General features: G+C 62.6%; 59 protein-coding genes (1 of these 59 only partly in view). 25 read left to right on the top strand and 34 right to left on the bottom strand.

The genetic code is table 11. The annotated features are described in order from the left end of the window. The 5 genes from AB0N65_RS15355 to AB0N65_RS15335 all read right to left on the bottom strand — a co-directional run. Positions 1-1,413: the 5' portion of an ABC transporter ATP-binding protein gene (locus AB0N65_RS15355; protein ID WP_364163237.1), read on the bottom strand. Its footprint begins 570 nt before the window's first position; the window shows 1,413 of its 1,983 coding nt (coding positions 1-1,413); it begins with the start codon at positions 1,411-1,413; the stop codon falls past the left edge of the window. Next, entirely contained in the window at positions 1,410-3,143 is a 1,734-nt protein-coding gene (locus AB0N65_RS15350; RefSeq protein ID WP_364163233.1) for an ABC transporter ATP-binding protein, read from the bottom strand. The genes AB0N65_RS15355 and AB0N65_RS15350 overlap by 4 nt, the downstream gene beginning before the upstream one ends. A gap of 69 nt (positions 3,144-3,212) precedes the next feature. Continuing rightward, on the bottom strand, positions 3,213-4,109 hold the full coding sequence (locus tag AB0N65_RS15345) for a helix-turn-helix transcriptional regulator (protein ID WP_364163230.1): 897 nt from the start codon (positions 4,107-4,109) through the stop codon (positions 3,213-3,215). Between the two features lie 117 nt (positions 4,110-4,226). Then, complete coding sequence (locus tag AB0N65_RS15340) at positions 4,227-4,931, bottom strand: AAA family ATPase (protein WP_364163227.1); 705 nt, start codon at positions 4,929-4,931, stop codon at positions 4,227-4,229. Between the two features lie 10 nt (positions 4,932-4,941). Beyond that, complete coding sequence (locus AB0N65_RS15335; protein ID WP_364163224.1) at positions 4,942-5,619, bottom strand: NAD(P)H-dependent oxidoreductase; 678 nt, start codon at positions 5,617-5,619, stop codon at positions 4,942-4,944. 167 nt (positions 5,620-5,786) lie between these two features. On the opposite strand from AB0N65_RS15335, the gene AB0N65_RS15330 reads away from it, so the two are divergent. The 3 genes from AB0N65_RS15330 to AB0N65_RS15320 all read left to right on the top strand — a co-directional run bounded on the left by AB0N65_RS15330 (position 5,787) and on the right by AB0N65_RS15320 (position 7,585). Next, on the top strand, positions 5,787-6,461 hold the full coding sequence (locus AB0N65_RS15330; protein ID WP_364163221.1) for an HAD-IB family phosphatase: 675 nt from the start codon (positions 5,787-5,789) through the stop codon (positions 6,459-6,461). A gap of 85 nt (positions 6,462-6,546) precedes the next feature. Further along, on the top strand, positions 6,547-6,954 hold the full coding sequence (locus AB0N65_RS15325; protein ID WP_364163218.1) for a helix-turn-helix domain-containing protein: 408 nt from the start codon (positions 6,547-6,549) through the stop codon (positions 6,952-6,954). A 16-nt stretch (positions 6,955-6,970) separates the two neighbouring features. Next, complete coding sequence (locus AB0N65_RS15320) at positions 6,971-7,585, top strand: thioesterase domain-containing protein (protein ID WP_364163215.1); 615 nt, start codon at positions 6,971-6,973, stop codon at positions 7,583-7,585. An 88-nt stretch (positions 7,586-7,673) separates the two neighbouring features. On the opposite strand, the gene AB0N65_RS15315 is transcribed toward AB0N65_RS15320, so the two are convergent. From AB0N65_RS15315 to AB0N65_RS15300, 4 genes are all read right to left on the bottom strand, one after another. Beyond that, positions 7,674-8,285 (bottom strand): flavodoxin family protein, encoded by a 612-nt coding sequence (locus tag AB0N65_RS15315; protein WP_364163212.1) that lies wholly within the window; start codon positions 8,283-8,285, stop codon positions 7,674-7,676. 60 nt (positions 8,286-8,345) lie between these two features. Continuing rightward, positions 8,346-8,591, bottom strand: coding sequence for an acyl carrier protein (locus tag AB0N65_RS15310; RefSeq protein ID WP_364163210.1), 246 nt, complete (start codon positions 8,589-8,591; stop codon positions 8,346-8,348). An 89-nt stretch (positions 8,592-8,680) separates the two neighbouring features. Next, the gene (locus AB0N65_RS15305) at positions 8,681-9,658 is read right to left on the bottom strand and encodes a beta-ketoacyl-ACP synthase III (RefSeq protein WP_364163207.1); all 978 of its coding nucleotides are present in this window, start codon (positions 9,656-9,658) and stop codon (positions 8,681-8,683) included. Beyond that, positions 9,655-10,689 (bottom strand): AvrD family protein, encoded by a 1,035-nt coding sequence (locus AB0N65_RS15300; protein ID WP_364163204.1) that lies wholly within the window; start codon positions 10,687-10,689, stop codon positions 9,655-9,657. Before AB0N65_RS15300 ends, AB0N65_RS15305 begins: the two co-directional genes overlap by 4 nt. Positions 10,690-10,862: 173 nt before the next feature. On the opposite strand from AB0N65_RS15300, the gene AB0N65_RS15295 reads away from it, so the two are divergent. After that, positions 10,863-11,699 (top strand): alpha/beta hydrolase, encoded by an 837-nt coding sequence (locus AB0N65_RS15295; protein ID WP_364163201.1) that lies wholly within the window; start codon positions 10,863-10,865, stop codon positions 11,697-11,699. A 49-nt stretch (positions 11,700-11,748) separates the two neighbouring features. Here the strand turns inward: AB0N65_RS15295 and AB0N65_RS15290 are convergent, their stop codons facing one another. The 5 genes from AB0N65_RS15290 to AB0N65_RS15270 all read right to left on the bottom strand — a co-directional run bounded on the left by AB0N65_RS15290 (position 11,749) and on the right by AB0N65_RS15270 (position 15,157). Continuing rightward, complete coding sequence (locus AB0N65_RS15290) at positions 11,749-13,278, bottom strand: CYTH and CHAD domain-containing protein (RefSeq protein ID WP_364163198.1); 1,530 nt, start codon at positions 13,276-13,278, stop codon at positions 11,749-11,751. Positions 13,279-13,367: 89 nt separating this feature from the next. Next, entirely contained in the window at positions 13,368-13,853 is a 486-nt protein-coding gene (locus AB0N65_RS15285) for an SRPBCC family protein (RefSeq protein ID WP_364163195.1), read from the bottom strand. A gap of 61 nt (positions 13,854-13,914) precedes the next feature. Next, positions 13,915-14,295, bottom strand: a complete 381-nt coding sequence (locus tag AB0N65_RS15280) for a hypothetical protein (protein ID WP_364163192.1) — start codon at positions 14,293-14,295, stop codon at positions 13,915-13,917. 443 nt (positions 14,296-14,738) lie between these two features. After that, entirely contained in the window at positions 14,739-15,002 is a 264-nt protein-coding gene (locus tag AB0N65_RS15275) for a hypothetical protein (RefSeq protein WP_364163189.1), read from the bottom strand. Continuing rightward, on the bottom strand, positions 14,999-15,157 hold the full coding sequence (locus tag AB0N65_RS15270) for a hypothetical protein (protein ID WP_364163186.1): 159 nt from the start codon (positions 15,155-15,157) through the stop codon (positions 14,999-15,001). Before AB0N65_RS15270 ends, AB0N65_RS15275 begins: the two co-directional genes overlap by 4 nt. A gap of 284 nt (positions 15,158-15,441) precedes the next feature. Here AB0N65_RS15270 and AB0N65_RS15265 point away from each other — a divergent pair, with 284 nt between their 5' ends. Further along, a complete protein-coding gene (locus AB0N65_RS15265; protein WP_364163185.1) occupies positions 15,442-16,068 on the top strand; it encodes a thymidylate kinase in 627 nt (208 codons plus the stop codon). A 610-nt stretch (positions 16,069-16,678) separates the two neighbouring features. On the opposite strand, the gene AB0N65_RS15260 is transcribed toward AB0N65_RS15265, so the two are convergent. Beyond that, complete coding sequence (locus AB0N65_RS15260) at positions 16,679-17,413, bottom strand: NUDIX domain-containing protein (RefSeq protein ID WP_364163184.1); 735 nt, start codon at positions 17,411-17,413, stop codon at positions 16,679-16,681. A 101-nt stretch (positions 17,414-17,514) separates the two neighbouring features. Between AB0N65_RS15260 and AB0N65_RS15255 the strand changes: the two genes are divergently transcribed. The 3 genes from AB0N65_RS15255 to ggt all read left to right on the top strand — a co-directional run bounded on the left by AB0N65_RS15255 (position 17,515) and on the right by ggt (position 21,537). Then, positions 17,515-18,528, top strand: coding sequence for an SPFH domain-containing protein (locus tag AB0N65_RS15255; RefSeq protein ID WP_364163181.1), 1,014 nt, complete (start codon positions 17,515-17,517; stop codon positions 18,526-18,528). Positions 18,529-18,537: 9 nt separating this feature from the next. Next, a complete protein-coding gene (locus AB0N65_RS15250) occupies positions 18,538-19,440 on the top strand; it encodes a hypothetical protein (protein WP_364163178.1) in 903 nt (300 codons plus the stop codon). A 246-nt stretch (positions 19,441-19,686) separates the two neighbouring features. Next, positions 19,687-21,537 (top strand): gamma-glutamyltransferase, encoded by a 1,851-nt coding sequence (gene ggt, locus AB0N65_RS15245; RefSeq protein WP_364163175.1) that lies wholly within the window; start codon positions 19,687-19,689, stop codon positions 21,535-21,537. A gap of 99 nt (positions 21,538-21,636) precedes the next feature. Here ggt and AB0N65_RS15240 read toward each other — a convergent pair whose 3' ends face one another. The 14 genes from AB0N65_RS15240 to mpaB all read right to left on the bottom strand — a co-directional run bounded on the left by AB0N65_RS15240 (position 21,637) and on the right by mpaB (position 31,800). After that, on the bottom strand, positions 21,637-21,825 hold the full coding sequence (locus AB0N65_RS15240; protein WP_364163172.1) for a hypothetical protein: 189 nt from the start codon (positions 21,823-21,825) through the stop codon (positions 21,637-21,639). A 31-nt stretch (positions 21,826-21,856) separates the two neighbouring features. Then, positions 21,857-22,480, bottom strand: a complete 624-nt coding sequence (locus AB0N65_RS15235) for a hypothetical protein (RefSeq protein ID WP_364163169.1) — start codon at positions 22,478-22,480, stop codon at positions 21,857-21,859. 81 nt (positions 22,481-22,561) lie between these two features. Beyond that, positions 22,562-23,311: a hypothetical protein gene (locus AB0N65_RS15230; protein ID WP_364163166.1), complete on the bottom strand. Its 750-nt coding sequence runs from the start codon at positions 23,309-23,311 to the stop codon at positions 22,562-22,564. Further along, positions 23,308-24,018: an ATP-binding cassette domain-containing protein gene (locus AB0N65_RS15225; protein ID WP_364163163.1), complete on the bottom strand. Its 711-nt coding sequence runs from the start codon at positions 24,016-24,018 to the stop codon at positions 23,308-23,310. Before AB0N65_RS15225 ends, AB0N65_RS15230 begins: the two co-directional genes overlap by 4 nt. After that, positions 24,015-25,682, bottom strand: coding sequence for a daptide biosynthesis intramembrane metalloprotease (gene mpaP / locus AB0N65_RS15220; protein ID WP_364163160.1), 1,668 nt, complete (start codon positions 25,680-25,682; stop codon positions 24,015-24,017). The genes AB0N65_RS15225 and mpaP overlap by 4 nt, the downstream gene beginning before the upstream one ends. A 14-nt stretch (positions 25,683-25,696) precedes the next feature. Continuing rightward, positions 25,697-26,902: a YcaO-like family protein gene (locus tag AB0N65_RS15215; RefSeq protein ID WP_364163157.1), complete on the bottom strand. Its 1,206-nt coding sequence runs from the start codon at positions 26,900-26,902 to the stop codon at positions 25,697-25,699. Beyond that, entirely contained in the window at positions 26,899-27,234 is a 336-nt protein-coding gene (locus AB0N65_RS15210; RefSeq protein ID WP_364163154.1) for a hypothetical protein, read from the bottom strand. Before AB0N65_RS15210 ends, AB0N65_RS15215 begins: the two co-directional genes overlap by 4 nt. A gap of 20 nt (positions 27,235-27,254) precedes the next feature. Further along, positions 27,255-27,716 (bottom strand): class I SAM-dependent methyltransferase, encoded by a 462-nt coding sequence (locus AB0N65_RS15205; RefSeq protein WP_364163151.1) that lies wholly within the window; start codon positions 27,714-27,716, stop codon positions 27,255-27,257. An 83-nt stretch (positions 27,717-27,799) separates the two neighbouring features. After that, positions 27,800-27,931 (bottom strand): daptide-type RiPP, encoded by a 132-nt coding sequence (locus tag AB0N65_RS15200; RefSeq protein WP_364163149.1) that lies wholly within the window; start codon positions 27,929-27,931, stop codon positions 27,800-27,802. A gap of 46 nt (positions 27,932-27,977) precedes the next feature. Continuing rightward, entirely contained in the window at positions 27,978-28,103 is a 126-nt protein-coding gene (locus AB0N65_RS15195) for a daptide-type RiPP (protein WP_364163146.1), read from the bottom strand. Between the two features lie 50 nt (positions 28,104-28,153). Beyond that, positions 28,154-28,297: a daptide-type RiPP gene (locus AB0N65_RS15190; RefSeq protein WP_364163143.1), complete on the bottom strand. Its 144-nt coding sequence runs from the start codon at positions 28,295-28,297 to the stop codon at positions 28,154-28,156. A gap of 4 nt (positions 28,298-28,301) precedes the next feature. Further along, on the bottom strand, positions 28,302-29,516 hold the full coding sequence (gene mpaC, locus AB0N65_RS15185) for a daptide-type RiPP biosynthesis dehydogenase (protein WP_364163140.1): 1,215 nt from the start codon (positions 29,514-29,516) through the stop codon (positions 28,302-28,304). Continuing rightward, positions 29,513-30,772, bottom strand: a complete 1,260-nt coding sequence (gene mpaD / locus AB0N65_RS15180; RefSeq protein WP_364163137.1) for a daptide-type RiPP biosynthesis aminotransferase — start codon at positions 30,770-30,772, stop codon at positions 29,513-29,515. Before mpaD ends, mpaC begins: the two co-directional genes overlap by 4 nt. Before the next feature lie 11 nt (positions 30,773-30,783). After that, on the bottom strand, positions 30,784-31,800 hold the full coding sequence (mpaB, locus tag AB0N65_RS15175) for a daptide biosynthesis RiPP recognition protein (RefSeq protein ID WP_364163134.1): 1,017 nt from the start codon (positions 31,798-31,800) through the stop codon (positions 30,784-30,786). A gap of 1,122 nt (positions 31,801-32,922) precedes the next feature. Here mpaB and AB0N65_RS15170 point away from each other — a divergent pair. Further along, positions 32,923-33,264, top strand: a complete 342-nt coding sequence (locus tag AB0N65_RS15170; protein ID WP_364163378.1) for an amidase domain-containing protein — start codon at positions 32,923-32,925, stop codon at positions 33,262-33,264. Positions 33,265-33,361: 97 nt separating this feature from the next. Continuing rightward, complete coding sequence (locus AB0N65_RS15165) at positions 33,362-33,781, top strand: hypothetical protein (protein ID WP_364163131.1); 420 nt, start codon at positions 33,362-33,364, stop codon at positions 33,779-33,781. A gap of 59 nt (positions 33,782-33,840) precedes the next feature. On the opposite strand, the gene AB0N65_RS15160 is transcribed toward AB0N65_RS15165, so the two are convergent. The 3 genes from AB0N65_RS15160 to AB0N65_RS15150 are packed head-to-tail and all read right to left on the bottom strand — an operon-like array spanning position 33,841 to position 37,555. Then, positions 33,841-35,166 carry an MFS transporter gene (locus tag AB0N65_RS15160; protein WP_364163129.1) on the bottom strand — a complete coding sequence of 442 codons (1,326 nt, stop codon included), beginning with the start codon at positions 35,164-35,166 and terminating at the stop codon, positions 33,841-33,843. Continuing rightward, positions 35,163-36,746: an AMP-binding protein gene (locus AB0N65_RS15155; RefSeq protein ID WP_364163126.1), complete on the bottom strand. Its 1,584-nt coding sequence runs from the start codon at positions 36,744-36,746 to the stop codon at positions 35,163-35,165. The genes AB0N65_RS15160 and AB0N65_RS15155 overlap by 4 nt, the downstream gene beginning before the upstream one ends. A 44-nt stretch (positions 36,747-36,790) precedes the next feature. Beyond that, positions 36,791-37,555 carry an enoyl-CoA hydratase/isomerase family protein gene (locus AB0N65_RS15150; protein WP_364163123.1) on the bottom strand — a complete coding sequence of 255 codons (765 nt, stop codon included), beginning with the start codon at positions 37,553-37,555 and terminating at the stop codon, positions 36,791-36,793. Positions 37,556-37,670: 115 nt separating this feature from the next. Between AB0N65_RS15150 and AB0N65_RS15145 the strand changes: the two genes are divergently transcribed. After that, complete coding sequence (locus tag AB0N65_RS15145; RefSeq protein ID WP_364163121.1) at positions 37,671-38,564, top strand: LysR substrate-binding domain-containing protein; 894 nt, start codon at positions 37,671-37,673, stop codon at positions 38,562-38,564. A 103-nt stretch (positions 38,565-38,667) separates the two neighbouring features. Here AB0N65_RS15145 and AB0N65_RS15140 read toward each other — a convergent pair whose 3' ends face one another. Continuing rightward, positions 38,668-39,207, bottom strand: a complete 540-nt coding sequence (locus AB0N65_RS15140; protein ID WP_364163118.1) for a GNAT family N-acetyltransferase — start codon at positions 39,205-39,207, stop codon at positions 38,668-38,670. Between the two features lie 266 nt (positions 39,208-39,473). Here AB0N65_RS15140 and AB0N65_RS15135 point away from each other — a divergent pair, with 266 nt between their 5' ends. The 3 genes from AB0N65_RS15135 to AB0N65_RS15125 all read left to right on the top strand — a co-directional run bounded on the left by AB0N65_RS15135 (position 39,474) and on the right by AB0N65_RS15125 (position 43,004). Next, the gene (locus AB0N65_RS15135; protein WP_364163115.1) at positions 39,474-40,511 is read left to right on the top strand and encodes a TOMM precursor leader peptide-binding protein; all 1,038 of its coding nucleotides are present in this window, start codon (positions 39,474-39,476) and stop codon (positions 40,509-40,511) included. Next, positions 40,486-40,974 (top strand): hypothetical protein, encoded by a 489-nt coding sequence (locus AB0N65_RS15130; RefSeq protein WP_364163112.1) that lies wholly within the window; start codon positions 40,486-40,488, stop codon positions 40,972-40,974. The genes AB0N65_RS15135 and AB0N65_RS15130 overlap by 26 nt, the downstream gene beginning before the upstream one ends. A gap of 806 nt (positions 40,975-41,780) precedes the next feature. After that, the gene (locus tag AB0N65_RS15125) at positions 41,781-43,004 is read left to right on the top strand and encodes an MFS transporter (protein ID WP_364163109.1); all 1,224 of its coding nucleotides are present in this window, start codon (positions 41,781-41,783) and stop codon (positions 43,002-43,004) included. Positions 43,005-43,047: 43 nt separating this feature from the next. Here AB0N65_RS15125 and AB0N65_RS15120 read toward each other — a convergent pair whose 3' ends face one another. Further along, entirely contained in the window at positions 43,048-43,602 is a 555-nt protein-coding gene (locus tag AB0N65_RS15120; RefSeq protein WP_364163375.1) for a ThuA domain-containing protein, read from the bottom strand. Between the two features lie 356 nt (positions 43,603-43,958). Here AB0N65_RS15120 and AB0N65_RS15115 point away from each other — a divergent pair, with 356 nt between their 5' ends. The 11 genes from AB0N65_RS15115 (at position 43,959) to AB0N65_RS15065 (ending at position 55,669) form a co-directional block, all read left to right on the top strand. Beyond that, entirely contained in the window at positions 43,959-44,762 is an 804-nt protein-coding gene (locus AB0N65_RS15115; RefSeq protein ID WP_364163106.1) for a TIM barrel protein, read from the top strand. Positions 44,763-44,822: 60 nt separating this feature from the next. Beyond that, complete coding sequence (locus tag AB0N65_RS15110) at positions 44,823-45,767, top strand: 2-hydroxy-3-oxopropionate reductase (protein WP_364163103.1); 945 nt, start codon at positions 44,823-44,825, stop codon at positions 45,765-45,767. Between the two features lie 129 nt (positions 45,768-45,896). Further along, positions 45,897-47,672: a glyoxylate carboligase gene (gcl, locus tag AB0N65_RS15105; protein WP_364163100.1), complete on the top strand. Its 1,776-nt coding sequence runs from the start codon at positions 45,897-45,899 to the stop codon at positions 47,670-47,672. A 26-nt stretch (positions 47,673-47,698) separates the two neighbouring features. Further along, entirely contained in the window at positions 47,699-48,868 is a 1,170-nt protein-coding gene (locus AB0N65_RS15100) for a glycerate kinase (RefSeq protein WP_364163097.1), read from the top strand. Next, the gene (gene allB, locus AB0N65_RS15095; RefSeq protein WP_364163094.1) at positions 48,861-50,210 is read left to right on the top strand and encodes an allantoinase AllB; all 1,350 of its coding nucleotides are present in this window, start codon (positions 48,861-48,863) and stop codon (positions 50,208-50,210) included. The genes AB0N65_RS15100 and allB overlap by 8 nt, the downstream gene beginning before the upstream one ends. A gap of 11 nt (positions 50,211-50,221) precedes the next feature. Next, the gene (locus AB0N65_RS15090; protein ID WP_364163091.1) at positions 50,222-51,070 is read left to right on the top strand and encodes a winged helix-turn-helix domain-containing protein; all 849 of its coding nucleotides are present in this window, start codon (positions 50,222-50,224) and stop codon (positions 51,068-51,070) included. A gap of 98 nt (positions 51,071-51,168) precedes the next feature. After that, positions 51,169-51,636, top strand: coding sequence for a thioredoxin-dependent thiol peroxidase (gene bcp / locus AB0N65_RS15085; protein WP_364163088.1), 468 nt, complete (start codon positions 51,169-51,171; stop codon positions 51,634-51,636). Between the two features lie 146 nt (positions 51,637-51,782). Continuing rightward, positions 51,783-52,928 carry a SpoIIE family protein phosphatase gene (locus AB0N65_RS15080; protein WP_364163085.1) on the top strand — a complete coding sequence of 382 codons (1,146 nt, stop codon included), beginning with the start codon at positions 51,783-51,785 and terminating at the stop codon, positions 52,926-52,928. 18 nt (positions 52,929-52,946) lie between these two features. Further along, positions 52,947-54,926 carry a glycosyltransferase family 2 protein gene (locus tag AB0N65_RS15075; protein ID WP_364163082.1) on the top strand — a complete coding sequence of 660 codons (1,980 nt, stop codon included), beginning with the start codon at positions 52,947-52,949 and terminating at the stop codon, positions 54,924-54,926. Next, on the top strand, positions 54,916-55,248 hold the full coding sequence (locus AB0N65_RS15070) for an STAS domain-containing protein (RefSeq protein WP_364163080.1): 333 nt from the start codon (positions 54,916-54,918) through the stop codon (positions 55,246-55,248). Before AB0N65_RS15075 ends, AB0N65_RS15070 begins: the two co-directional genes overlap by 11 nt. Next, complete coding sequence (locus AB0N65_RS15065) at positions 55,241-55,669, top strand: ATP-binding protein (RefSeq protein ID WP_364163077.1); 429 nt, start codon at positions 55,241-55,243, stop codon at positions 55,667-55,669. Before AB0N65_RS15070 ends, AB0N65_RS15065 begins: the two co-directional genes overlap by 8 nt. Positions 55,670-55,833: the final 164 nt, after the last annotated feature.

The raw sequence follows: 55,833 nt of genomic DNA, 5'->3' as shown, positions 1-55,833 counted from the left end.
GCCGTCGAGTTCGTAGAACCGCATCATGAGGTTCACGAGGGTTGTTTTGCCGGCACCTGTCGGGCCCACTATTGCGATGCTTTGCCCGGGTTCGGCCACCAGGCTGAGGTCCGTGATGAGGGGCTTGTCAGGAGAGTACCGGAAGGACACGTTCTCGAAGACCAGCCTGCCGCGACCACGCACCTGGCCGGAACCAGCAGGCTCTGGAGATTCTTCCTCCTCATCCAGCAGGTCAAAGACCCGCTCTGCAGAGGCCACACCGGACTGCAGCATGTTCGCCATGGATCCCAGCTGAGCCAGGGGCATGGTGAACTGCCGTGAGTACTGGATGAAGGCCTGCACATCGCCCAGTTGCATCGCGCCGGACGCCACCTGCAGGCCACCAACCACGGCGATCCCCACGTAGACGAGGTTCCCGATGAACGTCATGGCCGGCATGATGAGGCCGCTGACAAACTGTGCTCCGAAGCTCGCCCGGTACAGCTCGGCGTTCTTGGCCCTGAATTTCTCCTGCACCTCTTCCTGCCGGCCGAACACCTTCACCAAGGCATGCCCGGTGTAGGTCTCCTCGATCTGGCCGTTGAGTTCGCCGGTGTTCTTCCATTGGGCAACAAAGAGCTTTTGGGAGCGCTTGGCGATCAGCACCGTGGTCCCCAGCGTCAGCGGGATAGTCACCAGGACAATGAGCGCCAGCAGGGGTGAGAGTACGAACATCATCACCAGCACGCCCAACACGGTCAGCAGTGAGGACACCACCTGGCTGATGGACTGTTGGAGGCTTTGGGAGATGTTGTCGACGTCGTTGGTGACCCGGCTAAGCAGCTCACCGCGTTGAATGGAGTCGAAATAACGCAGCGGCAACCGGTGGATTTTCGCTTCGACCCGCTGCCGGAGCCGGTACACGGTCCGTTGGACGACGCCGTTGAGCACGTACGCCTGCATCCAACCGAACGCTGCGGCCAGGACATACAGAGCCAGCGCCCACAGCAGCACCGAGGACAGGGCGCCGAAGTCGATCCCGACGCCGGGTGTCAGGGTCATGGCGCTCAGCATGTCCGCTTTGCTGTCCTCGCCCTGGGCGCGCAGTCCCGCGATGACATCGGCTTTGCTCGCGCCCGCGGGCAGCTGTTTGGAGACGACGCCGGCGAAGATCAGGTTGGTGCCTTCGCCCAGCAACCGGGGACCTATGACGGCCAAGGCAACACTGACCACGGCAAAGACCACAACGAGCACCAGCCACAGCCGCTCCGGGCGGAGTGTGCCGAGCAGCCTCTTGGCGGAGCCGCTGAAGTTGGAGGCTTTCTCGGCGGGAATATTCATTCCGGCGAACGGTCCGCCACGCCCTGGACCCATCGGCGGCCTTTGGGGACCTCTTCCCCCGGCAGCACCTGAGGAGGCGGTCACGGTACTCATGCCGCCTCCTCCGCGGTCAGCTGTGAGGACACGATTTCCCGGTACGTTACGGAAGTTTCCAACAACTCAAGGTGCGTTCCGCGCCCGACGATCCTGCCGTCGTCGAGCACTAATATCTGGTCCGCGTCTGCGATGCTGGACACGCGCTGGGCGATGATCACCAGGGTGGCACCGTTGGTGTGGTGCTTGAGGGCGTGCCGGAGCCGGGCGTCGGTGGCGGTGTCGAGGGAGGAAAAGGAGTCGTCGAAGATGTAGAGTTCCGGCCGCTTCACCAAGGCCCTGGCTATCGCGAGCCGTTGGCGTTGCCCACCTGAGACGTTGGTGCCGCCCTGCGAGATGGCTGCGTCCAAGCCGCCTTCCATCTCCTCCACGAAGTCACGGGCCTGCGCAACGGAGAGTGCCTGCCACAGCTCTTCATCCGTAGCGTCGGGCTTGCCGTACAGGAGGTTGCTGCGAACCGTACCGGAGAACAGGTACGGACGCTGCGGGACCAAGCCGATGTGCCCCCACAGCAAGTCCGGATGCAACTCGCGGATGTCCACGCCGTCCATCCGGACCGATCCGCTGGTTGCATCGAACAGCCGCGGCATCAGGTTCACGAGCGTGGTCTTGCCGGCACCGGTGCTCCCGATGATCGCCGTGGTCTGGCCTGCCCGGGCGGTGAAGGTCACGCCGCTCAGCACCGGCTGCTCCGCACCCGGGTACGCGAAGCCGACGTCGCGCATCTCCAGTTCGCCGCGGCGCTGCGCCACGTGGACAGGGTTCGACGGCGGCCGGACACTCGGGTCGGTCTCCAGCACCTCGCCGATCCGGTCGGCTGAGACGGACGCGCGCGGAATCATGACGGCCATGAAGGTAGCCATCATGACGGACATGAGGATCTGTACCAGGTAACTCAGGAATGCGATGAGCGTGCCCACTTGCATGGAGCCGTCCTCGATCCGGAACGAGCCGAACCAGATCACCGCCACACTGGAAACGTTCATCACCAACATGACCACGGGGAACATGAGCGCCATCAAACGGCCTGCCCGCAGCGCAACATCGGTGACGTCGTCGTTCGCCCGGCCAAAGCGGGCCGACTCCATGTCCTCGCGGACAAAGGCGCGCACCACGCGGATGCCGGTGAGTTGCTCGCGCAGGACCCTGTTCACGGCATCGATCCGGACCTGCATCTTCCGGAACAACGGCACCATGCGCGTCACGATCAGCCCCACGCCAAGGAGCAGGACAGGCACGCTCACGGCGATCAGCCAGGACAGCTGTGCGTCCAGTTGCACGGCCATGATCACACCACCGATGCTCAGCATGGGAGCGGCGACCATCAGCGTGCATGCCGTCAGGACCAACTGCTGGACCTGCTGGACATCGTTGGTGGACCGCGTGATCAGCGACGGCGCCCCGAACCTGGTGACCTCCTGCTCAGAGAACTCCCCCACCCGTCCGAAGATCGCTTCGCGAAGGTCCCGCCCCACGCCCATTGCGGCCTTCGCACCGAAGTACACCGCGACCACCGCACACGCGATCTGCAGGAGCGTGATCAGCAGCATGAGGGCGCCCAGCCGGAGGATGTAGCCGGTGTCGCCCACGGCAACGCCGTTGTCAATGATGTCGGCGTTGAGCGTCGGAAGGTACAGGGACGCGATGGATTGGGCCAGTTGGAAAACGACGACGGCGACCAGCAGCCGCCGTTGCGGCCGCAGGAAACGGGTGAGAACCTTCCAAAGCATCGAGTCTCCGACCAAGCGCATTGTGGACCGGAGGCCAGTTTACGTCTGGTTGCTGCGGGCAACTAGGGGTCAGACAACTGCTTTCCTGGTCAACCCCAGCAAGGCTGCCTGGGTCCCGGTTCCACCCTTGGGCAAGTACGTGAAGAGGCGAAGGGCGGGGAACTGCGGGACGCCCAGCACCATCGGAGCAAAACTGAGCCTGCCGAGCGAGGGATGGTCGTATACGACATCCACATGGTACGAATCGCCCACCACTTGGCGTTGCCACAATCCCTTGAAGGCTTCCGATACGGTACAGAGCCGCTTTGCCATGGCATCGAAGCGGGGATCGTCCGGAAACTTAGCGGACTGGGCCCGGAACTGGGCCACCATGGACCGGGCCATCATCTCCTTGTGCACGTGCGGCCGCGCAAGCTCCGGATCCGTGAAGAACCGCATCAGGCAGCTTTCACCAACGCGGGTATCGAAGGTCTCCGCGGCGGCCGTGTTCATGGCCACGACGGACCAGAAGGGGTCGGCAATGTAGCTCGGGTTCGCCATGGCATCCACCAGTTGCTGTAGCAGCGCAAGCTCGGCATCGTCCATGCTTGACGTTGGTCCGGGCCGATGAGCGGCGGCATCCGACCGGCCGGGCTGCCCGTTGGCCGACGCGTTTCGCCGCCCCGACGCGAGCCGGCGAACATACGTCCGGTCCTCGGGACTCAGCTGCAGTGCATTGGAAATGGCGTCGAGGATGTCCTCTGAGGCCCCGATGGCCCGGCCCTGTTCCAGCCACGTGTACCAGGAGACCCCCACGTTCGCCAGGACGGCCACCTCTTCGCGCCTCAGTCCGGGAGTCCGTCGTCGTGGGCTGACCGGCAACCCGACGTCCTCCGGACGGGTCTGTTCGCGCCTGGTGCGGAAGAACTCACCGAGGCGTGCATGGTTGGACCGGACCTGGCCGGCCTGATGCTGGTCGAAATGCATGGGTCTCCACTAATGACGAGCGTCCGGCCGACCGCTGCACGGCGCTTCCGGGGCGGCGCTGCGGGGTCGGCCGGACGAACCGGTGAGCAGAAATCGGACGCGGGGCCCGGAAGGGAATTACTGCAGGACCCGTTCCCGCTCGGAGCGGACATCCAGCTGCGCGTACTCTTCGGCTGCCAAACGCGTGGCGTCCTCGGGGCTCATGCGCGGCTGAAGGTTGAAGAGCGACGCGATCTTCTCCAGGCGCTCCTCCACTGAACCCGACACTACGTGGAACGGAATGCCCAGCTCGTCCATGGTCTGCTGCAGGATCTGATCCGACATGTTCCGGAACTGATCGTTCACCGGGCGGTGACCATCGGCTGAAAGCGGGAGTTCATTCTTCAGGTGCACGAACACGTCGAAGGAGTTCTTGACGTGCCTCTTGAAGCTGTTCCCAAGGCTCGTCATGACCTCCTCGAAGAACGCGAGCTCCGGCGTCTTCTCCACCGTTTCCCCCGCCTTCAAGTGGGCCGAGGCACTTGGGTTCAGGCCGAGGGACACCCGCACGGATCCGTAGATCCATTCCTGCAGGGATGACCCGTCCGAAATGAAGCCGTCCGCGAGCTTGTCCTCATACACGGCACGCTCCACGTGGCGCGTGACGATCATCTGGATCAGCTCCGCGGCGGTGCATTCCTCAAGGGTCTTGCCGGGAGCGGCCTCAGGGAGGATTTCCCGCATGGTCCTGGCCCGCGTTCGGGGCAGCCCGGTGTAGTGGGACAAAGCCATGGAGGTGAACGTCTTGCCCGACGAGTAGGTACCCGAAATGCCGATGCGCACTGGTCCGCCCTTAGTCGTTGACGAGCTGGAGGGTGCCCGCTGCGCTGAGCTTGCCGGCGAATTCGATGGCAGCGTCGCTCAGGTCGGCTTCGGCAACCTGGCGGGTGCCATCAACGTCTCCGTTGAGGACCGTGGGTGCGAAACGGACGTGCGTTGCGTCCTCGATGCCTACGAAGTTCAGCCAGTCAGCGAAGAACGTGCTGCTGAAGTCGGAGCCGAAAGCTGCCGGAACCCCGGGAGCGTAGACGCCGCTGGTGTGGATGGCCAAGGCCTGCTTGTTCTCCATGAGGCCGCGGTAGCCCTCTTGCGGGTCGAAACCGAAGCTCCAGCCGGGCTGCGTGATGATGTCGATCCACTGCTTCAGGACGTAAGGGACGCCCGAGTTCCACATGGGGATGTTGAAGACGTAGGCATCGGCGGCAGCGAACTGGTCGAAGACGGCGCGGGCCGAATCCCACGCAGCAACCTGCTCCGGCGTCTGGTCCTGGCCGGTGAAGACGGCCATCTTCGCGGCGGCCGCGATGCGACCGAAAACGGGCAGCGCGCCGTCGTCGAACAAGTTCAGCGTCTCCAGTTCAAAGCTCTCCGGACCGGCAGCCTGGACGGAATCGATGAAGTGCCGGGCCAACCGCAGGGAGTCGCTGTTGGCGTAGCGCGGGGAGGCGTTGACGTGGAGGATGGTAGGCATTGGCTTCCTTTCGAGGCTTTGCTGCGGGGACGTCGTGTGCCCCGCTATCGATCCTCACCCGAGGCCTGCCCGGCGCGTAAGAACGCACTTTTTTGTGCCTAGGGCACTTCGAAGTGCCTTCCCTCCAAAAGCTTCCAAATGTTGAATCCGTCCCTAGGATTCTTCCTGTGGAAGAATCCGGAAGCCCCGCGGCAGGCCAACCCCGCAGCCTTGCCGAGGCCGTGTACACCGACATCGACGGCACAGTCACCGCGTACAACACCATCTTCGAGTTCCTCCGGTTCGATGCGGGGAAGTCACGCAGCGCAGAAGCCGAGGAGTTCCTGGCGGGTCTGCGTGCCTCTGCCCGGAACGGGGTGCCGCGCGCCGTGACCAATGCCCGCTACTTCAGCTGGTGGCAGGGCCGCAGCGTCGCCGAGGTCCAGGAACTGGGTGAGCGCTGGGCTGACGTTCAGGCCGCGTCACCCGCCGACTGGGCCTTCCTGGAACCGGTTGCCGGGCTTCTGGACGGGCACGCGGCGGCGGGCAGGCGCCTGGTGGCAGTGACGGCATCGTTCGAGCCGGCATTGGTTCATGTTCGACGGCGGTGGCCGCACCTTGAGCTATTGTGCACGCTTCCACTCACTGCCGGTGGCAGCTACACCGGGGAGATAGGCGAAGCATTGGTGGCCGAGGCGAAAGCCAAGGCGGTCCTGGCCCACGCCGCAGAACACTCCGTTGACCTGGCGGCCAGCTTCGCTTACGGAGACCACAGCTCGGACCTGCAGTTCATGGCATTGGCCGGCCAGTCGCTGTTGGTCACCCCGACGCTAGGTCCCGTAGTTCCCGCTGTGGCCGGTTAAGGTTTGCTACTGCGTTTACCTCACTGTCATAGCCCCCAAGTATGCTGGGCCCTACAGTCCATTTGATGGGGAAAGTATTGGGGATATGACTCTCACGGCTGAACAGAAACGCCAGACCGCACGGAAGCACTACAACGCTTCGCTGGACCTTTGCCCTGCGCGGCAACTGCTGGAAGCCATCAGCAGCAAGTGGGTCACGCTGGTGATGCTGGCTTTGGAAGACGGGCAGCAACGCCACAGCGACCTCCGTAAGCGCATACCCGGGGCCAGCCAGAAAATGCTGACCTCCACCCTGCGCTCCCTTGAACGTGACGGCCTGGTCCTCCGGCACGTGACCGTTTCCGTGCCCGTGCGGACCGACTACGAATTGACCGCACGCGGCCGCTCCCTCCTGCGGATCATCTTTGAAATGAAGGAGTGGGCCGAGGAACACATGGACGACGTCGCCGCTTCCCGGATGGAACACGACCGCCACCGCCTGGCATTCAACTAGCGGCCGGTACGGCGTAATGCACTTGTTTTGCCTGCATCACGCGGGCGGAACCACTGCGAGCTTTGCCGGCTGGCGTTTCGTTGGAGTGCAGGTCACCAAACTCGGGTACCGCGGCATTGATTTCCCCTCGTTGGGTGCTGCGGCGGACGCCCTTGCCGAACGGATTGAGCTGGCACCATCCCCACGTCTCGCCCTTTACGGGCACAGCATGGGGGCGGCTCTTGCCTTCGAGATCGGGCTTCGTCTGCAAGGCACCGGCCGGCTTGAGCATGTTTTCCTCGCCGCCGCGCGTCCACCGTCGGGAACGTACGACGCCGGTGCTGCCGCAGCAGCCGCTGCTAGCGGGCAAGCCCTGTCCGTGCGTGCCAGGGAGGTGTTGCTTGAGGACTTGGCTTTGTTGGCGCGCTACCCTGGCCGGCCACCCGCCCGGCAGCTCAGGGTGCCCGCCACGGTTCTCTTCAGCCCGGACGATCCCGTCGTTCCGGCGTCCGAACCCCGCCTTTGGGCGGACTGGTGTGCACGGGAGCCACGAGTCGTCGATGTCGGCGAGGGCGGCCACCTGTTCCACTTGGGCGGCCCGGGCATCATGGACATCGTGGAAAGGACGCTGTCCGTCAACGCCAGTGTGTGACAACCAGCCCGGCCATTGCCACGAAAAATGCCTGACGACACCTAAATGTGGGTGTCGCCAGGCCTTTTCCGTGGCGTGGATCCGCTTTTCAGGCGCCCGCGCTCACCAGTTCGCGGTCCAGAGCGATCTTGCCCGCGGTGAAGATTGCGGTGATTTCAGCCACACGCCGGCCCAGGTGCGCTGCCGTGGCGATGTCTGCCGGGTGAACGCCTTCAACTCCGACGTCCGAGAACGTCTGGGCTGCAGCCCCGTTGAAGTAGCCGAAGCGGTTGAGGTCGTTTTCGCTGCCCTTGGTGCTCTTCCAGCCAGGAAGCAGGCCAAGGTTGATCCAGTTCATGCCGTGCTGCGCGCCGAAGGTGGAGAAGTAATCCAGGGTGGAGTTCTTGTCTCCGGCTTTGCAAGCCGCGTTGGTGAATCCCGCGCCGAGTTTGTTGTGCCACTTTTGCACGGCCCATCGGCCGGCGGTCTTCTCGGCGAAGGCGTGGAACGCCGAGGGTGCGGTGCCCATGTAGGTGGGTGCGCCGAAGATGATGGCGTCGGCTTCGTCGATGTAGTCCCAGGCTTCCTGGGTCAGCTCGTCCACATGCAAGAGTGCGGTAGTGGCTCCCGCCGCGGATGCAGCTTCAACAACTGCGTCCGCCAGGACCTTGGTGTGGCCGGAGCCTGAATAGTAGATAACTGCGATTGCCGGAGTGGCCATGGATGTCCTCACTGGTTGTGTTTGGTCTGCTTGCACGGCTGTTGAGCCGTCTGGTTGGCGCTAGCCTGCAGGCTGCAGCGCGAGCTTCCGGGTGACTACGGTGGCGGCGGCACTGGCGGTGCCGGCTTCCGCCAGTTCGAATTCGTCCACCCGCACACCGAACTTGTTGCTGAGAATGACGGCTGCTTCGACGAGAGAGAGTGAGTCGATGTCCAAGTCTGCGAACGAGTCGTCCGGTCCCATGTGGTTGAGCTCGTCCATGGTGGAGCCGATCGCTTCCACGACGTCCTGTGCTGTAATTTCCATTCGTTCCCCCTTTTTTCAGGTGGCTCGGGATGACCGAGGCCACAATGGTCCTGCACGGCACCCCAGCCTGCAGGAATCGGTGTCCGGCCCTAGTGCGGGTCGACCACCGAGATCTTTGGCCATGTCATGGCGATGGCGCCCCACGTGGTTCCCCCGCCGAAAGCGGTCAGGACCACCTTGTCGCCCGGTTTCCGGTGGCCCTTGGTTCCCGCATCCGTCATGGCCAGCGGAATGGAAGCGGCCGACGTGTTGCCCACCCTGTCCAAGTGGACCTCCGCCTTTGACGCCGGAATCCCGGTCACGGAAGCAACAGTGTTCAGGATCCGGAGGTTGGCTTGGTGTGCGATCAGGGAGTCCACTTCGGGAGCCGTCCAGCCCGCGCTTGCCAGGACGGTCTCCACGGATCCGGACATGGCGGCGACTGCCTGCGTGAACACCTCTTTGCCCTGCATCTCGAAGAAAGAGCCCTCGCCGCGCGGCACCTGGATGAGGTTCTCGCCGTCGCCATCGGAATGGAGTGTGGATGCCTTGATGGCACCGGGCTCGTCGGCGCTCCCGGCGGACAGGTAGGCGGCACCTGCACCATCGCCGAAGATCACTGACGTGGTCCGGTCGGTAGGGTCCAGCAGCGTTGTGAACGTGTCCGCGCCAACCACCAGGGCAGACTCCACGGCCCCCGATCCAATGGCCCACGTGGCTGTTGCCAACGCGTAGACGAAGCCGGAGCACACAGCGGACACGTCGAACGCGCCAATGCCGTTCAACCCGAGGTTCGCGGCAACTTTCGGAGCCGTTGCGGGGCAGACTTTATCCGGCGTCGACGTCGCTACGATCAGCAGTCCTGCGGTCGCGACGCCCGCACTTGCCAAGGCACGTTGGCCCGCCAGGGTGGCGAGGACGCTGGTGCTCTCGGTTTCGTCCGAGTGCCGGCGTTCTGCGATGCCGGTCCTGCGCCTGATCCATTCGTCGGAGGTATCCATGACAGCAGAGAGGTGCTCGTTGGTGACCACCTTCTTGGGCAGCGCGCCGCCCACGCCGCGGACGACGACGGGTCTCGCGCCACTCATTGTCCAGCCTCCGCAGGAGCCGCGAGGGCGACGGTAGCGGGTAGCTGGTGAGCGACGCTGCAAACCACCTCGCCGCCGTCGAACGTTCCCACTACGTCAGCACAGCGCCACCGTCCGCCGTCCTTCTCGATCAGGCGGCTCTTCTGCAGCCGTACAGTCAGAGCGGTTTCCCGTCCGCCCCCGATCCTCGGACGGGGACCGCTCAACGTGATCCGCGTTTTCCGCATCCACAAGGTGTTGCTGTCTGCGCGGTTCAGGGCGTCCAAACGGTAGAGGAGCACCTGCCCCAGCTGCAGGGACGCCACGAAATATTCGACGGCGGACACCGCCTGAGCGTAGGCAGCTTCCAGCCCGCGGCGGTCCTCAAGGCGCAGGCCGAGGGTTGGCTGCTCCCGGAAGGACAGTGCGGCGCTTGCTGTTCCTTGCCCGGGATCCAGTTCCACGTCCTGCAGGGCTACGTGCCGTTCTGCCCACAGGTCTCCGTAAAGGCGGGTGCGGGCATCGCCAACCAGGGCTTCCTCGGACGGCGACTGGACGGACGCGAGCCCAAGTTCCGCGGTTTCGTGGGCCACCTCAAGGACGGCTGTCATGGACGCGACCGAGCAGCGGAGCGTCGAACCGTGCCCAAGGTCCTGCAGCGTGGCCCGGCATTCCAGGTCACCCAACTGTCCTTCCACGGGCTCGCTGCCACCTGAAATGGTGACGGACGTCAGGTGGGCTGTGGGCAGGAGCCCGGGCGAATAGCGGCTCGCCAGCAACGCCTCCGCCATACGGCATGCCAAGACGAGGACGTCCGTGGTGCCCAGATGCGGGACCTGCTCGGAGTTCCCCTTGATGGACCAGATGCCCTCAACACCCAACCCTGCGCGGGCCGTGAGCGTGGACTCGGAGACGGTATGCGCCACGCGGAGTTCGCGGAGCCGCGGGTTGGTGGATTTGTAACCGTGGCTGAAGAAGCGTCGGCGTCCGTCGCCCAGGAGGTCGTCGATGGACGCGTAGCTCTCGGTGCTGGGGAATAGGGCAGTTGGCATGGATGTTCCTAGGATCGTCATCGGCGGTGATCCAAGAATCCACCGGTGCACCTCCGGCAACCAGTGTCCGCGGATGGTGGTGGTGGGAACACCACCATGCGGATGCCGCAACCCGGACCGGCCAGTAGGCTGGAACCGTTCCACCCCAGAACCGCTATGAAGGGACCGAAGTTTTGGCTTACATCACTGTAGGAAACGAAAACAGCACTGAGATTGAGCTTTACTACGAGGATCATGGGACGGGACAGGCCGTGGTCCTCATCCACGGCTACCCGCTGGACGGTTCGTCATGGGAGAAGCAAACGGCTGCGTTGCTCGACGCCGGCTACCGCGTCATCACTTACGACCGCCGCGGCTTCGGCAAGTCCAGCAAGCCCACCGTCGGCTACGACTACGACACCTTTGCCGCCGACCTCAAGGTGCTCCTCGAAACCCTGGACCTGAACGACGCCGTCCTCGTGGGCTTCTCCATGGGCACCGGTGAGGTAGCCCGCTACATCAGCACCTACGGCTCGGCCCGCGTGGCAAAGGCCGTGTTCCTTGGCTCGTTGGAACCGTTCTTGCTGAAGACCGACGACAACCCGGACGGCGTTCCACAGGATGTCTTCGACGGCCTGGCGGAGTCCGTCAAGGCAGACCGCTATGCCTTCTTCACTGAGTTCTTCAAGAACTTCTACAACACGGACACGTTCCTCGGCACTGCCCGCCTCAGCCAGGAATCCGTGGACGCAAGCTGGAACCTGGCCGCCAACTCCGGCGCCTTCGCTTCGGTCGCCGCACAGCCCACTTGGCTCACGGACTTCCGCGCTGACATCCCCAAGATCGACGTGCCGGCACTGATCGTCCATGGCACCGCGGACAACATCCTGCCGATCGACGTCACAGGCCGCCGCTTCAAGGATGCCCTCCCCAGCGCCGAGTATGTGGAGATCGAGGGAGCGCCGCACGGCTTCCTATGGACGCACGGCGCCGAGATCAACGACGCCCTGCTGGCCTTCCTGAAGAAGTAACCTCCGGAGTTTGTGTACAGCCAGCCAAGCAAAAGCTGTACACAAACTCCTACTTCTTGAGGCGGAGCTTCCGGGCTTTCTTACCGCTCCGCAAGTATTCCTGTTCGGACTTATCCGCCGCCGCACGCTCCGCCGCGTGCAGCACGCCGTAGGTGAAAGCCCCATTTCCCACGCCCGAGGCCGAACCAAGCTTCAGCAACTCGGCGCGCGCCACCGCACTGTCCTGGTGTTCACCCAGAACCGTCTGGACATCGTGTGCCGCGTCGGCCAGCTTGGCAGCGCGCTTACCGTGGACGCTTTCAACAGCAGCCGCGGCGAACCGCAGCTTCTTGGCGGTCTTGCGTACGTCGTGGAAAGCCGTATCGCGTTGGGGCCCGACGGCGGCACGCGCCGCGGTTTCATGCCGTTTGGCCAGACGCTTGGTTGCTTTCCGGACGAGCTTCGCGGTGGTCTTGCGTGCAGGACCGGTTCCCCTCGGAGCGATTGCCGGGGCGTCGAGAAATGCTTCGAGGTCGTCCAGGAGCCGGAAGTAGCGCGGATTGTTCAACCTGGTCCTTATGGCGGCCATGGCGGTGTCTGCGCGGACTTTCATCCGTTCATCAAGTTCTGCCTGCAGCGGCCCCAGCACCAGTTTTACGGGCAGTTCGTCCAACCCTTTCCTCAGTCTCTCGTGCAGGACCTCCACGTCCCTGTACCGCCCAAGGGTCTTCGCGAGCGATTTCAACTCCGCCTCGAGCTCCTGGACCGGAGAGGCTTTGAAAAGCTTGCGGTAGCTGTGGAGCACTGAGCGGATCCGGCGGGTCAGCGAGCGCATCTGGTGGACGGCATCTTCCCGGTTCATCCGTACATGCGCGTCCTCCAGGAGCATCTTGGCCACTTGCGCATCAAGGTAATTGAGAACTGGAACTACTGCCGGTCCTTTCCTGCGGGGGACTTCACGGCCGGATCCTTTGGCACGCGGCCAGGAATCGCCCAAGGCCGTGGCAAGCTTTGACGTGCGTTCGCTCGGGTTGGCCCCTGCACTCGCCAGCCGAGCTGCCGCCGCAGCAAGGAAGGTGTCTTCAGAACCGTCGGTCAACCCTCCGTTGAGTTCGACTTCCCATTCGCGCCAATTTTCCTCGCGCTCCCCGCCCACAGACACGTGTGCTTCAACGTGGTCATCAACGAACTCCGCGATCCGCCCGCCATCTCCCTGGTATAGCGAATAGCTGATTCGCTCGGTGTTGAGCGTCGCAACCGGACCGAGCGCATGTCCACGGGTGAAGGCAAGCACACGGTCCAGCAGCTCTGCAGGGACAATCTCCGGTTGGCCAAGTGGAGCATGAATCTCCGTTCGTCGTCCCGGGCTGTGCGGAAGCTTGAGGTGCCAGCCCGCATCAGGGCCTCCGGAGCGGCGTCGGAGCGTGATGCCGCGGGCGGCGAGGGCAAGGTGCTGCGTGTCGAAGTAGACGGCTTCCAGCGCGTGGGTAATTGGCTCGCCCACTCTCGCTACGCCGTCGATCTTGTCGAGCTCGGGAAGCGGTGTGGAGGCATCGGCGTCGAACTTCTGCTCTACCTCCACGTTGCTGGTCTTTGCCATGGCCGTCACTTCTCCTTGCTGGAGGAATTTCCTTCCGGCACCCGTGAAGGCCGGCCCGTTCGCTGGCCGGCCTTCACTTCAGTTGCGCCTTAAACCAATGGTCCTCCGCCTTGGTCAACATCGCCACCGGAAACTGTGCCACGCCATGCTCCCGTTTCGTGACCTTGCGCTTCAATGAACTTCTTGAACTTGTCCAGGTCGGCGCCTACGCGCAAGCTGTCGGCTCCGACGGCCGAGCCTGCCTTTTCGGTGAGGCTTTCGGGCTCCCACTCGATCTCCACGTTGACGCGGGTTCGTCCGGCGTCCAGGGGTTCAAAGCTGACGGTCCCCGCATTACGCGGACCATCAACGCTTGCCCAGCTGACCAGCGAGTCAGGTACCTGTTCGATGATCTGCGCGTTGTATTCGCGCTTCACGCCGCCCACATTGGTTGAAAAGTGAAGGGCGGTTTCATCGATCTGCTGGACCGCTTCAACGCCGTTCATGAACTCGGGAAAGGTTTCGAACTGTGTCCACTGGTTGTAGGCAACGGACACGGGTACATCTACGTCGACTGATTTATTGACGGTAGCCATAGGGTGTTGCTCCTTCAATGTTGTCTTGATGCCGATTAGTGGGTGGCCGCGGCGCCCAGGCCTATCCTGCGTCGAAGGTCTCTTCGTCGTCGTCCTTGGGCGTTTCTTCGTCCGGGAGGTCGTTGCCACTGCCATCGGGAACACCGGATGCGGTCTCGTCGTCCGGAAGGGTTGACTGCTCTGTGTGGTACTGCTCGTCAATTCCGCCGAAACGGCCGGCGCCCGGTTCCCCGGCACTGTCCGAGTCCTCCGGATCCAGATGGCTCAGGTTGGGTGCCCCCGTTGCGTAAGTTTCGCCGTCGGGACTGTCCTGGCTCAAACCTGCCTCGCTGATGTCCTCTTCCACGCGGGGCTGGGCCTGTCCTCCGCCGGCTTCCTGCTCGGCAGTAGGAGTGCCGTAGCCTCCTACTTCCTCTTCCGGTGTGGCATTCTGCTTGTCCATGTGACCTGTCCTTTCCCAAACGGTGGAACGTGTTAATGGAACTCTTCGAACCTATAAGCGCCGTTGCCGGCCTGTCCATGCCTTGAAAAAATTACTCAGCAAACTTAGCAATCTGCGGGTGAAGCCACTAAGCTGCGCCCTCAAGACGGCTGCGGAACCTGGCAGCCGGCTTGCGGGTCAAGGCCTGTGTAATTCAACGGCCCGGCGACGATATTGAGGGCGATCGTCGCAAATTGCGAGCACTGCGCGGGCGGAGCGTTGTAATACCCCCGCTGCCCTGCAGCTATTGCTCCAATGACGAGCCAGACAACAACGATCAGCCCGATAATTGAACCGATGCGCATTTCTTCCCCGATCGATTTACGGATTCCCCGCTTTGGGGCGCTCGAAAGGGGCACAGCCGCGGGTGTCCAACCTGGATGCCCGCGGCCGCGAAACCCCGATCAATCCGTCGGATTAGTTTCAGTGGTCAAACCGCGATTGTCCGCGGTCCGCTCATCCTTTTCTTCAGCCGGTCCTGGCGGATTCGCCGATTCATTCTCTCCGGCATCCGTGGCGTCCTCGGGACTTCCCCCGGCGGCATCGCCGACGGGCACCTGCCCGCTGGACTCGGTCGCGCCGAGATCCCGCGGGATCGGGTGGCCGGGCGTTGTGATCCCGTCATGAACCTGGCTGAAGCCGGCTACTTCGTTTGGATCAGTGGTCATACGCGGGACCGGCCCCGGCCCAGGACCCAACCCAAAAGCGCCAGGACGAGCAGGATAATTCCTACCCACAGCAGGAAACTCAGGGCTTGGTTAAAACCGCCAACAAGGAGCAAGACGATCGCAATGACACCGGCGATCACTAAAAGTGTGTTCATGTAGCTACGCATCCCTTCAAACAAATGTGTCCAGTTAGGAAGGCGTCCGCTGGGACTCCAATATGAAGTTCCACCCCATATCAACGGGCACCGCACGGAGAAATTGATCTCCTTATCCCGTACCTACCCCAAAGGCCTCCGGTTCAAACAAAAACCGGACAGCCAAAGTACGTGCACAGCATCATGATAGGCTCGCGCTGCGTTCCGGCGTAGTAGTGATCCCCGCCATATTTCGGCACAAGATGAAGGCTCCCTGCGTTGTAAGGAAGACGAAGGGAGGCCACATGCTCATAGTGCTGACAGGAATTGACGGGTCGGGAAAAACGACGGCGGCAAACGCCTTGGTGTCTGGCCTGCAGCTCGGCGGCACCAAGGCGCTGCTGCTGAGTAACCACGCCGCCCGCCGGCGGTTGTCACTGCTGAGCGCCAAGTACGGCTGGCAGCTGCCGCCCCGCGTTGCCGATGCCATCGAGACCACGGTTCGAATTTTCAATGTCCTGGTTTCGCATGTGCGCGCCCACCGCTTTGGCGGAACCGTGGTAATGGACCGGCACCTGTACTGCCAGCTCGCACTGAGGAAGGCCAATGGTTTGCGACGCGGAATTTTGCTTCCTTGGCTTCTGGAACGCCTACCCGAACCCGATCTTGTGATCTATTTCGACGTCGACCCGCAGCACGCCTATCAACGCGTCCTTGCTCGTGGCACGGATAAGGAATCCCTCAGGGACCTGCAGGACTTCCGGGCAGCTTACCGATCGCTCCCCGAGTACAGCGGCTTCGTCGAAGTGGATGCCAACGGCACGCCCGGTGAAGTGCTTGAACGGCTCAGCGGCGTGGTTGCGGCGGCTGGAATGCCCGTCCCGGCAGTGGCTGGAGGGACGACTCCGGCAACGTCCGAGGCCAACGAGTAGAGGTATTGACTCAACGGAAGTTCTTCCGGATATTCCGGACGCCATAAAGGCAGAATCATGAGTTCGCCGCCGCGGTCCAAGGTAATGGGAAAAGTGTGCGCCTCGCCCGAAACCCTGATATGCCGGACTTGCCGCCGGTACGTCTGCTCCAGGTTCGACGCCCTGACCGGGATCACCAGCGCCCCTCTGGCCTTGATTTCCAGTTGGTGAAATAAGGCGAGGCGACCAGAGCCGTCCAGCGCCACCTCCGCGAACGCAGTACCGCCGTCGTTGTCTTGGCGGCTCAGCTCCCCCAGAACGTAAACGTGCGGCCAGTTGTTCGAATGCTGCGGGTCTTCAACCGGCACCGACGCCCGGCCGGCATCACGTAGGACCGCCACCACTCCACCGACGATCTCGGCGAGTTTCGGGACAATAACGGATTCGGAGAATTCAGCCACGGGAGGCTTTGCGGAAGTCGGCGCAGTCCTGTGGAACGCCCCGTCAAAGAAGTCTCCGAACATGCCCATGGCGGCCTCCTGAAAAGGGCCCCGCTGCTGAAGCCCTTCGAATAGATTGCAGCGTGGGCAAGGGCACTGTCCACAGTCGGAGTGAAATTGACGGAAGCAATTTAGTCGCGCGGGCGCATCAGCGGCGGGTTGAGGATCGCGCGCGCTGGTTGGCCCGCCGTCGGACGTGCCTCCCGGGCAAGCCTGTAAAGCGCAGCGGGACGGCCGGCGTCGCCCGTCGTCATCCTGCCGGTGTCCTCGAGGAATCCGGGAGTCCCCGTGGCTTTTCGGTGGAAGTTCCGGGGGTCAAGGCGGGTCCCCCACACGGCCTCGTACACTGCGCGCAGTTGGGCGATGGTGAACTCGTCCCCGCAGAAGGCCGCCCCCAAAGGCGAGTACTCCAGCTTCGACCTTGCACGTTCGACGGCGTCGTCCAGGATCCGCATGTGGTCGAACGCCAGGCTCAGCCCGCCGTCCTGCGCTTTCCGGACCGGATACCAGGCCGCCTGCTCGGCGTCGCTCCCGGCCGCCAGGACCGGAAAGTCCGGCGCCAGCAGCAAGTGCGCGACCGTCAGGACGTCGCCACGGGGATCGCGGCCCTTGGGCCCATAGCTCCCCAATTGTTCCAAATGGCCGGGAAGATGCTCGACGCCGGTCTCCTCGGCAAGCTCCCGCATCGCCGCCTCGAGCAGATCCTCACCTTCAAGGACGAAACCGCCCGGAAGGGCAAGCTTGCCCTTGAAGGGCTCGATGAGGCGGGTGATCAGCAGGACGCTCAGCTCGCCGTCGCGCACGGTCAGGGCGACGACGTCGACGGTCACCGGGAAGCGCGCGGGGGACGGAGGGGATTCAGGCATGGAGCCATCCTAGCAATTATCGTCACCTTGACAATAAAGATCGGAACGTTCTACCGTTTGGTTATCGTCAAGATGACGATAACCAAAGACGGGAGAACATCATGGCCATCATCAAGCACTACCCCTGGATCAACCACTTTCTGGGAAGCCCCACCGGCTACGTCGTGCACCTGCAAAAGGGAGCGGTCAAGCACCAGGGAGTCGGCCAGGCGTTCTGGTTCCGTCCCGCTAACTCCGTCCTAAGCGAGGTACCGGTGGATGACCAGGAATTACCCACCCTCTTCCACGCCATCACCCGCGACCACCAGGACGTAAGTGTCCAAGCCAACGTGACGTACCGCTTCATCGACCCCGTGGCTGTTTCCAACCGCCTCGACTTTGGCCTCAAGGGTGCCGGTGCGCCGCCGGCAACAGGACGCGAGCAGGTCTCCACGATCATCGGCCAACTCTGCCAAAGCCACGCCATCGACCAAATCGCCGCAACCACGCTGGCGGAGGCACTGGAACGCGGAGTGAGCCAACTCCGGCTGGTCCTCACCGAGGCCTTGCGAGCCGACGCGCGGCTCCAGTCCACCGGCATCGAGGTCCTTGGAGTCCAGGTCCTCGCCGTCCGGCCGGAGTCCGACGTCGAACGGGCCCTGCAGACGCCGGTCCGCGAACAACTCCAAGCCGAAGCGGACCGGGCTGTTTACGAAAGGCGCGCGGTTGCCGTCGAACGTGAACGCACGATCTCCGAGAATGAGATGGCCAGCCAGATCGAACTGGCGTCCCGCCGCGAACACCTCGTGGCCCAGGAAGGTGCAAATGCCCGGCGTGCCGCGGAGGAGAAGGCCGCTGCAGGGCTCATCGAGGCACAAGCGTCAGCTGAACGTACTGGAATCAACGCCGCCGCCGAAGCCAACCAGATCCGGCTGGTGGGCGAGGCAGCCGCAGCCCGCGAAGCCGCCACGATGGACGTCTACCGCGGCATGGACCAAGCCACCCTGATCGCGCTGGCACTGCGGGACGCAGCCGGATCCCTGCCCAACATCGGCAACCTCACCATCACGCCGGACCTCCTCAGCGGAGCGCTGGCGGGGCTGTTCAAGGAAACCGCGGCACCCGCGGCAAAGTAAGGAAACATCATGGGCACCCCTCGCATCGTCATCGTCCACCGGCGGACCGAGCTCCAGGAACTGCTGGACCGCCATGCCACCCGCGGCCAAGCTGAATTCTTCCTCCGCACCCGCGGCCGCAGCATTCAGGACGTCCAGGACAGGCACGATCGGCTGGCCGCAGCCCTCGCTGTAGTCCGGGCCGCCGTCCCCGCTGAATGGCGGCAGGCCGAAGTGGAGCGTGCGGACCTGAGCAGGTTCCTCCTGGCCGCGGACGACGTCATCGCCGTCGTGGGCCAGGACGGGTTGGTGGCGAACGTGGCCAAGTACCTCAACGGACAGCCGGTCATCGGAATCGACCCCGAGCCCGGCGCCAACCCCGGCGTGCTCGTCAGGCACACACCGGCTGCGGCCGCTGCGCTGCTGGCCACCGCCGACGTCGGGCGGCTTCGCTGCCAGGACCTCACCACAGTGACAGCAACGCTCGACGACGGTCAGCAGCTTTCGGCCCTCAACGAAGTTTTCGTGGGACACGCCTCGCACCAGTCGGCGAAGTACTCCATCACAGTGCCGAGCTTCACCCAAGCCGGCGGACAGACCGAGCGACAATCGTCGTCGGGACTGATCGTCTCTACCGGGACAGGTGCCACCGGATGGTGCGCCTCCATCGCCCTGGAACGCGGGGGCCGTACTTTGCCCGTACCTACGGATCCCAAGCTCGCGTGGTTCGTCCGCGAAGCCTGGCCCTCCCCCGTGACAGGTGCATCGTTGACGGAAGGTGTGTTGGAAACGGGCGAGATTCTCCGGATCACCGTTGCATCCGACCAGCTTGTGGTCTTCGGTGACGGCATGGAGGACGACCGGCTGACGGCATCGTGGGGGCAGGAGATCACCGTGGAGTTGGGACGGACGCCGCTGCGCCTGGTGGTTTAGCGGGCGGTCTGGCGGCGCAAGGAGCTTGGCGGTTAGTGAGGTTAATTAGGTTAGTGAGGTTAATTAGGTTACTTAGGTTAGCGAAGTAATTCGATCCGCTTATTGTGCGATCCAAGCCGACCCCTAACACCTGGTCTCATGGCCCACGGAGCCGCGCCTGTCAACCGTTGAACCTCAAAAACCCCCGCGATAGGGTGGCCGGACCGTCAACCCGCATCACTCAATTGGGAAATTCTGGGAGTCGCCATGAGACATGTGAGACGTCAATTTGCTGCGGTCACGGCAGCTGTGGCCCTAAGCGTCACGGGCGGAGCGGTTGCCACTCCGGCATTCGCCGACCCGCGCCAAACCGAGAAGGACGCCACCGCCACGGGATACGGCGGGGCCGTGAGCACCGTGGATCCCGAGGCATCTGCAGCCGCAATCGAGGTACTGCGTAAGGGCGGCAACGCAGCCGACGCCGCAGTCGCTGCAGCCGCAACCTTGGGCGTCACCGAGCCATACAGCGCCGGCATTGGAGGCGGCGGCTACTTTGTGTTTTATGACGCCAAGACCGGTGAAGTCGGAACCATCGACGGCCGTGAAACGGCACCGGCAAAGATGCCGACCGACGCCTTCATCAATCCGGATACGGGCCAGCCCTACCTTTTCACCACCAAAGACCCCGAACTTCCCACCAGCGGCGTCTCGGTGGGTGTCCCTGGAACGCCCGCCACGTGGGAGCGTGCCCTGCAGCGCTGGGGAACTTTGGACATGGGCGAGGCCCTCAAGCCTGCGATCAAGGTAGCCAACCGCGGTTTCGTGGTGGACGAAACGTTCCGCCAGCAAACCCTGGACAACAAGCTTCGTTTCGACACCTTCACTTCCACGCAGGACCTGTTCCTTCCCGGTGGTGACGCACCCGCCGTCGGAAGCATCTTCAAGAACCCCGAACTCGCCGAGACGTACCGCCTGTTGGCGCAGCAAGGCACCGGCGCTTTCTACGGCGGGCCGCTCGCTGAAGAAATTGCCGCTACCGTCCAGGCGCCCCCGGTCTCCGGCGACACGGCCCTGCCCGTCCCGGTTGGCTTCATGACCACGGCAGACCTTGCCGCCTATAAGGCGCTGGACCAGGACCCGACCCACGCCAAGTACCGCGACTACGACGTTTACGGAATGGCGCCGTCCAGCAGCGGCGGCACCACGGTCGGCGAGTCTTTACACATCCTGGAGAATTTCGACCTTGCCGGAATGGCGCCAGCTGATGCTTTGCACCATTACCTGGAAGCAAGCGCTTTGGCGTTCGCGGACCGGGGCGCGAATGTCGGTGATCCCGCGTTCGTGGACGTTCCGACTGAAACGCTTTTGGATCCCGTCTTCGGCAAGGAACGTGCCTGCGAAATTGACCCGGAGGCAGCTGCCAGCAAACCTGTTGCTCCCGGTGACATAGAGACGTACGACGGCGCGTGCCCGGCTTCGGCCGCTCCGCTCGCTGATGAGACGGATACCGAGAACATCTCGACTACGAACCTGACGGTCGCCGACCGCTGGGGCAATGTTGTGGAGTATACGCTGACGATCGAGCAGACCGGCGGATCCGGAATCGTGGTTCCAGGACGCGGGTTCTTGTTGAACAACGAACTCACCGACTTCACTACGGTCTACAACCCGACGGACCCCAACCGGATCCAGCCCGGTAAGCGCCCACGGTCATCGATGTCCCCCACCATCATCCTGAAAGACGAGAAGCCGTTCCTGGCCCTCGGCTCTCCCGGAGGATCGACGATCATCACCACTGTGCTGCAGACGATCTTGAACCGCGTGGACTTGGGCATGAATATCTCGGACGCTTTGGCGGCGCCGCGAGCGGCGCAAAGGAACACGGCCAACGTCACAGCAGAGCCTGCCTTCATCGAAGCCTACGGCCCGGAGTTGACTGCACTCGGTCACACCTTGGTTCCAGCCGGGGATGCGTTTACGTCCGCGGCCGAGATCGGAGCAGCAACGGCCATCGAATTTGGCGACGACGGTCTGTTGACGGCGGCCGCAGAACCGACACGTCGCGGAGGTGGATCGGCGATGGTCGTCTCCGATGCGAACGGACACAAACAGAAGTAAGCGTGCCCAGGGGCTCGCTTGCCGCGACGGACTTCGGTCCCCGGCAAGCGAGCCCCGCGGCTGTTAGCTTCTGCCTCCGCCCGGCGGAAGGCAAGGGTGTCATTGTTCGCTCCGGTCGGCTCTGCTTTCCGCCAGGAATCGCCAGAACACAACCGCCGAAGCGGTGATGCAGATGACCCCGGAAACCATGGACCACACGGATTCGGCCGGGCTTGTGATGAAGATGGACACGGCGTAGGCGAAGAGGGCGAGAGCCAGCAGGAGCCAGACCAGGGGTTTGCGTTTCACGGTTGAGTTCCTTAAATGAAGTGGATAAGTGTCAGGCCAGGTCGCGTTCCAGGAAGGCCCAGGAGGCTGCCACTGAAACTACTAAAAGCCAGCCCGCAGCTCCCAAGAAAGACCCCGAAGCCGGTATGTTGAAAGCTGCGTGGCTTGCCCAGTCCGAGGCCTGGACTGCGAAAAGCCAAGCCTCGGTTGGTTTCAGGGAGTCGGCCAGGAACTCTTGCAGAACCAGGCTGAACGGCACCACGAACAGGGTGACAAGGTGGTTGCGAATGAGGGAGCCGAGGGCGAAGCCCCACAGTGCCCCCATGCCGGCTATACCTGCAAAGGCCAGGACTGCTTGAACGCTCATATGCCACGCTCCGCCCAAGATTGTCCCGGACAGCCCAAATGCGAGGCCAACCACAACTCCCGTAAACGAAGCAGCCAGCGTCGTGGTGGTACCTCGCGCTACGAGGGCCGCATGCCGCTGAAACAGCAGAACCCGCCTGCTGAACGCTCCTGCCCGGTAATCGGATGTGAAGGCGAATGAGCCCACTACTGCGGCAACTGTCAGCATGAGCGAGAGACCTGGTCCCAAGAAGGTACGGTCCAGGTTTTGTGAGGGCACGTCGGAATCGGTGATAACGGCTGCGACAAGCAAGCCGAGAAACCCTAACATCAGCAAGGCTCCCACAGCTGAACCTTTCCAGAGCCACGGGCGTCGTAGTTCTGACAGGCAGGCGCGCAGCACGTTGAGCACCTAGAATTCCTTCCGGATGAGAATCCACCTTGCGCCTGCGCCAGCCACAGCGAGCCATCCAAGTGACATCAGGAATGCCGGCAATGGATCAAGCAATCCCTCCATGGGCAGTGACGCGATCCCCGCGAAAGCGCCGGAAGGAAGCCACCGCCCTAAGTCGGGTGCGTTCGCTAACAGGGGTAGCTCAACGGCGAGCGGAATCAGCATGGTGAGAATCGTCGTCGCGTAATAGTGCTGGATCATCCAGCCGAGAGAGCAGCCCCACAATGCTCCGACCGCACTCGCCAACAGAACACCCGGCAGCGCCTGCCAGGATTCGGGCGAAAGCAGCTCCGTCCGGACTTCCGGCGACACAACGAATGCGACGGTTCCACCCCACAGAGCGATGCCGGCCCCGAAAGTAACGAGCCCAACGATGAAGGCTGCCATGTATTTGTGGAGCACCACCTGCTTCAAACCCGACATCACAACGGTCCGTCGCAGTGTGCCGTAGTAGGACTCCCGCGAAACCACATAGCTCCCAGCAAAATTCGACACAACGGCAATGGTGGTTGCTAGTGCCCAGAAAGCCTGGATGTTGTATTCGGCCGACAATGCGCCCGAGTTATCAGGCCAGCCGAGGAAGTTGGCAACAAACCACGGAACCAAAGCACCGAATGCGAGCACTCCCAGCATTGAGTACCCGCTGAAGTACCGCAGGAGCTCTGATCTAAGGCCGCCAACCATCGCGTCCCTGGCGTCGACGTTCATTGCGCACCCTCCAGGATGTGGAAGTACGCCGACTCCAGGCTTCCGCCCCCGAGGGCTTTGGCCTCCGCCAGGGACCCCCGGAACAAGGTCCGCTGCTTGATGACGACCACCTCGTCGGCCACTTGCTCCAGCTCCATGAGCTGGTGACTCGACACCAAGGCACTGCCACCCTTGGCTGCAAACTCCCTAAGGAACCGGCGCAGCCATTGGATGCCTTCCGGGTCCAAGCCGTTGGCGGGCTCATCGAGGACCAGCAGACGGGGATCCCCGATTATGGCGGAAGCGATACCCAGGCGTTGCCTCATTCCGAGGGAGTAGTCGCGCACTTTCTTATTCGCCTCGGACGCGAGATCAACCTGCTCCAGCACCCTGTCCACGTTGACCCGATTGACGCCCGCAGCGAGCTGGCAGATCTGCAAGTGCCGGCGACCCGTCAGCCCGGGCTCAACGTCCATTCCGTCCAGGTTCACTCCCACTTGGGTGGCTGGTCTTCGCAGGGTCCGATAGTTGACGCCGAACACGGTTGCCCGGCCGGATGTTGCCTCCACCAGACCGGTCAGCCCTGCGAGCGCAGTGCTCTTCCCTGCGCCATTAGGGCCAATGAGCCCCACCACTCGACCGGCCGGCACGTCGAACGTCAACTCATCGACGGCAAGCCGCGCGCCCCTCCTTTTACTGAAGCGCTCAAAGCTGGCGAGGATCGTCATGGATGCCCTTTCGTGGAATCGGTGGTCTGTCCGGATTGGGGCGGCCAAAGCGGGGAATTCGTAGCAGTGTTCCAGAGCCACTCCCCCAAGCTCGTTTGCCGCTGGCCGACCACCTCGGCTCGTCCGGCCGGCGGGAGGTTTGGGCCTCCTTCGCCCGTGGCGGCGTAGGCAACAACAGGGAGGTTGTTCTCCTCCAAAGCAATGGGGAGGACGGCGGCCAACGGGGCCAAAGACGTCGACGGCGGCTGGTCGCGTATCGTGGCCCGGCCCAGGTTTTGGTGGATGATCATTCCCTGCGACTGCAGCGTCACTTGGTCGCCTGGACGCAACGGGTCATCCGCTCCTTGGAGAGGCACCACCACGTGCAGCTCACCATTGATATGCGTGAACCCGGCTACCGTCACTGCCTTGACGGGAATCGCTGAAAGCAGCGCGGCTAGCGCCAGCGCGCCAAACAGGATCACGAGTCCACGGCGCCACGCCGGGCTTCCGTTTGTGGCGGCCGACCGGAAGAAGCGGACTGTTGCCCTCACGGCCACGAACACCAAAAGGCACAGGATCATCAGGACCACGGCGTGCCCGACCAAACCGAACTGCAGGAAGATCGGAACGAGCCGCTGGTAGCCGAGCAGCATGAAGCCGATCCCGGCTGCGAAGCTCGCGAGACCAAACCACGGCAAGGGGCGCGGGCTGCGAACTGAACGTCGGGAGCCCAGCAGGCCGGAGCCGACAACATCAGCCAAGGAATCAAGCGACTTTTTCCGCAGGTGTGGAATGTCGACAGCGGACATGAGTGCCACGTACCCATCGAGCTTGATGAACGGAAACAGGTTCAGGATGGCAACCGCATAGCAGATCACGCCATAGAGGACGGCTGCGTCTTTCATCGAGGAATCCGGAAGAAGGCCCTGGGTTGCCATGGCGATACTGCCGAGGCCAACGTGAACCAAAGGGCCGGCTAGAGCTACGATCACCCGTTGCTTCCTGGATCCCAATCGCCAACCGTCGGTCACATCGCAAAAGAACGCTGGCGACAGGTAGAACAGCATGATCCCGATACGCCGCGGAGTGCCCCCAAAATAGCTAAGAGCCATGCCGTGGCCGAGTTCGTGGAGCAATGTCGATACGAACATCGCCCCCAGCACGAAGAGGTAGGCCTCCACAGGCAGCGGTGACGCCAGAACCCGTCCGATATTTGGTCCTGCCAAAACCGCGCCTACAAGCCCGCCGAGCAGCAGCAACACCAAAGGAGCCAGGGTAGCCGGCCGGGCCAGCGCAGCCACCGCAGGGCGCAAGGACTGCAGAAACGGCGAGGGGTTGAACAGGGTGAACTGAATCGTCAATGGTGCCCGGAACTGGACCCGGCTTTCCTCACCCAGCCGGGCGCCGTCGTCGAAAATTCGCGTGTGCGCCAACTGGCGCACAATCCCCAAGACGTCGGCAGCGGTCCACGGCTTTCCCAGGTGCAGGGCCACCTGCGCAGGGGTCTTCTCGCCGTCCACGGCGTTCAGCACCGCAGCCACATCGGCGGAAACCCTGGCTTTGGGTACGCCGTTGATGGCCACGATCCACGGCCCTTCGTCTTGCAGGGGCGCATCAATGGACGCTGCAGGCGAAAGCCCCACGGGCCATTCAACTGCATGCCGCTCCTGGGAGGACTTCATCCGTAGGCCCCGGCTCATATCAAGGGATGTGCGGTTGCCGTAGGGACCGGAACTACGGACAAGCCCTTGGTCTCATCCATCGTGAGGGGAATAGTCCCGGGGCAGATGGCCTTGCCCGCCACCCAGCCCATTTCCTGTATGGCCTCAGGGAGCCGGTGGGTGAGGCTGACCCACAGCGAACGGATGTCCCTCGCGGCCAAGTATTTCGCAAGGCCATCGACGCCGGGAGCTCGCTTTGCAGTAGGCAAGCGATAGGTCCGGAAGGAGTCGGACCACTTGCGCAATTCAGCAATTGCTTCTGTGGTCGTCCAGAAGTCGGCCCTCGATTCGTCGTCCGTTACCGCCATGGGAGTCGCTTTGGAGGGGGTTCGGGCAAGGAAGAGTTCGCGGATCTGCAGCCCTTCCTGGAGCGCTCCCCTCAGCGCAGCTACTGGATGGGCAGCAGCCTTGAGACCGACGGCACCAAAACGAAGCGGCCCGGTTTCGCTGAGAATGATGCACACCGCCGTCTCGACCGGTGCGCCGTCGCCCGGGATGAAGGCAAGAATGGGTTCGACCCCGGCTTTCAGTGCCGCGCCCAAGAGCACGAGCAGGCTCCGGGTCTCCGGGGCAGCCCGCACTGATTCAGGCATTTGCTCCACATCAAAGCGATGCAGTGCCGTCCTCAGCCTCCAAGCGTTAAGGAACGCATCACGCTCAAGCACTTCTGCAACGCCAGCAGCCTGGGCAAAGCCTTCAGAAGATCCGGAAGCAGCACCGTTCGGTGAGGGATCAAAGAACGCGTCCCAAGGGTTCGGATCCGCGACACCGGGACTGAAGTCCACCAGCGGAGCGGGAACGTGTGCTTCCTCGCCTGTCAGAAGGTCAGTGGCCCAGTACCAGGGAAAGTCGTGGACGAGGGAAGACGCGCGCCCCAACCCCGCAGTGACAAAGTCGATCCTTTGGTCAACGCTGCCGGGGTCGGCAAGGAGGTACTCGGCGTCATCCGGCGCGGGAGCCAACGCGAAGCGCTCCACGGCTTCACCGGCACCGAGGGTTATCGAAGCCCGTTTCTGGACATCAAAGGCTCCTACTGCACATGAGAACCCGCCGTTTGAGGTCTGTCCGTTGGCCAGCAGTCCTACCGTGCGCCAGAGGCCGACCTCGTTTGGCACGAGGACAGTGGATGCTGAAACCAGGCCAAGGGAAGGATCAAGGGTGCGTAGTGGATCGATGGTCATGCGCTGCACACCCACAGCTGGACGTCGCTCAAGCCCCGAGTGGGCGTCGCGATCCGAACAGGGCGCCGTTCAACGATAGTCAGGCCTTCGCACAGTATCTCTTCCTCGAGGAGGTGGTTACTGACGAAGGCAATCTCACTTGAGTATGCGGAGGAGCGGTAGGTGCCGCCCTCGTTGAAGCCGACGTGAATCATCGTGACGTGCCGTGCACCGTTAACGGGATCACGGCTTTCAACGGTGATCAGGAATGCGTCTTCGCCCAAGGCCGAGACTGTCGTGCCGCCGTCGTAATCCTCGGCCCCTTGGTGGCTGTCTGCGTTCAGGACGGTCATCAGGAAGCGGCCGCCAGGCGTCAGGCAGTCACGCACTCTGCGGAACAACTCACGCCTGCGCTGTGGATCAAGGAGAGTGATCGAACTGGCACCGAGAACGACGCAACCAAACCCGCCGTCGTACTCGAAGCCGGCCATGTCCGCCTCAACGAGTTCGACAGCCACACCCCGGGGTTGAAGGCCTGCGTTGCGACCTTCGCCTTCAGCAGGGCGAGCATTTCCGGCGAAGAATCAACGGCGGTCAGCGACCGTCCCAGCGACAGGAGCGGACGTGTGATCCGGCCGGAACCGGAGGCCAATTCGAGGATGGGACCGGATGTTTTTCGCGCGGCAGCCAAAATCTCCGGCAACTCGGTGAGGTCGTTGGCGGTGATCAGGTCGTAGAGGCGGGATCCTGAAACGCTATACAGATCCTCGGGCGGATCGACGTGTCCCAAGACCCGCAGGATGGCGTCGGCGGTCTTGTCGGGTGTGGTGTTCATCAGCTCGTGTTCTCCGGAAGGTGAAAGAGGGACGGTGTACACGCGGGCGGCGCCACCCGCGTGTACAGGCTTAGGTGGCGGCCTTAGGTAGCGGCAATTCCGACGACAATGCCGGCGATGATGATGACGTCACCAACGCGGATGTACCACGGCGTATCGTCGGGGGTGTCGAGGTTTTCCAGCTCTTTGATGGACAGCTGAAGGTTCGAGGTCATTGGCTCCTCCTTCCTGGGTTGTGGGCCTCGAGTGGACAGTCGGGTTCTACGTGATGCTGACCGCGATGATGCCTATGGCAACTCCTTGGGACACACCGACGAACCAATTGGTGAAATCCGGGGTCTCCGTGGACTCGATCTCCTCAATGGAGAGGTTGAGCTGATTTCGCATTCGCGTTCACCTCCCTTCGATGCTTGCTTGGCGGCCGGGCCGTGCGGTGATCAGGTGATCGCTACCGCGATCCCTACCAACGCCAGGCCTGCCGAGATTCCCTTGATCCGTTCGTCCCAGTCGTCCGGGACGTCCATGGCTTCCAGTTCCTGGATGTTGAGATCCAGGAGCTTGGGTGCTGCGCTGCTGTTCATGTCCTCACCTCCTTTCCCCTACCCGCTCGTAAATCGCCCGTTGGGCTTGGCAAGATGTGTGGCTGTGCGCTGCCTCGGACAGGACGCGCTGGACCTGCATGGCATCGATACCTCGCAGCATGGGGAGGACCCCTCCCCAGTTCCTGATGACGGCGTCTGTGGTCCGCACCAACGCCTCCTCGCTGATGGCACCGAGACCCGGAATGCCCCACTCCCGAATCAGTTCGTTGATGCCCGTTCCCGCGTTGGGATCCAGGGACGGAACGGCATCGGTCACAACGGACCAGAGCTCTTGGAGACGACGGCGGTCGCCCCAGGTTGATGCCCCGTTTTCGATTTCTTCCCAAATCGGACCGACAACCGAAGCCGTCGCGGTCATCTTCCGTGTCCCGGTCACGTAGGCAAGCTCGTTGGCTATGTACCAGTGCTTGGCGCCGTACGGATTCCGGGCTACCAGGGACCAACCGGTATGCGTCTCCATGCTGAGACGGGCGGCAACCAACCGCAGTTCCGGTGAGTCGTCGCTCAGTAGCCGCTGGCCCAAGCGAACTATGCGCGCCACAAGTGAATAACCATCGTCGTCGAAGACGCTGCGGGTGCTGCCGATCATGGTGCCGGCCACCCTCAGGAGCGCTTCCAGCAGCCCTTCGAGAACCAGCTGCCCCGGCAGCGTGGCGAGGTGGCCGGCGTCGAGCACCGCGACGTCACCCGCCAGGTACGGGGAGACTATAAGGCGGCGTCCGACGGCGGTGTCCAGGCACGCTACACCGCTGACTTCCGCGCCGGTCCCCACGGTGGACGGCATGAGAATGGTCCGCGGGCGTTCTTTCAGGCTCATGGACGGCGGCAGAACCAACAGCCCGGAGCGCTTGGCGTGGCGTTCAGCGAAAGTGGCCAGGTTTGGCTCTGACGTGAAGAGGGTCGCAAGTTTTACGGCGTCCAGGACCGAGCCGCCGCCGAGCCCCACGATGGTTTGAATCCCGTTGTTGCGGATGAACGTGCCCACCTCGCGCAGTGTCTCAATGGTGACGGGCGCGGCGTTCAGCTCAAGGACTTGTGCATCCCTCAGGTCTCCGGCCAGCAAACGATCGCGATGTTCGGCGAGCGCGCTGTCCACCACTAGACCGGTGCGGCCGCGGGTGAGTCCACCGATGTACTTGGGAGTTATGCCTGAGTCCAGGACGATGCAGCGTGTCCTCCACATGCGGTCGGCGATCATGCAAGGACTCCATCGCGTGCAGCCTGCTTCAGACCGGTCTTGATGGCGGTGAGGAGTTCCTCGTAGTTCTCCTGCGTGTAGACCAGTGCGGGCAGGAGCTGAATCCGCCCCGGACCGGGTTGCACGATTGCGCCTGCTTGATGGATCCGGCGAACTACGGCCATGACCTGGTTCGGTGACGCGGCCAGCCCGTTGCGGGTGTGAAGCTTCAACCCCCGCATGCATCCCCGACCCGTGGCGTTGCCTACACTTTGCATGTCCTGCAACTCCTCGATGAGCTGGTCCAGGCCGGCCGAAACCTGGCTCGTCAGGTGCTCGTGATCCAGCCTCTTCATCTCGTCGATGGTGCTGAGAATGGCGGCACAGGTGGCCGGGGACCCCGCTTGGGTCTCGCCGTGGATAAAGATGGACTCGCTGGAATCGAACTTTTCCGTGATGCGCTCCCCGATGAGGAGGGCGGCGCAGGCGCTGGTGCCGTTCGTCAGACCTTTGGACGTGACGATGACATCCGGTGCTTGGGGCCACTCATCCGATACGAACCACGACTTCACACGACCGAATCCTGTGGCAACCTCGTCAGCGACAAGGAGGAATCCGTGTTCTTCGCGGTACTTCGTAAGTGCTGCGACGAATTCCTTCGGCACCACGTCCGCCCCCGAGCCCAGGACCGGCTCGATAATGACGGCCGCAACCCGGTGTCCTTCGCGGGCCATGAGCTGAGCCAGCTCCTTGGCGTCGTCGTCGAAACGGATATGCCGAATGGCGCGTCGGTCCACGGCATAGACGGCTTGCCCCAGTTCATCTCCGCTGAGCGCCTGGCTGCCGTAGGTCAGCCCGTGGTAGCTACCGCTGAGCCCGACGATGAGCTTGCGTTCCGGCTGGCCGTCCAGAGCGAAGTACTGACGGGCAAGCTTCATGACGGCGTCGTTTGCAGCCCCACCCGATGTTGAAAAGACAATCCGTTTGAAGGGGTGGGCCGGAAGCGAAAGCAGTGCGTTGGAGGCTTCGATTGCTTTGCGGTGGGCGGTCCTGAAGAGAGGAAGGTAGGATGCCGTTTTGAGCTCAGCCGCGATTGCCTCCGCGATGCGCTGGTTGCCGTACCCAAGGTTGGCATTCCACAGGCCGCTCTTGGCATCCAGTCGATCCAGGCCGTCTTCGTATGTCACGCGGACGCCGTGTGCGCTCACGGCGGTGTAGCTTCTTGGGCTGAACTCCTGCTGCGCGACCAGAGGAACCCAGAGCGGAAGCTTCGTCACTTGCGCCGGCATCAGCGTGTACCGAGGATGTCGATGCCCAACTGCGCGAACTCGTCGATGACCGCTTGGGCGGATGACTCGGCCAGTTCCTTGGAGACACCCAATGGTATAGCGACGGCGGCAGCTGCTGCCTTGAGGTCACGCAGGTTCGAGACGGCTTCAATGACGGTTGCCGCGTCCGGTCCGAGCTTGAAGAGTCGGCCCGTCCTCGTATCAAGCAGCTTGAACTGGATCCCTTGTTGGATGATGAACGGCGCGCTCGGTGAAGGTAGGTCGTCGTTTATGGTTGCCCCGTAGAGGCTGAGGCCGAAACCAACAAACCGGGTGTCCGGGCGGTCATCGCGGGGAATGAACTTCCAAGCATCAAGTGCAGCCAGGTAGCGAGGAATCCACGGCCTGTTCGCCAAGGATTCCCGGACATCCAGAGCACCGGCCACTGAAGCCACAGCAGAACCCGGTGGAAGTGCGAGGGCTTTGCTTTGAAGGTCATGCATTGGGTCGCCGGCTCGGCCGATCTTTGCTCCATACGGCCCGCTGGGGATCGTTCCGTCGGCGGCGATGTGAAGCCTCGCGAGCCGGTGGATGCGTTCTCCTGCCAGCAGCCCACGTTCGGCCAGGACCGCATTGACCTCCGTCAACTGCCGGACGAAGTGGCCCGAGCGCCGGGCCTCAGTGGCGTCATCGAAGAAGGCCCGCCAGTCGTCATCGGTGGTGATACGGACAACGGTGACGCCCACCAGACTGATGAACGGAATAGCCAGATAGTCCTGGATCTCCAGGCTTAGCTGGCCCCCGACGAGCAGTTCTTCTCCGGAGACATCGAAGGTCCCCGCCACCGCAATAACTTTGTCGTCGCCGTCGTCGCCGTTCAGGACGAGGACAATGGATTCCTCATCTGCGAGTTCGTGCGCATACGGCACGTGCTCGGGGTTCTCTACAAAGATGGTCTGCCCCGGAATTCGTCCAGGAATTCCCGTGATCCACTGATCTACAGCCGCGGCAATGGTCTGTTGCTCATTCAGCGTCAATTACCCAACCCCCAATAGTTGTGCACGTTCCCATGGGCGGCCCTCGACTCTTGTTCGAGGGCTCGTCCTTGGGAAGGACACTATGGGGACGCTGAAGGGCCCTAGTGCGAAAAACGGGAACTAGGTGGTGATAGCGGGAAAATTAGGTGTTGGCGGGCACCACCTAGGTGGTGGTTGGGGGTGGTCTAGGTGGTGGGACTCCCCGAGTCAGCAAAACCGGTGGTAGTCCCATAACCGTCTGACCTATCTGGTCAGCTCCGATGTCGTTGGCCTGTACGTGCCAGCGCACGAGAACGCCGTCGTCCTGAGCGAGGGTGTAAAAGTCCCAAATGTCCGCGAACCGCTCCCATCTCGACAAGGCAATGCACCTACGACGGATCACCCAGTCCTTTTAGACGACTTCGCCACTACCCGAGGACCGTGACCACCTACTCCCGAGCAATTCACCACTCATTTTCACCGAAATCACCACCTAGAACGCCGCAGTCAGCACCTATTTTCGAGGTTTTCACCACCTAGTCGACAAAACCTGTCTTACGTTCCGATTGTCAGTGGCCCGAAGATGTGTGGAGGCATAGGATGAAAATACGTACTAAACGAGTAAGTGCGACCGGATTTGCGCTGGCAATTCTCGTTGCAGGCATGACGGAAGGAGCGCACGCAGCAAATGATCCCGCTGCCACCGACCCGACAGTCCGCATCGATCTAGCAGAAAAGCTCCATAGGGCGATCTTGGAGCGCAACCAATAACTTGTGACCAGTAACAGCCGAGAAGCTTCCGTTACCCATATTGACAGAATATTTAGCCCGAACTTGCGGCCAAAAGTACACGCACAGTTCGAAGAACTCAGAGCCCGCAAAGCGCGGCTGAGCGCGTACGGAGAGCAGTACCTATCATCGAGTTCCAGGTTCGAAGCCGAAAAGTTCGAAGTACATGGCAGCCAAGCCACAGGCGAGGTCGTCGAATTCACAGAATTGGCCTACGCGTCCGGTCCCCCCGAGACGTACCGATACGCACAGATAGTGCACTTCACAAAGAACGGGGCAGAGTGGACTATCGATGCAATTGAGCCTAAAGAGCGCGACGGACTACCGCCGTCGACGGTTGTAAGTGATGCGCAGATGGCACACGCAACGAGGGCACCCTTGAGTATTGGGCCAGGTCTAAAAGCAAGCCCCGCAAATCCAGCTCCCAGGGAGGGTTATGTCGGCGACGCAAAGCCTGAGAATAAAACTGACGGACAGGTGAGCACCTTCGGGGCCGGCTACAACTACGGAGCCATGACGTCCTACGCAACTTCGTGGGCCTACGGTCGCAACTCCGCTTACCGACAGTTCGGCAATGACTGTCAAAATTTCGTCTCCCAAAGCTTGCGCGCCGGAGGCTGGGCTGATCAATATAGTGACCTACTCTCCATGGTCAGCTGGAGTCAGGGACATCCGCGTGAGCTACCACACGAATGATACGTTGAATAGAAGCATTTGGAATTTATACTCGTCATTTCCCTACGCAACGTGGTATGCGCTTCGAACATAACTGAAATTCAGGAGATTGAACCTCATGAGGCGCCAGCAACAAGCAATTCTTCGTATAACCGCTGCGACGTTCCTTTGTCTAACGCTGGCGAATTGCGATAATATCGCCAACCCCGATTTGAGCCAGCGGGATTCCGTGGCGCAAACTGTGCTCGACGCGGCTCGAGGCCGCGATCAAGACAAACTTCTCGGCCTCTCCGCGACCGACATGCAGGGAAGAGACGCTGCTGCAGAAAACTTGGTAGCCGAGGCGGAATCACTCGATGGTGAAGTCAAGTTCTCATGGCGGGAACGGCAGTCACCCGACCATCAGGAGGCGACAGCGACTGACGCTGACGGGGACAGCATCTCTTTCCGGCTCTCCTGGCTGCAGGCGAAGTGGAAGCTGATACTCGGAGAGGCAGGGCTACCTTCCTCTCCTGCCGCCAGTTCAAGCTCCTCTTAAGCGGAAAGCTCAGGCGTCCCTTCCTGGTAGCTGGGTCGCCTGAGCATCTCCGCGGAACGCTACAAAACCGTAGCCCGCGACAACGACAGATCCTTAGTCTCCCGGAAGAACAGCACCACAACCACGGCGGAGACAAGTGCCATCCCCATCAGGTAAAACGCCGGGGCCAGCGGGGTCCCGAACCCAGCCACCAGACCGGTTGCCACGAACGGGGCCGTCCCGCCGAAGAGCACGTAGGCCAACGTGTACCCAATAGCGGAACCGGATGCCCGGACTGAAGACGGGAACATCTCCACCAGCGCCGGCACGTTCGACGTACCAATGACGGCCACCAACGCCCCGAGAATGCTCGTGCCCAAAATCGCGAAGCCGAGCCCAAGGGGCATGATCGCGAACGACGGAATCGTCATCACCACAAAACCAACGCACGCCACGAGCAACATCTTCTTGCGCCCATACCTGTCACTCAGCCTGGCTGCCAGCGGGCAAACCGCTGTGTAGACCAGCATCGTCACCACGCTCGTGATCATCGACTCGGCCGAGGAGTAACCCAGGCTCGAGGTCATGTAAGCGATCATGTAGCTGCTCATCAGGTAGTACGCGATCGCGTTCGTGATGCTGTAGCCGAACAGCGTGAAGATCTGACGCGCGCAAAGACGGATCGCGTCACCCAGCGGTTTCTTGGCCACTTCACCGGCGTTCTCCAAACCACGGAACACGGGAGTGTCGTCAACCTTGGACCGGATGTACAAGCCGATGAGGCCAAGCGGCGCAGCCAACAGGAACGGAATCCGCCAACCCCACGCCTGAAGGTCCTCGGCACTCAACACCGAGGTAATCGCCGCACCGAGCAGGGCCCCCGCCACCGAGGCCAGACCAACCGTCGCGGGGATGACGCTCGCGTAGGTTGCGCGCTTCCCGGCCGGAGCGTACTCCACAATGAAGGCCGACGAACCCGTGTACTCCCCACCGGTCGTGAACCCTTGCACGGACCGGAAGACGAAGAGCAGAATCGGCGCCCACACACCGATCACGGCGTACGTCGGCAGGATACCGATACAAAACGTCGCCGCGCTCATGATCAGCACGCACAGTCCGAGCATCTTGTTCCGGCCGATCCTGTCGCCGTAGCGTCCAAAGAAAGCCGCCCCGAGCGGCCTGGCGATGAAACCGCCGGCGAAGATCGCCCACACGGCCAGAAGTGACGCCGTCGTGGAGTAATCCGGGAAGAAGAGCTTCGCAATGGTGACGGACATGACCGCGTAGGCGGCGGAGTCGAACCATTCGACGAAGTTCCCGACGGCGGCTGCCGCGGCAACGCGCTTAAGGTTCCGGCGCGGGGACGCCTCGGTTTCGGCGGCGGAATTCCGGGTCACAGTATTCATGATGGCTGTCCTTCACGGGGAATGTGTGGGAGTGCGCGAAGTTGAGCGCGCTGGACCTTGCCGGTTGCGGACTTGGGCAAGGCAGAAACGTATTCAATGAACCGCGGATACGCGAAGCGGGAATAGTTTTCCTTCACGTGCGCCACGATCTGTTCGTTCAGGTCAGCTCCCCCGGCATAACCTGGCATGAGTTCGATCCAGGCTTTGATTGACTGACCGCGGAGTTCATCGGGGACACCGGTTACGGACACGTCCTTCACGGGATCGAGTTCGCGAATTACAGCCTCCAGCTCGTATGGCCCCACACGGTAACCGGATGTTTTGATGACGTCGTCGGTCCTCCCCAGGAACCAGAAATATCCGTCCTCATCCGCGTAGGCCTGATCCTTCGTGTGGTACCAATCCCCTCCGAACGCGGCGGCTGAGGCCTCCGGCATGTTCCAGTATCCCAAGGGAAACTGCGGGTTGGAGCGGGCGCGCAGGCAGATCTCGCCGGTCTCGCCCGTCGGGACTTCCTGCTCATTCTCGTCCAGGAGCCGGACGTCCCAACCGGGAAGCGGCCTGCCCATCGAGCCCGGCTTCACCGTCACGTCCGGGTAGTTCCCCAGCAGCGGGTACGACTCCGTGGAACCGTAGTAATCCAGCAGCTTCACGCCGAACTGCTCGTCGAACCACGTGATGAGGTCCGGCGTCAGCGGCTCATTGGACGAACAAACTGTCCGCAGTGACAACGGGAAGCGGGTACCGGCGTCGGGCACGTCCTCGCGCATCTTGCGCAGGAACGTCGGATTGACGAGCGCACTGGTGACGCGGTGGCGGCTCATGGCGTCCAGCAGGGCTGCGGGGTCGAAGCCGCCTTCCGGCCGGAAGACCAGGTGCGTGGCGCCGAGCCGCAACGGACCCATGAGTTTGGCGAGCGACCACGCCCAGTCCCCCGCGCCGTAGAACACGTCGCCGTCGCCGATCTGGTGGCAGTATTCGAACTCGTTGTGGCCCAGGAGCGTGCGGTGCGCGTGGACGATTCCCTTGGCGCGGCCCGTGGTGCCCGAGGTGTAGAAGATGAGCGCGGGATCGTCGGCATTGGTCTCGACGTTCCGGAACTTCGTTGGTGCTGCTGCGATTCCCGGGCTGTCGATGTCGATGAAGGTGCCTTGGAAGTCTTCAAAAAGGTGCTTCGCGGATTCCTCAGCAATGATCACCGATGCGCTGCTGTCTTCCAGCCTGAACCGGATCGGCTCCGCGGCCCAGAGCAGCGACATCGTCACCAGAATGGCGCCCGTCCGCAGCACGCCTAGGTACGCAGCGGGGGTGTCGGCGCGCTGCGGAAGCAAGACGGCGACGCGGTCACCTTTCCTGATCCCGGCCTTTTGGAGCGTGGCCGCGATTTGCCGTGAGCGGTCCTGGATTTCGCCCCAGCTCACCTCTCGTTGACCTTCGACGGCGGACTCCAGAATGAGTGCCCGCTTGTCCCTAGGGTGGTGGTCGGCGACGTCGGCGGCCATGTTGTAGAACTCGGGCACCTCCCAGCGGTGGGAGTTTTGTAGTTCGGTGTAGGGGTCTTGGGTTGCGGTGGATGTCATGCGTGGATGCCTCCTTTGGTTCTGTTTGCAGCTCGACGGCGGGTTCAGCGGCGGCCGGCGAGGAAGCGGGCCATCTCGCGCTGAGGTTCGCCGGTGCCGTAGGCCTCGCGGTGGACGCGCTTGGCTTCGGCCATCGCGTCGGTGAGATCGTCGTCTTCCAGACTGCGGAGGCGGTTCTTTGTCAGCCTGACCGCACCCGGAGGAAGGAGGCTCAAGCGCGAGGCGAGTTCCTGGGCGTAAGCCAGCGTGCCGCCGTCGTCCGCCACGTAGTTAAGGAGGCCGAGACGCTGGGCCTCTTGCGCGTCGACCAGTTCGCCAGTGAGTACGAACTGGGACGTCTTGGACTTGCCGAGGATGCTCCACATGGCCCAGATGCCGGTGATGCTGGGGATGCCGGAGAGGACTTCGGGTTGGCCCATGCGGACTTGCGAGTCGCCTACACGGAGGTCCGCGAGGAGCGCGTACTGGAAGCCTGAGCCGGCGGCGACGCCGTTGACCGCGGCGATGGTGATCTGGTCGAGGTTGCGGACGGCGCGGTAGAGGCGGTCGAAGCCGTCGATCCAGGCCTCGGCGGACTCGTGGTCCTCGGGATCCATACCGGCGGTTTCGGCAAGGTCCTGTCCGGCACAGAAAGCGCGACCTGTTCCAGTCAGGATGACGCTTCGGATTTCCTCGTTGCCTTTGAGGCCTTCGAGGTGGGCGATGAGTTCGTCGCGCATGGCCTTGGTCCACGCGTTGAGCTTGTCCGGACGGTTGAGGGTGATGGTGGCGACGGAGCCGGTTTGTTCGAAGAGGACCTCTTGGGACATTGGGGAGTTTCCTTTTTCTTTGGCGGTTGGCGTTGTCTCATCTGACCACCGACGATTGTGACCCGTCTAACATCAATATCTACTCGCCGTGATACCAAACTGATATGGTGCGCGGATGGATCTCCACCATCTCAAGTACTTTGTAGTGCTCTCCGAGGAGCTGCATTTCGGGCGGGCCGCACAGCGTTTGCACATGGCTCAGCCCCCTCTTTCCCAGCGGATCAAGGACCTGGAGAAGGAGCTGGGGGTCTTGTTGTTTCACCGACGACGGACGGGCGTGGAACTGTCCGAGGCCGGGGCTTTGCTCCTGGAACATGCCCGCGGGGTGCTGGATCATGTGGCGATGGCGCAGGAGTCGATGCGCCGCATACGGCCTGGGGCTTCCGGGGTGCTGCAGGTGGCGGTGCCGCCGGACACGAACCCTGTTGCGCTCTCTACGATGGTTTCTTCTTTTGCTTCGTCCGCGCCTGATGTGCTGCTGAACCTGCACGAACTCACCACGGTGGAGCAGATTGAGCGATTGCGCGACGGCGAACTGGACGTTGCGGTGGTCCGTCACCCTTTGAGCAGCGTGGGTTTCGAGTCGGGGCCCGTGTTCTCGCGGGCGCTGGGGGTGGTGTTGAGTGCTTCGCATTCGTTGGCTTCTTTGCCTTCAGTTCGGCTGGGCGACCTGGCGGGGAGTCCACTGATTATCTTCCCGCGGTACATGGCCCCGACTCTGTACGACTCGTTCCTGCACACGTGCCGGGATGCTGGGTACTTGCCGGCGGCTATTGTTCACGCCAGGAATCAGCACTTCACACACGGGCTGATCCTGGCCGGCCGGGGTGTGCACTTCAATGAGGAGCCATGGACGCCTCTTCCCGCTGGAATTGTGTGGCGGCCGCTGGTTGGGGATCCGCTGGCTTGGCGGACGTCGGCGCTGTGGTTGAAGAGCCGGAGGTCAGCGGAGACGGATGCGTTCGTGGCGGCTGTGGGGGCGGGGTTGAGGGCTGGTGGTCATGGGTGACGCATCTCGCCCGCCAAGACCAGCGCCACCGTTGTCGTCACGACGGCGATGATCACCGAGTTACGAAGCGCCTTGACACGGCATTGAATTTACGGAGCCAGTTTTAACGTGCTGCAGGTGTTCCCAGCTCAATCCAGTACCGGCGGAAAAGCCGCCCATCTCCACCCGTGCGCACATCTTCGAGGCGTCCATCGCAACGCTCGATGGTTCTGATTGACCCCGAGTTATCGTCATCACAGGTCAGCAGAACACGATCCGGCTCTCCTCGCGCGGCCAAGCGGCCCAACAATTCCCGCATGGCCCAGGTTGCCGCACCCCTTCTGCGGTCGGAGGGGCGAACCCCATAGCCAATGTGCCCGCCCGAATTCAGGAGGGCCGGCGTCAGATGGTGCCGGAACGCAATCGCCCCTACATAGCGTGGGCCTTCGGTGATCCACAGATATGTACACGGAACCATGCCATCCTTCACGGGCGCGCTTTCAGCGGCCAACAACTTGCCAACCCAAGCTGCGAAGCCTTCGGGACGGGTGACGTCGTCCGCCATGAAGAGGGCGGCACCGTCCTGATGGTCGCCCGCCCACTCACTGTGGGACTCAAGGAATGACTGATGAAAGGCCACATTCGGCGCGACGAGTTCAAACATGCCCTCGACTCTATACCGCAATGGCACCCTGGGGGCCGCACCAAGCGACACGAAGAAAAGTTTGCGACAAACTTGTCATATTCATGACAAGCATCGTAGATTCATTACGTCCAACAAGTTGATAAACATCAAGGAGTGATTCAAGTGCTTAAGCTCAAGCGACTGGCCAAGCGCCGTTCCAAGCTGAACTTCGTGTTCAACTAAACCAAGAATAAATAGTGGGGGCCACGCACAGCGTGGTCCCCACTCATCATTGGAGGCAAGAATTGGCAGCCGTAACCTACTCCCTTAAGCAGTCGCTACCAGTCATCACCACGGAAACGGCCGTGCAGATCGGATTGGCACCGCCCAACGCAATCGAAATTGAGGACGCGCCAGACGGGCTGGCCGAACTGCTCAGCTTCGCTTCACAGCCACGGACACTCGACGATTTGAGCGGCAAGGCCGAACTCCTGCTGGGTGAAGGCTCCGGATCGATCGTCGGGGAACTTATCGACGCCGAGATTCTGGTGCCGTACAGGTTCGATCTCTCCGGCCGGTACAGCCGTCATGACCTGTACTTTGGGCTTGCACACAGCACCGGCCCCGGAGCCAGCGATCTGCTGCGCAGCCGAAGGGTCACGCTAATCGGCGTGGGAGGAATCGGAACAAACGTAGCCATGCAACTCGCCACAGCCGGAGTGGGTGCCATGATCTTGGTCGATGGAGACACTGTAGAAGAGAGCAACCTCACCCGGCAGTACCTCTTCACGGCGCAGGATGTCGGTACTCCCAAAATCCAAGCCGCTGCTAGAAATCTTCACCTTAGGGCTCCCGACATTAACACGGTGGAAGTCGCCTCCATGATCGCCGGAGTAGAGGACCTACTGCCTGTTTTCCAGGACTCAGACTTCGTTGTGGTCTCCGCTGACACACCCCAGGAAGTGCTCGAGTGGTCTAACCAGGCGTCCATCGCCACCGGCACACCTTTTACGTGCGCCGGGTATCAGGATACGCGTGGAGTGGTGGGCCCAGTTGTACGACCGGGCATCACCCCTTGCCTGCAATGCGCAGCAACAGATAACGATGACAGGACCAAATCAAACGCGTCTCTCTCCACCACGAATCTCAATAGCTCATACCAAGCTCCGAGCTTTGGACCCCTGAACTCCATCGTGGCATCCATTGCATCCATGGAAGTGTTCCGCTACCTGCTCACCGGATCCACCAACCTTGACGGCAGGAGGCTGGTTTTTGACTCATTGGAGTTATCGTCTGAGTTCGAGGATTTCGCCAGGAATGGCCGCTGTGCTGCGTGCGCCTGACTGCAACAAGGGCATGGCGACCGTTGCTTTGACAGGGGCTTACGTCGTAGCCTCAATCGCCGCAACGGTAGCCAACAGAAACTTCTGGCCAATCGCGTCAAACAATATGTTCAATGCGAAGTTCAAGGACCGCGTCTCAAGATTCGCAGTTGAATTCCACCTGCCTGATGGCATAACCGTTGCTTGCGGTCCAGCAAACTGCCTTCCAACTCAGTTCTTCCGGGCAGGAGCTGTCTTCGCCAACATCTTCATGGCTGAGGAAGAGCGACCAAAGAAGGTCCTCTGCCAGAGAATCGTCCGGAGGCTTCGCAGCAACACGTGGAGGCCGTTTGACGAGGTTCGCGCCCCCGTTCACCTGCCCCACCTTCCCTTGAGGATGGACATCCTTGTGGCAACTACTGTTCGGGGAATGCCTGAGGAAAAGGAGATTGTGTACACCTATGTTCCGACAACTTCGCAGTAAACCAGTCCAGCTCCGCCCTGTGCGCAACGCTGCAGTGTGGGTGGTTGCCGCCTTGGCCTTGACCCTTCGCCCCGGCCCATCCGCTGTCCGGGACTATAAAGCGGCGGTTGCTTCACAGGAATCGGCGGAGGACCACAGGCCCGACGACGGGAGGGCCTGGAAGATCCGACGTACAGCGGCCGGACTACTGATGGCTGCTGCGGCGGCCAGCGAGGTTTGTAGAGACCCCGGAGCAAAACCCTCTTTCTGGATTCGGCGGGCAGCGCTGGGATTATTCTTGGGAACACGAGCTTTGGATGCCCGATCCCTCCCGGGACGCTGGCCGTACGACACCTTCATTGAAGCGGTACTCATCATCAGTCAGATGTCCAGGCCGGGCCACGGCCTGTCCCCGAGTCTGCCGCTTTCGGTATCACGGGTTGCGCTATACCTGCCCTACACCCAGGCCGGCTTGTCCAAACTCTTGCACGGCTATGACGCCTGGGTCAGGCACGGCGATGCCAACCATATTTATCACTCGCACCTGCTGGCCTCGGAGGCTCACCCGTTTGCTCAAGATAGTCCGCCTGTTCGGGCCCTCACCCGCACAGTTCCGTTTCTTGAACTAGCCGCGCTCCCCCTTGCGCTCATTCTTCCCGGCAGATGGCGGCTAGTAGTTCCCTGCTGCACCACCATCTTTCACCTGGTAATTGCCCGCACGTGGAATATCAGCTTTTGGCAGGCACCTGTAATGCAGTGGCTCCTGACATCAGTGGAAAAGCAGCCCGATCTTATGACCCTTCGCTATGCATTCCGAGGTATCTAAAGTGTCATTGGCAAAGCCATGGCAGAGGCGTCTGCATCTCACGGGAATGTGGGTGAACTCGTTGGGCGGTGGTGCGTACAACATCGCACTTCCGCTCATAGTTCTGCAGACAAGCGGCAGTCTTGCCCAAATGTCCATCGTCGCTGTGGCATCACAACTTCCCAAGGCTTTCCCCGGGGTGCTCATCGGCGGACTCGCCGACCGTATGTCTCCCCGCACCATGACCCACATCGGCTATTGGGGTCAAGCACTGGTTGTCGCTGCAATGGCGCTCCTGATCGGACCTTGGCACACGCCCTTTTGGGTCCTCGTACTTGGCGCCTTCCTGCGCGGCAGCCTCGACATGTTCGCCCGGACCGCCACGTTCGTTGCCATCCCGAAGATGTATGGCGACGGCACGGCGAAGTTCAACGCCGCAGTTTCCACCGCGTGGACCTCAGCTTCCATCGTGGGTCCAGCAATTGGTGGAGCTTTGAGCGCCGTCTGGGGTCCGTGGTGGTTGTTGGCCGTTGACGCGGTGTCGTTTACGGTTATTGCCTTGATCATGAATTTCCTTCCGTGGCCGGAGCGCCCGAGCAGCTTGCCGGACCGGCCAGGTTTTTTCAAGGAACTTTCTGCCGGGTACCGGAGACTCACCCAAATTCAAGGGTGGTGGCGTTTTGCCGGGACAGTTGTCCTTGTCGGCTTCCTGTCCGCGCCACTGTCCACATTGGCGATCTTCCAGACCTCGGTTGGCCTCAAGAGTTCCACTACGGAAGTAGGAATCGTCGGCGCAGCAGCAGCTGCCGGCCTCTTCTGCGGTTCGATTCTGTCAGGCTTGCTTTCCAGTTGGCGCCCGAACATTCTGATGCAACGGTCCTCATGGCTTATGGCGGCAGGAGCTTTGCTCTTCTTCATCCCGTCCTGGGTTGCTGTGGCATGTGCCCTGTTCGTCGTCTGTACGGGCGGCATCGCATGGACGGTGGGACGCACATCCCTCATCCATCAACAGATTCCCTCGTCTGACTTGGGCAAGACCATGACAGCAGTCCAGTTTCTTGAAACTGTATCCAGTCCCCTCAGCCTTGCAGTCGCCACTTTTCTTATGGGCGTCTCGTCGTTCGTGGCTTTTGGCTTCATCCTCTTGGCAGCCCTGCTGTCGGGGGTGCTTGCGCTCAGTTCAGACTCCATGCTGCGGCCAAGTGAAGTGAAACGAGAGACCAAGCAGGCGGAGCCTGTCCAGTAGAGAGAGTCGCTACCCGTGTGGGCAGGGGAAGAGCTCCCGTTCCTTAGGCCTCGAACCAGCCCCGGGCAGGATTGGAGACCTCAGGCGCCTCCCGGAAGACGCCGGGCTGGGCAACCCAGCCGACGCCGTTGGCGATGACCTTCTGGATCTGCGGCTGGTGGTACACGGGGTATTCCTGGTCGCCGGGGCTGAAGTAGAAGATCCGGCCCTTGCCACGAGTGAACGTCACGCCGGAGCGGAACACCTCTCCCCCGGTGAACGAGCTGATGAAGATCAGGTCATCGGGTTCCGGGATATCGAACAGCTCGCCGTACGTTTCCTGCTGCGGAATCACGATGGGGCTTTCAATACCAGCTGCGATCGGGTGTGAAGGCTTGACCGTCCACACAAGTTCACGCTCGCCCTCGTTGCGCCACTTCAGGGAGCACGTGGTGCCCAACAATCGAGTGAAGATCTTGGCGAAGTGCCCGGAGTGCAGCACCACCAGGCCCATACCGCCAAGGACGTGGCGCTGCACGCGTTCCACTACTGCGTCAGCGACTTCTTCATGGGCAATGGTGAACCCGCCCTCAACGGCCGGGCGCAGCGGCCAGGGCATGATCACCGGGGTGTAGCCGGCGCGGGCGAGGATGGCGAGCATGTCCCCGGACCAGTGGCCGAATCGGCCAGGACATGTATGCCAGCCGCCGCGACAGTGCCAAGAGGCCCATGCGAGGGGGCCTTTCGCAGCCGGAGGAACTCGTGGCGCTCTCAGCCCAAGGGCGCGTATACCCGACGCTTCTGGTATCCCAAAGCGCTTCCTCCCACGCCCCCTTGACTCGCACCCCCACCCTTCCCTAAACTTTTCATAAAGCAGAATCTAAATTCCACAAAGCGGAAACTGGGGCCCAGCACCAAGGCAGCAGCGAAGCACATAGGAAGATAGATCAAAGCCCCTCCTCGGAAGGACCTACGATGACGTACACAGTGAACTGCTCCATCCTCCTGACGGAGCTGCCCTTGCTCGAGCGCCCCGCCGCCGCGAAGGCAGCCGGTTTTGACGCCGTCGAGTTCTGGTGGCCCTTCGAGACCTCCGTCCCCACGGACGCCCAAGTAACCGAGTTTGAAACAGCCATCAAGGACGCCGGCGTTCAGCTCACGGGCCTGAACTTCAACGCCGGTAACATGCCCGGCGGCGACCGCGGTCTGGTTTCCTGGCCCGCACGCTCCACCGAGTTCCAAGACAACATCGATGTTGTCGCGGGCATCGGCGAGCGCCTCGGCTGCAAGGCCTTCAACGCCCTCTACGGCAACCGCATCGACGGCGAATCGCCCGAGAAGCAGGACGCCATTGGTGCCGAGAACCTCGCAACCGCAGCAGCCGGCGTCGCCCGCATCGGCGGAACTGTCCTCCTCGAGCCGGTGAGCGGCGCACCCAAGTACCCGCTCCTCACCGCCGAAGACGCACTCAAGGTCATCGCCCGCGTCAAGGCAGAATCCGGTGCACAGAACATCAAGCTCCTCGCCGACTTTTACCACCTGGCGGTCAACGGCGACGACGTCGAATCCGTCATCGAGAACCACGCCAAGGACTTCGGCCACATCCAGATCGCCGACAACCCCGGCCGCGGCGCACCCGGCACCGGCAACCTCCCCCTCGGCGAATGGATCGCCCGGAGCCGCGAACTCGGCTACGACGGCTACATCGGCCTCGAGTACAAGGAACCGCAGGAATCGGCTTTCAGCTGGGCCATCCGCCAGCGCGCCAACGCCAACTAAACCCCGCGCGCCCAACTAAGTAGCAGCAGAGCGCGTTTAGAAGGCTCAAAACGCGCACTAATGCGACCTAGTTGGGTAAGCACACCTGAGTTAACACACACAGACTTTCCCGGAAAGAGAAACACAATGAGCAACGTTGCAGTCATCGGACTCGGAATCATGGGCCTCCCCATGGCCATCAACCTCGTCAAGGCCGGCCACACGGTCACCGGTTTCAACCGCAGCCAGGACAAGATTGACAAGCTCGTCTCCGAGGGCGGCAAGGGTGCCAGCAGCATCGCGGACGCCGTCAAGGACGCCGACGTCGTCATCACCATGGTGCCGGACTCCCCCGATGTTGAGGGTGTTGTCAGCGGCAAGGACGGCGTCTTCGCCAACGCGAAGAAGGGCACCATCTGGATCGACGCTTCCAGCATCCGCCCGGACGTCGCCAAGCGCCTCTCCGACGAAGCCCGTGAAGCCGGCATCCGCCCCCTCGACGCACCGGTCTCCGGTGGCGAACAGGGCGCCATCGACGCCGTCCTCTCCATCATGGTCGGCGGCGAAGCTGCAGACTTCGAGGCAGCACAGGACGTCCTCAACGCAGTGGGCAAGACCATCGTCCACGTCGGACCGTCCGGCTCCGGCCAGACCGTCAAGGCAGCCAACCAGCTCATCGTCGCGGTCAACATCCAGGTCCTCGGCGAGGCCATCGCCTTCCTTGAGGCCTACGGCGTAGACACCGACGCAGCACTGAAGGTCCTCGGCGGCGGCCTGGCCGGCTCCAAGGTCCTGGACCAGAAGGGCCAGAAGATGCTCGACCGCAACTTCGACCCCGGCTTCCGCCTCGCCCTCCACCACAAGGACCTGGGCATCGTCACCTCAGCAGCACGCGAAGCCAACGTCGCCGTCCCCCTCGGCGCCGTCGTCGCACAGCTCGTCGCCGCAACCGTCAACCAGGGCGACGGCGGCCTCGACCACTCGGGCCTCTTCAAGCAGGTCCTCCAGCTCAGCGGCCGGAAGTAAACCACCCGGCAAAGCCGGAACAACCACCAAGGCGAGACCCGCCGTCGTACATAAACGACGGCGGCTCCCTCACCACACCCAAAAACATCCCAGACTTCGCCCGCAAAGGGCAAAAACAAGGAGCACACCATGGCTAAGATGCGCACCGTTGACGCGGCGATCGCCATCCTGGAAAAGGAAGGCGCCACCGAGGCGTTCGGCCTGCCAGGCGCAGCAATCAACCCCTTCTACTCAGCAATGCGTGCCCACGGCGGCATCCGCCACACGCTGGCCCGCCACGTTGAAGGCGCCAGCCACATGGCCGACGGTTACAGCCGCGCGGCTGATGGCAACATCGGTATCTGCATCGGCACCTCGGGCCCTGCGGGCACGGACATGATCACCGGCCTGTACGCGAGCTGGGCTGACTCTATCCCCATGCTCTGCATCACCGGCCAGGCTCCGGTGTCCAAGCTGCACAAGGAAGACTTCCAGGCCGTGGACATCGAGTCCATCGCCAAGCCGGTCACCAAGTTCGCCATGACCATCCTGGAGCCGGGCCAGGTTCCCGGTGCCTTCCAGAAGGCCTTCCAGGTCATGCGCTCCGGCCGTCCGGGCCCGGTTCTGCTGGACCTGCCCATCGACGTTCAGATGGCTGAGATCGAGTTCGACATCGACGCCTACGAGCCCCTGGCGGTGGAGAAGCCCAAGGCTTCCCGCAAGCAGCTGGAAAAGGCCTTGGACATGCTGACCGCAGCCAAGCACCCGCTGATCGTTGCCGGTGGCGGCATCATCAACGCGGGCGCTTCGGCCCAGCTGGTTGAACTGGCTGAACTGCTGAACGTTCCGGTAATCCCCACCCTGATGGGCTGGGGCGCCATCCCCGACGACCACAACCTGATGGCCGGCATGGTTGGCCTGCAGACCTCGCACCGCTACGGCAACGAGACGTTCCTGCAGAGCGACTTCGTGATCGGCATCGGCAACCGCTGGGCCAACCGCCACACCGGCGGCCTGGACACCTACACGGCTGGCCGCAAGTTCGTTCATATCGACATCGAGCCCACGCAGATCGGCCGCGTGTTCTCCCCGGATCTGGGCATCGCCTCGGACGCCGGCGCAGCCTTGGACGGACTGCTGGAACTGGCCCGTGAGCGCAAGGCCGCAAAGACCCTGCCGGACTACTCCGCCTGGGTTGCCGAGTGCCTGGAGCGCAAGGGTTCCCTGCACCGCAAGACCCACTTCGACAACGTGCCCATCAAGCCGCAGCGCGTGTACGAGGAGATGAACAAGGCCTTCGGACAGGACACCACCTACGTGTCCACCATTGGCCTGTCGCAGATCGCCGGTGCACAGATGCTGCACGTGTTCGGTGCCCGCAAGTGGATCAACGCCGGACAGGCAGGCCCGCTGGGCTGGACCGCTCCCGCTGCCCTGGGCGTAGTGCGCGGTAAGCCGGGCGAGAACGTTGTTGCACTGTCCGGTGACTACGACTTCCAGTTCATGATCGAAGAATTGGCCGTGGGCGCACAGTTCAACCTGCCGTACATCCACGTTGTGGTGAACAACTCCTACCTGGGCCTGATCCGCCAGTCCCAGCGCGGCTTCAACATGGACTACCACGTGTCCCTGGGCTTCGATAACATCAACTCCCCCGAGACCATGGGCTACGGCGTGGACCACATCAAGGTCGTAGAAGGCTTGGGCTGCAAGGCCATCCGCGTGGAGAACCCGGAAGACATGCCTGCCGCATTCGACAAGGCCAAGGCACTGCGCGACGAATTCAAGGTTCCCGTGGTGGTGGAGGTGATCCTGGAAAAGGTCACCAACATCTCCATGGGCCTGGAAATCAACGCAGTGAACGAGTTCGAAGAACTGGCCGAGACGGCTGCGGACGCCCCCACGGCGATCCTCGCCAAGGCCTAGTCAGCAGCAGGAAAGGAGGTACCGGAATGCGTGTGGTCATCGCCCCGGACAAATTCAAGGGCTCGCTGTCCGCCCCCGACGTCGCCAGGCATCTCGCAACAGGTTTGCTGGCAGGCTTCGGACAAACGGGACTCGAAGTCACACGCATTCCGGTGGCCGACGGCGGCGAAGGCACCATCGACGCCGCCATCGGCTCCGGCTTCAACCGCCGGACAGCCACGGTCACCGGCCCGCTGGGCGAACCCGTGCAGGCGGACTTCGCGGTCAGGAACAGCGAAGCCGTGATCGAAATGGCAGCAGCTTCCGGTCTCGCCCTCCTCCCCGACGGCCCCACGAGTGACACAGCCAAGACGGCCACCAGCATCGGCACGGGCGAACTCATCCGCGCCGCGCTGGACCTCGGTTGCCGCAGGATCATCCTTGGCGTCGGAGGCAGCGCCAACACCGACGCAGGAGCCGGCGTCCTGCAGGGCCTCGGCGCCGTCTTCCTGGATGAGGACGGCAACGAGCTCCCCGGCGGCGGTGCCGCCCTCTCCCGGCTGAAGAGCATCGACTTCGCCAACTACGACGTCCGCCTCGAGGCCACGGACTTCGTGTTGGCGTCCGACGTCGACAATCCCCTTTTGGGGGCCAGCGGAGCCCCAGCCATCTTCGGTCCGCAAAAAGGCGCGACGCCGGACGACGTCACCAAACTGGATGAAGCCCTGCAAAACTTCGTCGACGTCCTCGCCGAAGCCACAGGCCCTCAAGCCAAGCACGCCGCGAAGGCTCCGGGCGCAGGCGCGGCGGGCGGGGTTGGCTACATCGCCATAGCGGCACTGAAGGCAGAGCGGCGGCCGGGTATCGACGTCGTACTTGAATTCACTGAACTGGAACACAAACTGAAGGGCGCCGACCTGGTGATCACCGGCGAAGGCAGCCTGGACGAACAAAGCCTCCTGGGCAAGACGCCGATGGGCGTCGCCCGAGCGGCGGCCCGGCAAGGGGTTCCCGTGATCGCCGTGTGCGGCAGGAGTACCCTGAGCCGGGAACAACTCACGGATGCCGGCTTCCACACGGTCCACGCGTTGACCGATCTGGAAGACGATGTCCAGAAATGTATCGCTGAAGCAGGTCCGTTGCTTGAACAATTAGGGAAGCACATAGGCGTGTACCTGGCAGAACGGACCGAAAACAAGGAGTACCTCAATGTCTGAAGCATTCGGCGCCTATGACCTCGTTATCCGGGGCCAGCGCATCCTCACCACGGCCGGCATCGCACCCCGCGAGGTAGGCATCCGCGACGGCATCATCGTCGCCATCGAACCGCTGGGCAACGGCCTCACCGGCACCGAGGTCATTGAACTCGCAGACGACGAGACCCTGCTCCCCGGCCTGGTGGACACCCACGTCCACGTCAACGAGCCCGGCCGCACCGAGTGGGAGGGCTTCGCCTCCGCTACCCGCGCAGCCGCTGCAGGCGGCGTCACCACCATCATCGACATGCCGCTCAACAGCATCCCGCCCACCACCAGCGTGGACGGCCTGGAGCAGAAGCGCGTGGTGGCCAAGGACCAGGCGTTCGTGGACGTCGGATTCTGGGGCGGCGCCATCCCCGGCAACAAGGCCGACCTCCGCCCGCTGCACGACGAAGGCGTCTTCGGCTTCAAGTGCTTCCTCTTGCACTCCGGCGTGGACGAGTTCCCGCACCTGGACGCGGACGAAATGGAAGAGGATATGAAGGAACTGAAGTCCTTCGACTCCCTCATGATCGTGCACGCCGAGGACTCCCACGCGATCGACCGCGCACCGCACCCCGGCGGCGACCACTACGAAACCTTCCTCGCCTCCCGCCCCCGCGGTGCTGAGAACAAGGCCATCGCCGAGGTCATCGAGCGCGCCCGCTGGACCGGCGCACGCGCCCACATCCTGCACCTCTCCTCGTCGGACGCGTTGCCCATGATCGCTTCGGCAAAGCGCGACGGCGTCAACCTCACCGTTGAGACGTGCCCGCACTACCTCACGCTCATGGCCGAGGAAATCCCCGACGGCGCTACCGCCTACAAGTGCTGCCCACCCATCCGCGAAGCCTCCAACCGCGAGCTCCTCTGGAAGGGCCTTCAGGACGGCACCATCGACTGCATCGTCTCCGACCACTCCCCCTCCACACTGGACCTCAAAGACCTGGAGAACGGCGACTTCGCAGTTGCCTGGGGTGGCGTTTCCTCCCTGCAGCTGGGCCTGTCCCTGATTTGGACCGAAGCACGCCACCGCGGCATCTCCCTGGAACAGGTGGTGTCCTGGATGGCCGAGAAGCCCGCCGCCCTGGCCCGCCTGCACAACAAGGGCCAGCTGGCACTGGGCTACGACGCCGACTTCAGCATCTTCGCTGCGGACGAGGCGTTCGTCGTGGACGTCAGCAAGCTCAAGCACAAGAACCCGATCACGCCGTACGATGGCCGTCCGCTCGCCGGCGTCGTCCGCAAGACTTTCCTGCGCGGCTCCGTGATCGACGGCCAGAACCCCGGCGGCAAGTTGCTCCGCCGCGGCAACGTTTAGGGACACTTGGCATGGCAGTCAATGCCTACGGTCCGCCGCCCGCGCGGTTTCCGGGACGCTCAGCACGTTCCGGGGCCGCACGCAGGCAGGGCCGCACCACCCCGGGTCTCACTGCCCACGGCCTCGCCCTCTGGGTCAATCCGGCCGAGGGCGATCCCGTAGACCCCCAAATCTGGGACCGTGCAGCACGATTGGTGCTGGCACGGGCCATGAAACTTGCCCCGGAGGCGGAAGTCCGCATCTGGCCCGCCATCGGGGCAGAACACTCCGGCGTCGGCGATTCTTCCTGGGGCGGCACTCCGCAGGAAACCGCCGACGCCGGTACCCACCCTTCCCGGCACCCTTCGGTATCGCTCGCGGACGCCCTCGCTCGCGGAGATTCACCCTCCAACGGACAATTCACCAGCGAACGCGGGGGTGATATGTCCGGTGCCGGGGGAGGCACCGCGGCCGCCGGGGGATGCACCGCAGCAGCCGGGGGACGCACCGCAGCCAGCGGCAGCACCGCCGTCGAGCCCGTCATGCTGGCCGGCCGCCGCAGCCAACTTGCGATCGACCTCGCCGCTGAAGTAGTACTGCTCGACGGCGAGCCGGTTGCCTTTACGGGCATGGAATACAAGCTGCTGAGGTACCTCGTGGTGAACTGCTCCCGAGCGGTTGGTCGTGAAGAATTGCAACGCTTCCTGGAGTCATTTGACCTCCCCGGCGCGGCGTTTCGCTCGATCGACGTTTATGTTGGAAGGGTGCGGCGGAAGCTGGGAAGTGCCCGCCACACTGTCTCCACCGTCCGTGGTGGTGGCTACCAGTTCGTGCCCGGCCCTTATGCCACTGTGCGCGGACCTGCGGAATACAGCATCTGATTTTGCTGTTGGAAAAGATCGGAAGCACCGCTTATTGATTGATCGGTGCCTTATTGAAATGACCGCCGGTGCAGACCGGTTGAACGTAAAGGATCGCAATGACCCAGAAACTCCTCGTCGGTACGCAGGCCCCTGACTTCGCGCTTCTCGACGCCGACGGCAACAAGGTCTCGCTGTCCGACTACCGCGGACGCAACGTCATCGTGTACTTCTACCCCAAGGCCGCCACCCCCGGCTGCACCACCGAGGCCTGCGACTTCCGCGACAACCTCGCCAGCCTCCAAGGCAAGGGCTACGACGTCATCGGGATCTCCCCCGACGCCCAGGAAGCCCTTGCGTCCTTCACCGGCGACTTCTCCCTGACCTTCCCGCTGCTCTCCGACGAAGACCACTCGGTTGCCCTGGCGTACGGCGCGTGGGGCGAGAAGCTGGTTGACGGCGAGATCTTCGAAGGCCTGGTCCGCTCCACCGTGGTTTTGGACGGCGAAGGCATCGTCAAGCTCACCCAATACCAGGTCAGCGCCCAAGGCCACGTCCAGGCGCTGCGGGAAGAGCTCGGCATCTAACGCTCTCTCACCAAACGCCCCTCCCGGGCGAACCATCTCTCACCTAAGTGCACATTTCCTGTAACGCCCGCTCACCCCTGTGAGCGGGCGTTTCATATGTCTTGACTAAACGTGACAAAACTCCCGTGGCATTAGTTAATGGACCCATGGCCTCAACTCCGACCCAACGCCACGCAGTAGTCGTCGAAGATGACGCCGACATTCGTGGGCTCCTCGTCCTGATCCTTGAGCAGCTCGACTTTGTGGTGACGGAGGCACCGGACGGACTTTCCGGCGTCGAAGCTGTCCGCGAGACCAACGCCGAACTCGTCACCCTCGACGTCAACCTCCCCGACATCGACGGCATGGAAGTCTGCCGCCAGTTACGTGAATTCTCGGACGCCTACATCCTGATGCTCACGGCGCGCGCAGACGAAATCGACCGCCTCAACGGCCTGGACACAGGCGCGGACGATTACATTAACAAGCCCTTCAGCCCCAAGGAACTCCAGGCCCGCATTCGCGCGTTGTTCCGCCGAGCCCGGACACCCGCCGCGCCGGCCGAGGACGCGCGCCAGACGGACGAGCTCGCGCGCGCCGCGGTGGTGCAAAAAAGCCTCCTTCCGCAGGAGACAGTCAGGCTCAACAACTACGACGTCGCTGGCGCCTTCCGCCCGACCCGCAGCGTAGGTGGGGACTTCTACGACTGGTACCAAACCCCTTCCGGCATGCACCTGACGTTCGCGGATGCCATGGGCAAGGGCATGGGTGCCGCGCTGATCGCAGCGACCGTCCGTGCCGTGATGCGCTCGGTTGCGGACACGCCGGCCATAGCTGACGCCTTCAACTCGGCGAGCGCCACGATTACCTCCGACCTTGACCAGTCCGGCTCGTTCGTGACCATGTTCCATGCGCGCCTGAACAGCTCAACCGGACTGCTCAGTTATATCGACGCCGGTCATGGACTTGGCCTGCACGTCCCGGCTGTGGGGGCGACGCGGAGGTTGGTGTCGGCCGGGCCGCCGGTGGGGATCCTCGAAGGGCAACAGTGGCCTGCCGCGGAACTCCAGCTGGATCCGGGCGATGCCCTCGTGATTGTCAGCGACGGCGTGCTGGACGCCCACGATTCGCTGGAAGACTTCATGCGAAACGTGGAAAAGGCGGTCAGGAGTGAGGCAACATCGGACGAGGCATGCGCCGCCTTGCTCGAGTTGGCGCCTGCCGCCACCGCGGAAGACGACGTGACCGCCGTCGTTGTTCGCCGCAAACCAAACGCAGGGCTGGAAGGTAACCACCAAACGATCCGGCACTAAGCCACAAAGGGGGGGATTGTGACTCGATTTTGGACCCGGTTGCTGGTTGTCCTGACGGTCATTCTTGGCGTCAACTACGTTGCGTGGCGCTGGCTGGCGTCGCTGAACTGGGAGGCGTGGTGGATCGCCATTCCGTTGGTGATCGCGGAGACGTACAGCCTTATTGACGTGATGCTGTTCGGCCTGACGGTGTGGAACCTCAAGATCCGGAAGCCACCACCACCTGCCCCTGAAGGCACCACGGTGGACGTCTTCATCACCACGTACAACGAGCCGATGGACCTGGTCATGACCACGGCCCTCGCCGCCAAGGACATCCGCTGGCCGCACAGCACGTGGATTCTCGACGACGGCAACCGGCCCGAAATGCGCGAACTCGCCGAAGCTAACGGGATCGGTTACGTCACGCGAAGCGAGGACTGGACGCCGGACATGCCGCGGCACGCCAAGGCCGGAAACTTGAACAATGCGCTGATGCTCACCTCCGGGGAGTACTTGTTGATTCTCGACGCCGACCAGATCCCCGAGCCGGACATCCTGGACAAGACGCTGGGCTACTTCAACGACGATCGCGTGGCCTTGGTCCAGACGCCCCAGTACTTCATCAATGTCCCGGCCGACGACCCCCTAGGCAGCCAGGCTCCCCTGTTCTACGGCCCCATCCAGCAAGGCAAGGACGGCTGGAACGCAGCGTTCTTCTGCGGCTCCAACGCGATCCTGCGCCGCGAAGCATTGATGCAGTTGGGGCTGGTGGGCTACGTCAAGGCCACGGAACACAGCGTGCGGCGGGCGTTGGCGGCATCCAAGTCAGCCATCAGGAAGGCCCGCAAGTCCCCTGAGGCTGAAAACCCGCTGGTGGCCGAGATGCTCAACCAAGTGGAAGCCGCCACGAATACGGCCCAGCAGGAGCTCGATGCCCGTGTATCGCTGAGCGAGATCACGTACCGGGTCCGCCGCAAGGTCGATGAAGCCGTGCGGACGCTGGTCGCTGCAGATTTCTCCGCGCTGCAGGCGGACCTCGAGGAAATCGCCGCGATGGAACTGGCCCATGTCGGCGAAGGGGGCGTGACCACTGTGGCGAGTGACGCCGTCGACCGCATGTCCGGACGCGACTGGTCGCCGCTTGGTGCCCTCGAATCCGTCCACGCGGTCCTCGACGCCATCTCCGTTGAACGCACCGACGAAGCCCAGCCCATCATGCCGCTGGCCACCATCTCCGTCACGGAGGACATGGCCACGGCAATGCGGATCCACGGCCTCGGCTGGAAGAGCGTCTACCACCATGAAATCCTCGCCAACGGCCTCGCCCCCGAGGACCTGAAAACAATGCTCACGCAACGCCTGCGCTGGGCCCAAGGCACCATGCAGGTACTGCTCCGCGAGAACCCCTTGGTGCAGCGCAACCTCTCGTGGGGTCAGCGGCTCATGTACTTCTCCACCATGTGGAGCTACCTGAGCGGCTTCGCTGCCGTGGTGTACTTCGCGGCGCCGATCATTTACCTCACGCTCGGCATCCTTCCGGTGAGCAGCCTTAGCTTCGATTTCTTCGTGCGGTTCATCCCGTTCATGGTGGTTAACCAGTTGCTGTTCGTGGTTGCCGGGCACGGGATTCCCACCTGGCGCGGGCAGCAGTACAGCCTTGCGCTGTTCCCCACCTGGATCAAGGCATGTACGACGGCGGCACGTAACGTCTGGTTCGGACGTCCCCTCGGGTTCGCCGTCACCCCGAAGGCCCGCCAGAACGGCGGCCCGAGTTGGAGCCTGATCCGGCCGCAGATCATCGTGGCGGTCCTGTTGGCTGTGGCACTGGTGGTTGGGCTTCTGCGACTGATTGCCGGTATGTCGGAGCCCTTGGGCACGTTGGTGAACGTAGCGTGGGTAGCGTTCGACCTTGTAGTCCTCAGCGTCCTGGTGAAGGCCGTGTTGTACAAGGGTTTCGTCCCCGAAGAATTTGCAGGTCCTGAACGCCCCGAGGAAAGGAATGCTGATGCAGTTTAGTTATGAGGTCAAGGACTCCTACGCGGAGGTGAAAGGCGTCGGCCGGTTGAACATGGTGGCCGCGCCCAAGCTGCGCGAAGTCGTGGCGGAAGTTGTCGCCAACGGGTCAAGCCGCGTGGTGGTCAACCTGGCGGAGACCGACTTCATGGACTCATCGGGTCTCGGGGCACTCATCGGTTGCCTCAAGGCTGCACGGCAGGCCGGCGGTGATCTTCGGATCTCGGGTGTTCAACCGCAGGTCAAGATGGTCCTTGAACTGACCAACATGGACCGGGTGCTCACTGCGTACCCGTCAGCGGATGAGGCGTTCGGCGATGACTGACGTGATTGCCCGCCGGGGCTACCGGGGACTCTCCAACGACGACGCCATCGAGGCCATCCACACCGAGCTGGACGCTTTGTGGGACGATGCCTCGTTCGTGCCGGACATGGACCGCATGACGTTCACCACGGCGGTGATCGAGTCCGCGGCCAACATCGTGCAGCACGCCCAGCCCGTCGGTGAAAAGCCCGTGGAGATCGACGTCGATATCACTGTCCGGCCGAGCCGGCTGCAGGCCCGGGTGAGTGCCTGCAACGCACGGGAGCCCTTCGCGGACATGCAGCCATCGCTCCCGGACGACGACTCCGAGTCCGGCCGGGGGCTCGCCCTGATCGAGATGTTGGTGACCACAGTGACCTTCGAGCGGCAGGACGGCACCAACACCTGGATCCTGACGAGGGACTCAACCCCCGACGCCTGACCAAACCCTCTATCACCAAACACCCCCAATCGCCCAACCCTCTATCACCAACACCGGCGACGGCGGTCATGCGGTCGTATGGTTTTCTGAGACAGCTTGATGGGAGATTCGTTTCAGATGTCCACGCCCAGAAGAAAATATGATGCCGTGTTTCGTGAGGAAGC

This window comes from Paenarthrobacter sp. NPDC089322 (genome assembly GCF_040684895.1).
In the GTDB taxonomy this organism is placed as follows: Bacteria; Actinomycetota; Actinomycetes; order Actinomycetales; family Micrococcaceae; genus Arthrobacter.
This window is presented reverse-complemented; position numbering and strand designations above follow the sequence as displayed.

Coding starts and splice junctions, on each gene's coding strand:
- AB0N65_RS15325 (WP_364163218.1), top strand. CDS start 6,547: ATGACTCTCACGGCTGAACAGAAACGCCAGACCGCACGGAAGCACTAC.
- AB0N65_RS15170 (WP_364163378.1), top strand. CDS start 32,923: ATGGCACACGCAACGAGGGCACCCTTGAGTATTGGGCCAGGTCTAAAA.
- AB0N65_RS15300 (WP_364163204.1), bottom strand. CDS start 10,689: ATGCCAACTGCCCTATTCCCCAGCACCGAGAGCTACGCGTCCATCGAC.
- AB0N65_RS15120 (WP_364163375.1), bottom strand. CDS start 43,602: ATGCCCTGGCCGCTGCGCCCGGCCGTTGAGGGCGGGTTCACCATTGCC.
- AB0N65_RS15110 (WP_364163103.1), top strand. CDS start 44,823: ATGCGACCTAGTTGGGTAAGCACACCTGAGTTAACACACACAGACTTT.
- ggt (WP_364163175.1), top strand. CDS start 19,687: ATGAGACATGTGAGACGTCAATTTGCTGCGGTCACGGCAGCTGTGGCC.
- AB0N65_RS15310 (WP_364163210.1), bottom strand. CDS start 8,591: ATGGAAATTACAGCACAGGACGTCGTGGAAGCGATCGGCTCCACCATG.
- AB0N65_RS15335 (WP_364163224.1), bottom strand. CDS start 5,619: ATGCCTACCATCCTCCACGTCAACGCCTCCCCGCGCTACGCCAACAGC.
- AB0N65_RS15145 (WP_364163121.1), top strand. CDS start 37,671: ATGGATCTCCACCATCTCAAGTACTTTGTAGTGCTCTCCGAGGAGCTG.
- AB0N65_RS15080 (WP_364163085.1), top strand. CDS start 51,783: ATGGCCTCAACTCCGACCCAACGCCACGCAGTAGTCGTCGAAGATGAC.
- AB0N65_RS15065 (WP_364163077.1), top strand. CDS start 55,241: ATGACTGACGTGATTGCCCGCCGGGGCTACCGGGGACTCTCCAACGAC.
- AB0N65_RS15285 (WP_364163195.1), bottom strand. CDS start 13,853: ATGGCTACCGTCAATAAATCAGTCGACGTAGATGTACCCGTGTCCGTT.
- AB0N65_RS15205 (WP_364163151.1), bottom strand. CDS start 27,716: ATGAACACCACACCCGACAAGACCGCCGACGCCATCCTGCGGGTCTTG.
- AB0N65_RS15270 (WP_364163186.1), bottom strand. CDS start 15,157: ATGAACACACTTTTAGTGATCGCCGGTGTCATTGCGATCGTCTTGCTC.
- AB0N65_RS15350 (WP_364163233.1), bottom strand. CDS start 3,143: ATGCTTTGGAAGGTTCTCACCCGTTTCCTGCGGCCGCAACGGCGGCTG.
- AB0N65_RS15255 (WP_364163181.1), top strand. CDS start 17,515: ATGGCCATCATCAAGCACTACCCCTGGATCAACCACTTTCTGGGAAGC.
- AB0N65_RS15305 (WP_364163207.1), bottom strand. CDS start 9,658: ATGAGTGGCGCGAGACCCGTCGTCGTCCGCGGCGTGGGCGGCGCGCTG.
- AB0N65_RS15290 (WP_364163198.1), bottom strand. CDS start 13,278: ATGGCAAAGACCAGCAACGTGGAGGTAGAGCAGAAGTTCGACGCCGAT.
- AB0N65_RS15225 (WP_364163163.1), bottom strand. CDS start 24,018: ATGACGATCCTCGCCAGCTTTGAGCGCTTCAGTAAAAGGAGGGGCGCG.
- AB0N65_RS15215 (WP_364163157.1), bottom strand. CDS start 26,902: ATGACCATCGATCCACTACGCACCCTTGATCCTTCCCTTGGCCTGGTT.
- AB0N65_RS15275 (WP_364163189.1), bottom strand. CDS start 15,002: ATGACCACTGATCCAAACGAAGTAGCCGGCTTCAGCCAGGTTCATGAC.
- AB0N65_RS15230 (WP_364163166.1), bottom strand. CDS start 23,311: ATGAACGTCGACGCCAGGGACGCGATGGTTGGCGGCCTTAGATCAGAG.
- AB0N65_RS15165 (WP_364163131.1), top strand. CDS start 33,362: ATGAGGCGCCAGCAACAAGCAATTCTTCGTATAACCGCTGCGACGTTC.
- bcp (WP_364163088.1), top strand. CDS start 51,169: ATGACCCAGAAACTCCTCGTCGGTACGCAGGCCCCTGACTTCGCGCTT.
- AB0N65_RS15155 (WP_364163126.1), bottom strand. CDS start 36,746: ATGACATCCACCGCAACCCAAGACCCCTACACCGAACTACAAAACTCC.
- AB0N65_RS15130 (WP_364163112.1), top strand. CDS start 40,486: ATGGCCGCTGTGCTGCGTGCGCCTGACTGCAACAAGGGCATGGCGACC.
- mpaP (WP_364163160.1), bottom strand. CDS start 25,682: ATGAAGTCCTCCCAGGAGCGGCATGCAGTTGAATGGCCCGTGGGGCTT.
- AB0N65_RS15070 (WP_364163080.1), top strand. CDS start 54,916: ATGCAGTTTAGTTATGAGGTCAAGGACTCCTACGCGGAGGTGAAAGGC.
- AB0N65_RS15210 (WP_364163154.1), bottom strand. CDS start 27,234: ATGACCGTCCTGAACGCAGACAGCCACCAAGGGGCCGAGGATTACGAC.
- gcl (WP_364163100.1), top strand. CDS start 45,897: ATGGCTAAGATGCGCACCGTTGACGCGGCGATCGCCATCCTGGAAAAG.
- AB0N65_RS15195 (WP_364163146.1), bottom strand. CDS start 28,103: ATGCGAAATCAGCTCAACCTCTCCATTGAGGAGATCGAGTCCACGGAG.
- AB0N65_RS15250 (WP_364163178.1), top strand. CDS start 18,538: ATGGGCACCCCTCGCATCGTCATCGTCCACCGGCGGACCGAGCTCCAG.
- AB0N65_RS15315 (WP_364163212.1), bottom strand. CDS start 8,285: ATGGCCACTCCGGCAATCGCAGTTATCTACTATTCAGGCTCCGGCCAC.
- AB0N65_RS15115 (WP_364163106.1), top strand. CDS start 43,959: ATGACGTACACAGTGAACTGCTCCATCCTCCTGACGGAGCTGCCCTTG.
- allB (WP_364163094.1), top strand. CDS start 48,861: ATGTCTGAAGCATTCGGCGCCTATGACCTCGTTATCCGGGGCCAGCGC.
- AB0N65_RS15265 (WP_364163185.1), top strand. CDS start 15,442: ATGCTCATAGTGCTGACAGGAATTGACGGGTCGGGAAAAACGACGGCG.
- AB0N65_RS15150 (WP_364163123.1), bottom strand. CDS start 37,555: ATGTCCCAAGAGGTCCTCTTCGAACAAACCGGCTCCGTCGCCACCATC.
- AB0N65_RS15280 (WP_364163192.1), bottom strand. CDS start 14,295: ATGGACAAGCAGAATGCCACACCGGAAGAGGAAGTAGGAGGCTACGGC.
- AB0N65_RS15140 (WP_364163118.1), bottom strand. CDS start 39,207: ATGTTTGAACTCGTCGCGCCGAATGTGGCCTTTCATCAGTCATTCCTT.
- AB0N65_RS15200 (WP_364163149.1), bottom strand. CDS start 27,931: ATGACCTCGAACCTTCAGCTGTCCATCAAAGAGCTGGAAAACCTCGAC.
- AB0N65_RS15320 (WP_364163215.1), top strand. CDS start 6,971: ATGCACTTGTTTTGCCTGCATCACGCGGGCGGAACCACTGCGAGCTTT.
- AB0N65_RS15260 (WP_364163184.1), bottom strand. CDS start 17,413: ATGCCTGAATCCCCTCCGTCCCCCGCGCGCTTCCCGGTGACCGTCGAC.
- AB0N65_RS15100 (WP_364163097.1), top strand. CDS start 47,699: ATGCGTGTGGTCATCGCCCCGGACAAATTCAAGGGCTCGCTGTCCGCC.
- AB0N65_RS15235 (WP_364163169.1), bottom strand. CDS start 22,480: ATGTTAGGGTTTCTCGGCTTGCTTGTCGCAGCCGTTATCACCGATTCC.
- mpaC (WP_364163140.1), bottom strand. CDS start 29,516: ATGATCGCCGACCGCATGTGGAGGACACGCTGCATCGTCCTGGACTCA.
- AB0N65_RS15345 (WP_364163230.1), bottom strand. CDS start 4,109: ATGCATTTCGACCAGCATCAGGCCGGCCAGGTCCGGTCCAACCATGCA.
- AB0N65_RS15090 (WP_364163091.1), top strand. CDS start 50,222: ATGGCAGTCAATGCCTACGGTCCGCCGCCCGCGCGGTTTCCGGGACGC.
- AB0N65_RS15190 (WP_364163143.1), bottom strand. CDS start 28,297: ATGAACAGCAGCGCAGCACCCAAGCTCCTGGATCTCAACATCCAGGAA.
- AB0N65_RS15160 (WP_364163129.1), bottom strand. CDS start 35,166: ATGAATACTGTGACCCGGAATTCCGCCGCCGAAACCGAGGCGTCCCCG.